Genomic DNA, 56879 nt, shown 5'->3' on the forward strand with positions numbered 1-56879 from the left:
AGAATATTTTAACAGGTGAGCATACAGATTCACCAGGTGAGAAACATAAATGGGAATTAGAAAGTATTGAGTAAAGCAAGAAATTTAAGACTGCAAAGCGTTTCTTTCAGAAAGCTTTGCAGTCTTTTTCTATCTATATAGATGCAAATTGAAAAACTAACATAAAAACCCTTTTCTTTTTCGGTGGGCGAGAGCAACTGGCCATGCATAGAGGCGGTCAGTTCCTTTTCCTGCCACGTGCAAAGTTTAAAACAAAGGTAGAAAGCAAGTCGCTGCTATGTTTTGTTCTGCATAGCGGCGACTTAGGTGTTAAAAAGTCAATTTGTATTTATATAATAGTAGTGCTAATTCTAGGTGATGTCTCGAATGATCTCAAACCAACAATCTCTTAACCTTAGTCCCTTTATGGCAATTTATGATATCGTCGTGTCAAAAGATAATATGCTTCGTCAAATTGGAGATACTGCTTATTCAGAGAAAGATAATATTCAATATGTGAATCAAAAACAACTAAATATTTGTTAATATAGATAAGGTAATTATCTATATTATTGTTCTAGGAGGATTATTGAATGTTGAAAAAATTAGCAACACTACTTCTTTGTAGCATGTTTGCTCTTAGTTTAGCGGCATGTGGCAATAATGCGAAGGCGACAGAAAAGAAAGATGCAAAAGCAGAAGAACAAAAGAAACAAGAAGAGGAACAGAAAAAGCAAGAAGAGATAAAGAAACAACAAGAAAGCAGTACGTATGAAGATGTTGCAGTGGCGGATCGTGAAAATAACACGCCAAATAGTGCTGAAAATAAAGTGCAGAACGAAAACTTAGTGAATGATTCGATTCATCATATTGATGATGAAAAAAATAAAATGAATACGAATCGCGTTGTAAACGCAACTGTAATGAAAAATATTGACGGCGATACGTTGAAAGTAAAACTGGAGAATGGAAAAGAAGAAACAGTGCGCTTTTTGCTTATTGATACACCGGAAACAAAACATCCGCGTCTAGGTGTACAGCCATTTGGACCAGAAGCAAGTGCGTTCACGAAGAAATACGCAAGCGAAGGAAAGAAAATTCAGCTTGAATTAGATGTAAGTGAGCGTGAAAAATACGGACGTCTATTAGCGTATGTATGGGTAGATGGACAGATGTTAAATCGATTATTAGTTGAACAGGGGTTAGCACGCGTGGCATATGTATATGCTCCGAATACAAAGTATGTCGATTATTTACGTGAATTTCAAACGAAGGCACAGGCAAATAAGAAAGGCATTTGGAGTGTAGAAAACTATGCAACAGATAATGGCTTTGATAAGAATAAAGCGAAAAAGCCTGCGACACCTGCACCAGCCCCGAAGCAATCACAACCTGCGCCAACTGAAGCACAGCCAAAGCCAGAACAGAAACAACAACAACAACAAAATAACAACTTACCACAAGGGGAATATCATTTTAGCAGCTGTAAAGAAGCAAAAGCAGCCGGATTCTCTAATATCCCGAAAGGTCACCCAGCCTATTCTTCTAAGCTAGACCGAGATGGTGATGGGATTGCTTGTGATAAGTAGAAAAAAAGGATTCGCTTGGACGCGAATCCTTTTTTTGCATCCCCGAAAAGATAAATATCTGTAACATAAACATGCTACAACATTTTTAAATAGTGGTTTTGTAACTACTCAGTCACTCTATGAAGAACCGATAGAAAAGCATTTTTTTTAGTGACCCTGAGGGACTGGCTATGTATATATAGATGCAAATTGAAAAACTAACATAAAAACCCTTTTCTTTTTCGGTGGGCGAGAGCAACTGGCCATGCATAGAAGCGGTCAGTGTTTTTCCCTTTCTTGCTTCAATCCCTTCTATTTCTATTATATTCTCATATATCACCGATTTTTCTGTTATAATGGCTCTTGCAGTCAATTTTGGAATGGTTATCATAACAATTGTATTGTTACTACAAGATTTTTCTAAGATTAGTAGAATTTGATTATAGTATTGATAATTTGTAACAAAGTCCCCATTGATAGCGATGGAGACTTATATTATGTAAAAAAGCCATTCTACTTCTATGCTCAGAGTTTAAAAACTTCGTAACTACTTAGTCACTCTATGAAAAACCGATAGAAAAGCATTTTTTAAGTGGTCCTGAGGGACTGGCTATGTATAGAAGCGGTCAGTTCCTTTTCCTGCCACGCGCAAAGTTTAAAAACAAAGAAAGGCAGCGAGGTGTAGATCCATTTTTATCCCGCTATTCGTGGGCAGTAATACTCCCAACTCAAAATTTGGCGAAAGCATAATAGATTCTCAAGAGTGTTTTGCGAATATATGGCTACGACACTTGACTTGGGATGGATATATTGTTAATTATTATATTTACATAAAAGATTATTATGAGTGTTTAAAATATAAGGAATATTTTTACATTACTATAAAAGAGCAGCGGGGGTTCTAGTTATGAAAAAAAGAATTGTAATTGTAGAAGATGAAGAGAATATTAGAGAAATATGTAAACGGTATTTAGAGAGAGAAGGATATGAAGTATATACAGCTGAAAATGGAGCAGAAGGCTGGGAGCTATTTCAACAATATCAACCAGATTTAATTATTTTAGATTTAATGATGCCCAAAAAAGATGGTTGGGAACTATGTGAGGAAATTCGTCAACAATCTAATGTTCCCATTATTATGTTAACTGCTCGAGGAGAGGAAAGAGATCGAATTTTAGGCTTAACGATGGGAGCAGATGATTATGTGACAAAGCCGTTCTCGCCTCGTGAGTTAGTATTAAGGGTTCAAATTATATTAAGAAGAGGAAATCAACCAGCAGTGCAAATGAAAGAACCAGAGCCAGAACCAGAACAAGAATTAGAAGTGATAAAGTTTCCAGATTTGGAGATTTATCCAACAAAGAGATGTGTGTTTGTTTGTGGACATGAGGTTGAGTTAACAGTGAAAGAGTTTGAAGTACTTTATGCGATGGCAAAACATCCAAAACAAGTGTTTTCTCGATCACAACTTCTTGAACAGATTTGGGAGTTTGAATATGACGGGTGCACAAATACAGTAACGGTGTTAATGAGTCGTTTACGTGAAAAATTAGATAAGCATACGACAAAGAACCGTTGGATTCATACAGTTTGGGGCATAGGGTATCGTTTTGATCCAAATGGAGGAAATGAAACATGAAACTACGTTATCAATTGTTACTGATGAATTTATTAAGCACGAGTATTATGGTCATTGCGATATGGTATAGTGATAGGAAAATGTTATTGGCACCGGAACAAACACGGTTACTAACAGGAATTGCGCTTATAGCAATGCTTCTGTCAACGTTTATTTATTGGCTGTTAACACGTCCTATTATGAGATCGATTCAAAATTTAATCGCAGTAACGAAAGAATTTGGTAATCGGCACTTTGAAACGATCTATATAATTGGACAGGAACCACGAGAGTTTAAAGAATTAGCAACAGCTTTTCAAAAGATGGCTGAAAAGTTAGAAGAAGGGTTTACGAAGCTAGAAGAAGGTGAAAAAGCGCGTACAGAGTTGATCGCAAATATTTCACACGACTTACGAACACCTATTGCCAGCATACAATTAATGATAGAAGCATTACAGGATGATGTAATTGAAGATCCTAACATGAAGAAGCAGTACTTAGCAACTATCTTACAGGAAATACAAAGATTAAATGGTTTAATTAATAACCTATTTGACCTTTCTAAGTTAGAGCTTGGGCAAGAAGAGTTTCATCCAACTTTAACACATGTGGACAGAGTGTTAATAGACGTACTAGATTCACATGCTATTTTACTAGAGGAAAAACAAATGCATTTAGAAGTACATGTTTCTGATACATTGCCTCGGCTTTGGATGATGCCATGTAAAATAGTACGTGTGATTAGTAACTTGTTACATAATGCAATCAGGTACTCTCCTACTTCATCCACAATTGAGTTGATTGTGAATGAAAATAAGCAGAAGCAATATGTTCAATTTATTGTGCGTGATGAAGGAGAAGGCATTTCATACAATGATCAATTACGCATATTTGATCGTTTCTATAGAACGGATCAGTCAAGAAGTTCGCAATCTGGAGGATCCGGGCTTGGGCTAGCTATCGCAAAATCATTAGTTGAAATGCATAAAGGAGACATAGGGGTACGCGATCGCATAGATGGGAAACAAGGAAGTGAATTTTGGTTTACTCTTCCTATCACATCAGAAAAAAATAAGATTGCTGAAAGACTTTTGTAATAGTTATGTTATGAAAATGAGAGATTTCCTTGCTAATATATAAATACAAATTGAAAAAATCACATAAAAACCACTTTTTTTAGGGAAGGAGACCAGAGCAAATGGCCATGCATAGAAGCGGTCAGGGACTTTTCCTGCTACGTGCAAAGTTTAAAACAAAGGTAGAAAGCAAGTAGCGGCGATGTTTTGTTCTGCATAGCAGCGACTTAGATGTTAAAAAGTTAACTTGTATTTATATATAAGTGTTAGAGGAGGGACTTACTTTATGAAAAGAAAATATATATTCTTTATCGGAGCATTTGTAATTGTCGGGGGGATCTTGTGGTCTTTATTCCGCCCAGAGAAATTATTTATTGATAAGAAAGTAAATGAAACATTGCCGCAAACAGAAATGAAGTCAAAAGAAGAAAAGCAACAACACCTAATAAGTGAAGGAAAGTTTCAAAGCGGTGTTCATGAAACAACGGGAACAGCAACAATCTATCAATTAGCAGATGGAAAACGTATTTTACGCCTTAGCAATTTTTCAACTTCTAACGGTCCAGATGTTCGAGTTGTATTGGTTCCTACAAATCAATTGAAAAATAATGAAGACGTTAAAAATTATAAGTACATTGAATTAGGAAAGTTAAAAGGAAACAAAGGCGATCAAAACTATGAAATTCCTGATGAGATAGATGTAAGTGCATACGGTACGGTTTCTGTATGGTGTAAGAGATTTAACGAAAACTTTGGTGCAGCGTATTTTGTAAAATAAGAAATAATAAAAACAGGTGATAGAGTTGAAATCTATTACCTGTTTTTGTGTTTTGTAGAACGTATAGAAGAAGGGGAAGTTGCGTGAAGATTTAGAGAAGACCATTGTATAGCAAGAACGAGACAAATACTTTCTTATATTGTATCCATTTTAATTTTCCAGTATATAAGTTGTTGCTATGCAAAATACAATATGACATATACTTACTTGTTCTTTTGGTTTTAAATCTGGCATGTGGTAGGAAAAGGGGTTATATGTCGCTTTTTCAATGTGTACTGCTTATACATAATTTATTAATGAAGAAGAATCCTCTTTGTTTAAAAGATAAAATAATCAAAGGCAATGAATTCATTCAGTTTATTAAAACAAATGAAAGGAAGCCACTTGTTACTTTAAAAGCTCTTGGGGGAAGCTTTTTTTATTTCGTCATTTCTGTACATAGTTATAAAAAATAATATGTACAGTTTATAGAGTGATTGCGCATGTATTTGCGATAAGTTTATCTTACTTTAAATATCTTTCAAATTACTTTCATAAATGTTATAAAAGTCTTTCGTAAATGTTACAAAAGTCTTTCTTTGACTGTAAAAAAGTTCAAGGAATGAAAAAAACAAGTGAATAGCAGCAATGTATATGTTGAAAAAATAAAATGGATTTATATAGATATCTTGTTTGTTTTACTAACCTTACAGAAATGTCATCTTTATGTAAGGTTAATAGATAGTTAATTTTAATATTAAAATGTAATAATTAAATTATAAGAAGTGATAATAAATTTTTAGAAATGATAAGAAAGTGTTGTTCATAGTTGTAACAACAATTAAAAATGATTGAGAAAAAATTTATTATATACATAATAAATGGAGGTAAATATAATGGCGTTAAAATTATTTGGTATCTTTTTTGGATTGGTATTAATCTTATGGGGCCTATACAGAATGAAAAAGGATGATGCATTCGTAGGAAAAACCAAAACAAGAAAAAATCTTTTCAATTTGTTGATTTTTGGAGAGGCTTCTGGATTAGGGCAATTATTAGGTGGAATTCTGCTTGTCATTTTAGTAATCGTATCCTTTATTATTAAATAATTTGCAAATAAGAGGAGCTAAGATCTATAGTTTAGCTCCTTTTGTTGTGATAAAGTTTTTAAGTAAGAACGCAAACTTTGCGATTCATAGCAGCTACCCTGTCACCGAGCCATATAAGAGAATAGTAACGTGCTTTTAACTTTAAAAATAGAGCCTAAATGCTTAAGTTGATGGATGTAGGGTAGCAACAGCGACCTACACACTCTGTGTTCGCTATCTAACATCTTACGATAAACTCTTGTGTATATTTAAACTACATTGTATAATCTATATATGGACATTTATTAAAGTGGTAAATTATTATCAATCCATTTTCTTACCTTTTTTCAACAAATCTTTTTCGATGAACCTAGCTTCCTTAGGTTCTTTTTTTATGCAACAACTAAAGTAGCTGTTAATAAGCGAATTTATATGAATCCACTTTAATTTTTCGACATATAGATTGCGACTATGAAGAGGGAGCTGCACTTATTATCTACTTTTGTTTTCAAATCTTGCATGTGGCAGGAAAAGGTTCTGACCGCTCCTATGCATCGCCATTCCCTCAGGGCCACTTAAAAAAATGCTTTTCTATCGGTTTTTCATAAATTAACTGAGTAGTTATCTTTTTTCTAATAATTCTTCATTTCAATTCTTTTGAGTTTCACGTTTGTTGAACTAGTTGATTATATAAAAAAAATACCCGCCGCAATCAGAAATCTTTTCAGATGCGGCGGGTTATTCTTTGAATCATTTCCGTCCCTTTAGGGATCTTACTCATACAAATGATCTGCATATCAATAATTCATCTTTAATATACAGATCATTTGTATGATAATTCTTATAAATAATGACTGAATGATAAACTTACATAAATGCTTTTAAAAGTTCTTGAACTAATGGAAGTACTCCACCTATAAATTTTAAAACTGCCATTGCGATTTCCATGTTATTTCCTCCTCTTTTTGTGTGTTAAGATGTGGTACATCTTTATACTTCCATTATAGTAAGCGTTTACAATAATATCAATACATTTTAATATGCAATATTGCATATTAAAATGCGTTTTAAACTTTCTTCCATCACGATCTCCGATTGTAATAACAACTAAAAAATGGGTGAGAAAAAATTCAATATATACATAATAAGTGGAGGTAAATATAATGGGTTTAAAAGTATTACTAATCGTTATTGGAGTTGCATTAATCTTATCGGGTGTATATAAAATGAAGAAATAGGATGCATTCGTAGGGAAAACAAAAACAAGAAAAAATCTTTTCAACTTGTTGATTAATAGACAGAGTTCTGGAATAGGACAATTATTAAGCGGGATTGTGTGTATCATTTTAGGAATCGTATCTTTTATAATTAAATAATTTGCAAACAAAAACCACCCGTGGTAACGGGTGGTTTTTGTTTACGGATGGTAAACTCCAAATGCGAAATGATAAACAGTATTCTCATTAGCTGTCGGAATTGGGTTAGTTTTGTTAGGTCCATTGTAATATCCAAGAGTTACAATGTCATAATAATGTGTTGATCTTGTAGACCAAAAAGTGTAATCGCCCTTACCAGTAGGGATTTCTGTTGAACCTTCAAATGCACCATTTTCCCCTACAGTACATAAAATATCCTTTTTAGCAAAAGGCATAACGCCATCGAAATAAATGTAAAAAGTTGTACCAGCAGGTACTGCTTTTCCTTCTGCATCAAATGCAAAACCTTTAAATGTGGAATTTTTATGTGCATAAACACGATATTTCTTACCTTGGCCATAGTCAATGTACTCATTATTACCTATGTTAGTAATTTGTACTTTGTTTACAAGTGGAGTGTTTTCAGCTGCACTTGCATTAGTGTTTGGTAACATAAAACTAAATACCATTAATCCAATAAACATAAGTGACGATATAATTTTCTTCATCATTAAATCCTCCTGTATATTTTTTACAATCCAAATTTTACATGTTTTGAAAATATATTTCAATATCTTTATATAAAGTTTAATATGCAATATTGCATATTAAAATATTTTGTTGTAATAATATGATATTTTTTGAAAGGAACATATAAATGGAGGAAATGTCATGAACAAGAAATTAAAATTTACGCAAATGATGCTAGGCATTAGTACAGTGGCCTTATCATTTGGAAGTATTCAAACACAAGCATTAGCGGAAGAAAAGGCACCTTATAATGTGTTACCAGTAAAACCAATTGGGATCGAAGCTTCACCAGATGAAATAACTCATTCTACAAAAGCAGACGAAACATTGTCTTATGAAGAGCGTTTAAAAGTGAACGATTTTTCACAACGTCCAGCTCCAATCGTGAAACGAGCAGCGGCAAAACAATCTCAGCAAAAGTATTCTTTAGCAGAGCTAAATAGAATGAGCAATGATGAATTCATCGATACATTGGGAAATATTAGTTGGAATCAGATTGCAGATTTAGATCAATTTAATCAAGAAACAAAAGCGTTTTATCAAAATAAAGAGCGAATACAGCTTATTATTGATGAATTAGGCCATCGTGGAAGCACATTTACAAAAGATGATACAAAAGGGATTGAGACGTTTGCTGAAATATTACGTTCCGTATCTTATGTAGGCTTTAATAATAAAGAGGTAAACTATTTATATGAGCGAAGCTTCCGTGATAAATGTTTACCGGCATTAAAAGCAATTGCAAAAAATCCGAATTTTAAACTTGGTACAGATAAACAGGATGCAGTGGTATCTGCATACGGTAAATTAATTAGAAACGCTACTTGTGATGCTGAAACAGTTCAATATGCAGGGAATATTTTAAAACAATATAACGATAATATTTCTACATATGTAAGTGACAAGAATAAAGGGGATGCCCTGTATAATCTTATACAAGCGATTGATAATGATATACAGTCGACAGGTAAAAAAGCGGATGAAACAATATGGTATGGGAAAATTGATGGTTACATAAATGAATTTAGTCGAATGGCTCTTTTAAATCATGTAACTTCAGAGAATAAATGGTTAATTGATAATGGTATTTATTATACTGGTCGTTTAGGGAAATTCCATAGTAATCCAAATAAACCTTTAGAAATACTGACACAAACAATGCATATGTACCCTCGTTTAAGTGAAACTTATTTTACTGCGGTAGAACAAATTTCAACAAACTATGGTGGAAAAGATTATAACGGAAACACAGTAGATTTAAAGAAAATCCGTGAAGAAGGTCAAAAGCAGTATTTACCAAAAACGTATACATTCGATGATGGTGCTATTGTATTTAAAACAGGAGATAAAGTAACAGAAGAAAAGGTTAAGAGACTATATTGGGCTGCTAAAGAAGTAAAAGCACAGTATCATCGTGTAATTGGAAAAGATGGAGCGTTAGAATCAGGAAAAGCTGATGATGTACTGACAATCGTAATTTATAATGATCCATCTGAATATAAACGAAATAGCCAACTATATGGATATGATACGAATAATGGTGGCATTTACATTGAAGGAAAAGGAACGTTCTTTACATTTGAGCGTACACCACAGCAAAGTCGTTATAGTTTGGAAGAATTGTTCCGTCATGAATTTACACACTATTTACAGGGAAGATATGAAGTTCCAGGATCATGGGGACAAGGAGAGATGTATCAAAATCAACGTTTGACTTGGTTTGAAGAAGGAAATGCAGAATTTTTTGCGGGATCTACTCGTACGAATAATGTTGTTCCGCGCCAAAGTGTAATTAGCGGGTTATCATCTAATCCTGAAGAGCGTTATACAGCAGAACGAACATTATTTTCGAAATATGGAGAAGGACCAGGGCAATGGGATTTTTATAATTATTCTTTTGCACTGCAGTCTTACTTATATACTCATCAATTTGAAACATTCGATAAGATTCAAGATTTCATTCGTGCAAATGATGTGAAGGGTTACGATGCATATCGCGAAGCTTTAAGTAAGGATCCAAATTTAAATAAAGAATACCAAGACTATATGAAGCAGTTAATTGATAATCAAGGTACATATAATACTCCGCAAGTATCAGATGATTATTTAGCCGACCATGCACCAAAGCCATTAGCTGATGTAAAGAAAGAAATTAAAGATGTAGCACATATAAAAGATGCAACAATGACAAAGCATAAGTCTCAATTTTTTGATACGTTTACATTAGAAGGAACATATACAGGCGGCGTAACAAAAGGCGAAGCTGAGGATTGGAAAGCGATGAGCAAGAAAATCAACCAATCTTTAGAACAGTTAGCGCAAAAAGAATGGAGCGGCTACAAAACAGTTACAGCGTATTTTGTGAATTATCGTGTGAATGCGAAAAATCAATTCGAATATGATGTTGTATTCCATGGCGTTGCAACGGGAGAAGAAGAAAAACAGGCGATTAAAGTGAATATGAATGGACCATACAATGAAATAGTAAATGAAAAAGTTGAGTTTCACAGCGATGGTACAGCAAGTACAGGTGGAAAAATAGTTTCGTATCTCTGGGATTTTGGTGATGGTACAACAAGTACAGAAGCAAATCCTACTCATGTATATGGAAAAGAGGGGACATATACTGCCAAGCTAACAGTGAAAGATAATAAAGGAAAAGTAGGCCGAGCACAAACAACGGTTATTATAAAACAGGATGAGCCAGTAGGTCATGGATTTGACAGTGCAAAGGTAATGCGTTTTAATAAGCTTTTCAAAGGAAATATGGATATGCCTAATATGGCGTATATGTACACATTCAATGTTACCTCTCCAAAAGAAGTAGATATTTCTGTTATAGATGAACAGGGGATTGGGATAAAATGGGATGTTTATCACGAATCAGATTTAGCAAACCCTATCATTACAGGCCAAGCGGATGGAAATAATATAAAAGGGAAATTTGAAGCGAAACCTGGGAAGTATTACTTAGTTGCATTTTTTGAAGAGGAAAATAGAAATGGAACATATTCATTATTAATAAAATAAATGTATTTCTATGTGAACGTTTTTGTTTCAAATAGAGAGGGACAACTTGTTTCTTCGTTTCGATGTCCGTTAGATGCGTTTGAAGTTGCACAGCCTCAATTACTGGGTGGAAAGAATGTAGTGTATCCCGTGTTTAAGCCAGAGGTCACTCAGTTTTTCAATGATGATATTTCGAACTTATGCAATACGTTTGTAGCAGTGGCGGCAAATGTACTTAAAGATGTGATGAAGGGTACAGTATGCAGTGTGCTATTCTTATTTTCTACAAGTTGCAATGAAATAAGTGTAGCTAGTAAAGCAAAAGTGGATGTTGAGATGAAAAATAAAAGTATTTTACCACGTCTTTTTTATAAATGAATATCTGAAAGCAACCAAATGCATGATGAATTTGGTTGCTTTCTATAATTAATACCACCATTTCTCCTGTGGAAGCAAGACAACATTTATATTAAAATTTTGTGAAAACCAGTCATACATGAGCGTCTTTTTCACTAAATACTCCGATGCCGAGTGGGAAACACCAATGAGTGACATATTTGTATGCGATATGTGCTCTTTCATAATAGCATATTTCTTTTTGCCGTAGTCGTTATCAATATGACAATGCACTTCCCCGGTAATATAAGCTTGCGCTCCTTTTTCTTCAGCTTCTTGCATCATGTTTACTTTATCACCGCAGCCAGCGATGATTGCGATTTTCGTAATATGAGAATGCGTTTTTCCTTCGAAATCTACATATGGAATGTCAAAAATCTGCTTTGCTTTTTCTATTAATTCATTTGTATTGGTTGGGGCAATTTCGCAAATCAATCCATCGCCTTCAGCAAACGTTTCATTTACTGATGCATGTAACGCTTTAGCGATGGCGATACTTGTCCCATATGTTTGATGATGGTCCATTGGTGCATGACATGTGTACACGGATAATCCTTTTTCTTTTATTGCTCGTAAATAATGCCCTGGAATAGGAATGAATCCGCGCCCTGGTAAGCCTTGCGGATCGCCGCATTCCATAACAAGCGGGTGATGCATAAATAGTAAGTCTCCAGCTGTTCCTTCAGTAAGAAACCGATCAAGCACTTCGTTAGTTGGAAAAACAGCTAAAAAAACGTTGCGAACAACATCTGCTCCTTTTATCATAAGCCCATTAAAGTATGTCACAAAGTCTTCTTCAAAGAACTCTTGCCAAGGAAATGAAATTGGATCATAAGCAGCTGGGAGGAAACGGCTAAACCCAGGGTCTATTCCGTATTGGCGCACGGAAAATAATGTATTTAGCTGATGCTCTATATCTTGAAGTTTTGGCATGATGAAACCTCCTTTGGAAAAATATATAAATTTAATTATATATTTGAATGAATTTTCTGTATATGGAAATCGAACCAATTCATAAAAAAGAATGCTACAATAGGATAATCGTGATATAGGTAGGAGGAAAAACAATGAATGTGACCGTAACGGACGCAGCATATGCGAAAATAAAAGAGATGATTCCAAGTGAAGCGAACTATATAAAATTATTTTACGATACAGAAGGATGCGGCTGTGTAATGAGTGGCATTATTGACTTAGTGGCTGTGTCTGAAAAAGATGAGCGTGACGTAGACATTGCATCAAACAAGTTTCAGTTTATTGCCGATCGAACGAAGCTTGTTTTTATGGATGATAATTTGACTGTTGATTTTTCTGAAGCCGGAGGAACTTTTCAATTAAAAAGCCCAAGTCAATACTATAATCCGAATATGAAATTGCATGTTCGGGTGTAATTCATGGGAAAGAAGAAAGCAGATAGTCTTTGCTTTCTTCTTTTTTATTTTTGTTCTGGTTTAGTATACATTATGGAATTTCTTTTTCATGAATGATCGTTGTAGTTGAAGAATCGCCACTTTCAAAGAGAGAGTAAGAAATGACTCCAAGAACAATGAGAGAGAAAATGAGGAGAACTATAATAAGTATGATTGCGAGGATGATTTTTCGTTTTGTATGTTTTCGCTGAGAAAGTTGATTTTCTATCTTTGTAAGTTGTTGTTCCACCTGTTCCAGCCTTTGTTCTATATTTATATTTATTCCTCCTTTCGTATGAGAAATCTTATGTCATACCCTGGAGTGGTTGCTTTCTAGTCTTTTTTCTACATCTATCAGTATTCTTCCTGTATGACGGACTCGTTATTTTTATAGGCGTATGGTTTGTAAGGTCAGAGAAACGGTTACTTGTAAAAAAAAATATATCAAAATAAGAAAGCAGAGTAGATCTGCTTTCTTATTTTTTGATTTTGGGCAATAAAATAAGATACAAAATTGCTATAACAAATGGAATCCAGTTAAGAAAAGGAAATCGGAAATAAGTGACGAGAATCATACCAGTGAGAAGAACGCTGAGGACAGCATAGAAAACACTATGTTTTGGTGTATACCAATATAATGTTAAGCCGACGAGAGCCGGGATAAGGAAATGAATAAGAGCGATGAGAAAGAAGAGCAATGGAAATCCCTCCTTTATTGTGTACTTACTATATCATATCCATATTTTATTAGAGTGATATCTAATTTTATAAAAAAGGTTTGAAAAAACGACACAATTCGACTCGTTATATACAAAAGAAGTTTTGTATAATGTTATTTCTTAAATGTATTTTAACAATATAAACACTATCAAAATAGTTGAAACTATGTAAATCCATTTTGCTTTTTCAGCATATAAGTCGAGATGACCTGCTTTTGTATTGCATGTAGTAGGGAATCGATTACATACTTTTACTCACCTAAAAAGTGGTTTTTACGTTGTTTTTTAATTTGGATGATATTTGATATAGGGATTTTGCAGTAGAGGAGCCAAAAGATGATCAACATGTCGTTACAAACATTTAAAGTACAAACGTATTATATTTTAGCATTGATGCTGCTCGGCTGGGCATTTACTCCGTTTTCTCCGCACTTTTTAGGAATCGGTCTTGGTTTTCTTGTGAGCACGTATTGTGTTTGGATTTTAGGACGCCGTATTGAAAAAATCGGAGAGAGTATAGTGAAAAAAAGTAAGTCACCTACTCTTGGCATGATAAACAGATTTGCAGCAGCGATATTTGGTGCCATTATTATGTACGAAATTGAGCATCATATGGTGATGTGGGCATTTGCTGTTGGAATTATGGGCGGGTATATATTAATTGTTATTAATTTAGCATATTACAGTATGAAAGATACGAAGAAATAGGAAAGAGGCTTGCGAGATTACTCGTAAGCCTCTTTTATATGTAAGTATGTGTATTACAAGAAAACGTGGGCTTTGTCGGTGAGTACTTGTTTTCTTGCAATAACAACATACTTATTCACATGATTTAGGATATTTCACAGTAAAGTCAGGTTAAGCGATTGGACCGCCAAGTTTTACAATTGTTTCAGAAACAGTATCAAATTTCTTGAAGTTTTCTTTGAACTTATTTGCAAGTTCAGTTGCTTTTACTTTATAAGCTTCTTTATCAGCCCATGTTTGTTCTGGCATTAATACTTCATCAGGTACACCAGGAACATGAAGTGGTACTTCCAGACCAAAGATATCATGTTTTGCTGTTTCAGTGTTGTCAAGCTCGCTGTTTAATGCAGCTTGCACCATTGCGCGTGTATGACCTAAGTTCATACGTTTTCCAACGCCATATTCGCCGCCAGTCCAGCCAGTGTTTACTAAGAATACTTTTGCATCATGTTTCTCGATCTTGTCACCAAGCATTTCTGCGTAGCGAGATGCATCAAGCGGTAAGAATGGAGAACCGAAGCATGTTGAGAATGTTGCTTGCGGTGAAGTAATACCGCGCTCAGTTCCTGCTAGTTTACTAGTGTAACCGCTTAAGAAATGATACATAGCTTGCTCTTTCGTTAATTTACTGATTGGAGGCAATACGCCGAATGCATCAGCAGTTAAGAAAATAATTGTATTTGGATGACCTGCAACGCTAGGTAATACAATGTTATCAATTGCATCAATTGGATAAGCTGCACGTGTATTTTCTGTTAGTGTTGTGTCATCGTAATTTGCATTGCGTGTATGCTCATCAATCACAACGTTTTCTAAAACAGAGCCGAATTTAATTGCATCAAAGATTTGTGGTTCTTTCTCGTGAGATAAGTTTACACATTTTGCATAGCAACCGCCTTCAATATTAAACACACCGTTATCAGACCAACCGTGCTCATCATCACCAATTAATTTACGGTTCGGATCAGCAGATAATGTTGTCTTACCTGTTCCAGATAAACCGAAGAATAAAGCAACATCGCCTTCTTCGCCTACGTTTGCAGAGCAGTGCATAGAGAAAATGTCTTGCTCTGGAAGTAAGTAGTTCATAATAGAGAAGATTGATTTTTTCATTTCACCAGCGTATTCAGTACCCCCGATTAACACGATACGCTTTTCAAAAGAAACGATAATAAATGTTTCTGAATTTGTGCCGTCAACTGCTGGATCTGCTTTAAAGTTTGGTGCAGATACAATTGTGAATTGTGCATCATGATTTTCTAATTCTTCCTCAGTTGGACGAATGAATAATTGATGCGCAAATAAGTTATGCCAAGCGTATTCATTAATAACTTGAAGAGGAAGACGGTAGTTGCGGTCTGCTCCTGCAAATCCTTTGAATACGAATAGTTCTTCTTTTTCTTTTAAGTATTCTAGCACTTTTGTATATAATTTATTGAAATGTTCTTCAGAAATTGGTTGGTTAACAGATCCCCAAGCAATTTTGTCCGTAACAGATGCTTCGTCTACAATAAATTTATCTTTCGGAGAACGTCCTGTATATTTTCCTGTTGAAACAGAAACTGCGCCAGTAGAAGATAATTGACCTTCTTTTCTCATTAATACCTTTTCCGTTAATTGCGGAACGCTCAATTGAACCTGTGCATTGCTTCCGTTCAATAGTTCATGTAATCCAATTTGGACATTCGCAGTACTCATATTTATATACCATCCTTTATTTGATTTATGAATATTCATCGTAATCCCCACCAAAAGTATAACACAATCATATAAATAATGTATACTATTTATTTGTTTTTGTTTGTGTTATTATATTATTTTCCATAAATTTCTGGTATGAAAAACTTATAGGAATATGTGTATTTGGATTGACAAATGAAAGTCATTTCTTTAGTATAGTTGAGGACGGATACTCTCTTATCCCGAGCTGGCGGAGGGACAGGCCCGATGAAGCCCGGCAACCTCACTTGTATGCAAGGCAAACAAGTGAATAGGTGCTTAAACCTGTGCGAGGCGAATTGTCTCGAACGATAAGAGCGAAGGGCAAAAAGCAGTATGCAAGTAGCAAATACAACCTTTCCTCTATTAAGGAAGGGTTTTTCTTTTGCACTTGTATGGGAAAATACATGAATGTCGCAGTTTGTGGCAAATTAAGGATGAGTTCCGTACAATATATACAATTACTGTAGGGAGGTTTACCACATGACAAAAAAACGTCATCTGTTCACATCTGAATCTGTAACTGAAGGACATCCAGATAAAATTTGTGACCAAATTTCTGATTCAATTTTAGATGCAATCTTAGCAAAAGATGCAAACGCACGTGTAGCTTGTGAAACAACAGTAACAACTGGTTTAGTATTGGTAGCGGGAGAGATTACAACTTCTACTTATGTAGATATTCCAAAAATCGTTCGTGAAACAATTCAAGGAATCGGTTATACTCGTGCAAAATATGGATTCGATGCAGAAACTTGTGCAGTTTTAACATCTATCGATGAGCAATCTGCTGACATCGCAATGGGTGTTGACCAAGCGTTAGAAGCACGCGAAGGTCAAATGACTGACGAAGAGATTGAAGCAATCGGTGCTGGCGACCAAGGTTTGATGTTTGGCTTCGCATGTAATGAAACAAAAGAATTAATGCCACTTCCAATCTCACTTGCTCACAAATTAGCTCGCCGTTTAACGGAAGTTCGTAAGGATGATACATTACCATACTTACGTCCAGACGGTAAAACACAAGTAACAGTTGAGTATGATGAAAATGGTAAACCAGTTCGCGTCGATACAATCGTAATTTCTACGCAACATCATCCAGAAATTGCTTGGGAACAAATCGATCGCAATTTAAAAGAGTTCGTAATTAAACCAGTTGTACCAGCTGAATTAATCGATGAAGAAACAAAATTCTTCATTAACCCAACTGGCCGCTTCGTTATCGGTGGACCACAAGGGGATGCTGGTTTAACAGGTCGTAAAATTATCGTAGATACTTACGGCGGATATGCTCGTCATGGCGGCGGTGCATTCTCTGGTAAGGATGCGACAAAAGTTGACCGCTCTGCAGCATACGCAGCTCGTTACGTTGCGAAAAACATCGTAGCAGCAGGACTTGCTGACAAAGCAGAAGTACAACTTGCATACGCAATCGGCGTAGCACAACCAGTATCTATCTCTGTTGATACATTCGGCACTGGTAAAGTATCTGAAGAAGTACTAGTAGAACTAGTTCGCAGCAACTTTGATCTTCGCCCAGCTGGTATCATCAAAATGTTAGACTTACGTCGCCCAATTTACAAACAAACAGCAGCTTACGGCCACTTCGGACGTACTGATGTAGATCTATCATGGGAACGTACAGACAAAGCTGAAGCTTTAAAAGAACAAGCTGGTCTATAATAATAGGAAGAAACAAGCTTTGCGCGTGTGTGCAAAGCTTGTTTTATTTAAGGAAACATATTAAGTTTTCTCTTGCGTATTTTAAAAATACGCAAGAATGTTTGACTATGTTATATGGTCGTTTCACAAAAAAATACGATTGGTTTCATTTATTGAATGTTACCTTCCCTTTAACATCATCCACTTTTATCTTATCGTTTTTAGCACCTAAGATCGTTACGTTTTTTTCAATACTATTTATATCGGCTGATCCATCCCCGATCTTAGCCCGTACGGAGCCATTAATATTCTTAATAACAACCGCCCCATTATTATTATCAACATTGATGTCAGATGACACATTGGAAATATTGATTTTTCCATCCCTATTTGTCACACTTACAGTCCCTTTAACATTGGAAATGTCTATATTTCCATTCACATTAAGAATGTTTATATCTGAATCCAATTTAGAGACTGTAATATCCCCATCTCTATGATTTTCTTTAAATTCTATTTTTACGTTTTTAGGTACCGAGAGTTTCACATCAACCCAAGTTTCGCTATTACTAAAGAATTGTCCATCAAAAGAAGTATTTAAGTTGGCAACTCCATTTTTTTCTGAAAGATCTAATTTTAATTTGTCTATGCTGATTCCTTTTGCTTTTGCATAGATAGAAGCTTCTATTTTATCCGATGTAGAATTTGTTGAAATATCAATATTACCATTACGATTATCTACTGTTAATTTTTTAACAGTAGAGGCTGGTAGTTCCAGTTTTTGTTCCTTTGTTTCACTTTCAGAACTAGAACAGCCAGTAAGGATTAAAGTGATTAACGTACAAAAAATAATTAACTGTTGCTTCATTTTGCTTTCCTCCAGTCTTTAAACAACATCTCTTTTCACAAAAATGGGATACGAAACCAAGTGCATGATGAATAGATGAATGAAGATTAATACAAGGGCAAAGCTTAAGGACATTCCTTCTACAGGTGGACTCTCGTATATAAAATTCGATAAGTCTGTATTAGAGAAGATAAAATATTGTGTCCAACTGAAACCTTTTAATGAAATGCTCATAACAAAACCTGTAATTGTTATTAAAAGAGAAGATACGATAGAGAACGTTGAACTTTTAAATGCAGCTGAAATCATAAATGCTAAAGTCGCAACAATAATTAAGAAAGGAATTTTAAAGAGTAAGCTACCAATTAGTGCTTGAAGGACACTTGTTTTTTGGACGACTTGATCTTTGACGAATAAGTAGTCGCTGTTTATGCCATCAAATCCTAAAAGAATACCACTAAATAGAATTGAAAAAATAAATGTGATTCCGACTAGAAATAGTCCAAATAATAAAGTCGAAATATATTTAGAAAAATATATTTGTGTACGAGTAGCAGTTCGAGTTAATAAAAATTTAATCGTCCCGGATTGAAATTCACTTGCGACACTTTCACCAGCTATTATTAAGGTAAGAATAGAAATCGCTACTAAAAAATTTGTACTTTGTCCGATTGTAAAGAACCATGCATTGTTCTCTGGTTTTATATTGTTGTCAATGTAATACTTATTTAGTAAAAATTTCTTTTCGTTTTCGAGTATTTCAAGAGGTAATGTTTTAGATTCTTTTTCAACTTTAAGTAATGCATTTTCTTCTATAAGGGAGGTTTTCCAATCGTCTCCATAGTTAACTTGATGAGAAAATTTCACATTTAGAAATTGCACTAGAATAAATAGAATCATAACTCCTATCATTACCCAAGTTCTTTTCCGTTTAAAAGTTTTCATGTTTTCATTCTTGATTAGATTAAGCATTACGTAGTTCATCCCCTGTCATTTCGATGAATTTGTCTTCTAAAGTGGTTTTAATCGTTTGGACACCATATACATTTACTCCACTTTTTGCTAACGTATCACTAATTTCTGGTATACGTTCTTTACTAATTGTAATATTGATCATATTTTGGTTTGTTACAATTTCTGCTCCTACTAATAACTTTTGAAGTACTGGAATAGCTAAATCTGTTCGGTCTACTTCAAATTGAACACAACTTATCTTTTCTTTTGTAATATCTTTCATGTCATGTAAACCTACCATATAGCCCTTATCAATAATGGCTATACGGTCACACATCATTTCCATTTCAGCCATTTGGTGACTTGATACAACAATTGCTACATTTTCACTTTTGGCTAGTTTCTTTAAGTGAAGTCTTAAATCACGAATACCTTTAGGATCAAGTCCATTTGTAGGTTCATCTAATAGTAGAAGTAAGGGCTTGTGTACTAAAACAATTGCAAGAGCGAGCCGTTGTTTCATTCCTAAAGAATAAGTCGAAACTTTGTTATGAATACTTTTCTCCAACCCAACTAACGATACAACCTCGTTTAATCGTTCGTTAGGGACACTGGGTGTCATTCGAGAGAAATGAAGAAGATTATCATAGCCAGATAAAAATTTATACAAATCAGGGTTCTCAACAATTACTCCTACATGCCTCATTGCTTCTTTAAAATTGTTGTCTACATTTTTTCCATTAATTTCAACTGTTCCGCTAGACTTTGAAATTAATCCAACTATCATTCTAATTGTGGTAGTTTTTCCAGCTCCATTTGGACCGAGGAGTCCAAGAATTTCTCCTTCATTCACATCAAACGATAATTGATTGACAAGTGTTTTTCTTTTAATTTTTTTAGTTAAATTGTTTACTTTCAAGATACTCATTTTTTTCATCTCCTTATTCATTTTAATTTTTAAATCAATATGATGAGTCGTGTTCTTAGTTATCAACGTATCAAAATGAATGTAATAAAGCACAGTGACAAAATGTAATAACCTTGCTATGATAAAAATATAATGATGGGAAATATATACATAAGGTGAAGGTTTTTTAGTAGGAGGTGCTTATACAGTTGATTTCAGTACAAAATAAATTACTTTGGCAGCATTGGCTAATCGTATTCATTCGTATCTTTTGGATCGCTGCAGTTGCAGTTTTAACGTATCAAGATAATCCTACATTCCCCTTTGAAAGTGTTTTTTGTATGACATTAATACTGTATGTCATACCTGTCATATTATATAAAATTCGCTATGAACTATATTTATTGGCTGAGATCATATTAGTGGGAGGGCTTTCACTTTATCTTGCATATACGTATCATTTAGCACAGTTTTTTTCTCCTGCAATTTTAACATTGGCATTTTTTTGTCGTGGAAAAGCTAATTTCTATACATTACCTTTAACAATTATCGTTTATATATTCGGAGTTTTCTTGAAAATTGATTATAAATTAAATCACTTGCTTCTAAATCTATTTGACGTTCTTTTCATTTATAGTGTTGGACATGTGTTACAGAGAATTGTTTTTTCTATGGATTCAATTAAACAAAAACTCGAATTAATTAAAGAGAAGAATGCAATTTTAGAACAATATTCTTCACAAGTTGAAAGGATGACCCTGCTTGAGGAAAGATGTAGAATGGCGAGGGAATTACATGATACTGTTGGTTATAAATTTACGTCAGTTATATTAAGTATGGAAACTTTAAAGCCTCACTTAACTACGCAAGAAGGGCAAAAAAAATTACAAGATATATTAGATATGTCACGATCTGGATTAGAGAGTATTCGAAGACAAATTCATGAAATGGATCCATTAGAAGAGGAATTAAATTTAGATGTATCTTTACTTAATATTATAGAAGAATTTAAAAGCAACACACACGTTGATGTTGTTTTTCGAACAATTGGAGAGCAGTATACGATAGCGAAAAAAGTTAAAATGGCTTTTTGTCGTTGTTTACAAGAAGCGATGACAAATGCAACTAGACATGGCGAAGCGGAGTCGATACAAGTTCTTCTGCAATATCATAAAAGTCATGTCATGCTTCAAGTGCAAGATAATGGTAAAGGAATAGAAAATATTCAAGAGGGATTTGGCTTAGCTGGAATGAGAAATCGTTTAAATGAATATCAAGGAAGCTTGTACATAGACTCTCAAAAGAATACTGGAACTATTGTAACTTGTGTAATTCCAAGCTTAAATATAGAGAAAACTTCTACTCAAGATGAAATAAATATACTAATAGTAGATGATCAATCTATGGTTTTAGATAGTTTAAAACTTTTATTGACCAAATATACTGACTTTAATGTTGCGGTTGCAAATAGCGGAAAACAAGCTTTAGAAAAATGCGAAGTAAATCAACCAGATATTGTTCTTATGGACGTACAAATGCCTGAAATGAATGGAATTATAACGACAGAAGAAATTAAGAGGAAATGGCCAAGTACGAAAGTTATTATGGTGACGACTTTTGAAGAAGCCTCTAGTGTTTCTGAAGCGCTTAAAGCAGGGGCTGAAGGATATGTACTTAAATCTGCCACGCCAAAAGAATTAGTAGCGGCAATTAGATTAGTAAATTCAGGAGGGACTATGTTGTCTCACAGTGTTGCGAATCGTTTGTTTAACGCATATAGCTCAGTACCAAAAAAGTATCCTTATGAATTGACGCGGCGTGAAATGGAGGTCTTAGGTGCTCTTAAAGAAGGACTTCGATATAAAGAAATTGCAAAAAAATTGTTTTTATCTGAAGGGACTATAAGGAACTATGTTTCTTCTATATATATGAAGCTTGAAGTTTCTGGGAGAAGTGAAGCTGTAAAAAAAGCAGAGGAGGAAGCTTTGTTATAAATGATACGGATAATTTACTAGACTAATTACATACACTACTATATAGATGTAAATTGAAACACCAACATAAAAACCCTTTTCTTTTTCGGTGGGCGAGAGCAACTGGCCATGCATAGAAGCGGTCAGGGCCTATTTCTGCCACATGCGCAGCGAAAACCCAAAAGGGCAAACAAGTGCAGGTTCCTTTTTTCATAGTAGCAATCTATATGTAAAAAGATAAATTGGATATATATATAAATCCAATTTAAAAAATCGAAATAAAAAAAGCTCTGCGCACACGCAAAGCTTTTTTATTTCTGTTCCTCTAGTTTCCCAACACAAGAAGTGCAATACACTTCGCCGCCAAGTTCAATATATTTTTGAATATTTGTCACCCCACTTGGCGGATATTGCATGTACACCCAAGAACGTTCATGTACTGCATTTCCTTCCCACATGTTGTACACGTAGTTGATTTTTTATCAAACATAGTTATTCCCCTTTACGATAACGAATTCTTCCAGCACAAAAGGCTGAACAGAGTAAAAAGAGTGTGCCAAATCCCCAGCCGCCTATTGCTGCGTACGGTACGGCGTCTTTTAGTGCCATGCCAGCGCTAATGGAAGCGACGAAAAGTAAAATAAATACCGTCGTTAATTTTTTCATTGTATCCATATGAAATTCTCCCCCTTTGAAAATCTATATTTCCATTATAAGGTGAATTTTAGAAAAGGAATGTTTTTTCGCTAAAGAGATGTGACAGGTCTCACATTTTTTTGCTGCTATATGATATATGATAAAATTTAGAGAAGCTTATTAACGGGGAGGAAGAAAGAATGAGCGTCACAGAACATAAAAAACAAGCACCTGTACAAGTCCGTTGTAAAATCATCACAATTTCAGATACGCGAACAGAAGAAACGGATAAAAGTGGACAGTTACTAAAAGAATTATTAATAGAAGCAAATCATCAAGTAACAGCGTATGAAATTGTGAAAGATGATAAAGAAAGCATTCAGCAAGCGGTCTTATCTGGATATCATCAAGAGGATGTTGATGTTGTATTAACCAATGGAGGGACAGGTATTACAAAGCGTGACGTGACAATTGAAGCTGTTTCTCCATTATTAGATAAGGAAATCGTAGGCTTTGGTGAGTTATTTCGAACGATTAGTTATTTAGAAGATATCGGCAGCGCGGCGATGTTAAGCAGAGCGATTGGCGGGACCATTGGTAGAAAAGTTGTCTTTTCAATGCCGGGGTCAACAGGGGCGGTTCGTCTAGCGATGAATAAATTGATTTTACCAGAGCTTGGCCATATTACATTTGAGCTGCATCGCCAATGAAAATAGCAGGAATTGTATTAGCCGGTGGAAGATCAAGTCGTTTTGGAGAGCCGAAAGCATTAGCGATTTGGCAAGGAAAAACATTCATTGAACATAGTATAGAAGCATTAAAAGAAGTTGCAGTAAACATTGTCGTCATTAGCCATCCAAATATTACAAACGAGCTTTCGCACATGCTGAATGTCCCTGTTATAGAAGATATCGAATTATATAAAGGAAACGGTCCGCTTGCTGGTTTCGTAACAGGTATGGAATTTGTAAGTGCAGATTGGTACATAGTTGCACCGTGTGACACACCAAATATTTCGAAAGAGTGGGCACTCGAATTAATAGAACGAGTGGATGAAACATATGAAGCAATTGTTCCGATTGTGGAAGGACGAAAACAGCCGCTTTTAGCGCTATATCATTATAAGGTAAAAGAGAAAATAGCACGATTATTAAAAGAAGAAAAAAGAAGTATACAGGGGTTATTATCGCAGTGTAACGTTCAGTATGTGACAGTGAAAGAAACAGATGTATTTGTAAATGTGAATACAAAGGAAGAGTATAACGAATTGTAGAAGAAAAAGAGCTGAGACTCTTTTTCTTTTTTTGTAAAAAAATACTGAGAATTATTATTTTTCTGGTAAAATAAGTAAAGGTTGATTTTGATATTAGGGTATAAAGTTTTTATATAGAAGAATGATGAAAATAAGGAGCATACATAATGGAAAGCGAATTACTAAAAATATTTGATCAACAGAGAAATCCAGTTGGAGTTGCAACGCGTGAAGAAGTACATAAAATAGGGCATTGGCATGAAACGTTTCATTGCTGGTTTATAAGTAGGGAAGATGGAGTAGATTATATTCATCTGCAAATTCGTAGTCATACAAAAAAGGATTATCCGAATTTGTTAGACATTACAGCAGCGGGACATATATTAGCTCATGAAACCGTGTACGATGGAATACGCGAAGTACAAGAAGAAGTGGGGATTGAAGTCTCATTTGATGAACTTATATCATTAGACACTATCAATTATTGCGTTACAATGGAAGATTTTATTGATAAAGAATTAGCTCACGTTTTTTTATATGAAATGAAAGGCACAATGGACGATTATACACTGCAAGCAGAAGAAGTGTCAGGGATTGTCAAAATTGCCTTCAATAGTTTTGCTGAACTTTGGTTAGGAGAAAGAAATGAAATTACAGTAGAAGGATTCGAAATGAATGAAGTCGGAGAAAAAGTTTCTATTCATAAAACGATAGATAAAAGTCATTTTGTGCCGCATGAGCTTTCGTATTATGAGAGCATTATCACGTTGATGAGAGAGAATATGAAGTTATTGGTCTAAAAAATGATTGCTCTGTATTTACAAATTAAAATTATCTAAAAAACAACCACATAAGATTTAATTAGCAAAAGCACTCATATTCGAGTGCTTTTGCTTTCGTAAAAAAAATACATTTATATATCCAAAATATATAAATGCATTTTAATTTTTCGACACATAAGTCGTTGCTATGGAGAAAAAAAGTGGTCTGCACTCGCTTTCTCACTTTGTTTTAAGCCTTGCCCGTGGCAGGAAAAGGCCCTGACTCCTATGCATGGCCAGATGCTTTCGTTCCCCCTAAAGAAAAGAGGTTTTATATTGTTTTTTTAATTTATATATAGAATATTTAAATCGACAATCCCATAATAAGAGTATTATAATACACACCATTTATATACGTATCTTGTTCTAATAAACCTTCTTCTTTAAAGCCAACCTTCTTATAAAGTTCTATTGCTTTATTATTGTCTTCGCGAGTTACAAGATGTATTTTCTTCGTTGTGTTGTTTCCACTTGCCCATTCAATAAGTTCTTCCATTAATTTTTTACCTATGCCAAATCCGCAGTACTTTTCAGTAATTACGATTCCGAGCGTTCCGACATGTTTCGTTCGCGCCTTTTGACTGGAGGTAATAGAGGCAATACTGATGATCTTATCATCCATTGTTGCTAGTAATATAATTGAATTATGCTCGGCTTTAGTCGATTTTATGAAGTTTTCATAATCAGGTAAAGACATACTGAACTCATTTTTTCCGAACGAAAGAAAATCAGTTTCTCCGCCAACTATATTATAAAAATTAATCATAGACTGAGCGTCTTCTTGTGTAGCTTCTCTGATCGTTACTTCTTTTCCATTTTTTAAACACATTTTTTTCATATATTTCAACTTCTTTCAACATTAATTTTTTGAGGTGTAATTCGTTATTTTGTAGAAAGAAAAGGCCCTGACCGCTAACTATGCATGGCCAGATGCTCTCGACCACATAAAAAAGGAAGGTTTTTATGTTAATTTTTTAATTTATTTGTTTTACATATAGATTGCTACTATGAAAAAAAAGGAACCTGCACTTGTTTGCTCTTTTGGTTTTCGCTGCGCATGTAGCAGAAAAAGGCCCTGACCGATTCTATGTATAGCCAGTTGCTCTCGCCCACCGAAAAAGAAAAGGGTTTTATGTTAGTTTTTCAATTTTTATCTATATAGTTATGTTCATCATAATATTAATGGTTGAAATTTTATAGTTTTAATTTTTGTAAATGATCGGCGAACGAAAAAAAGCGAAGAATCTTTATGATTCTTCGCTTTTTTGAAATAGAATACTAGGGTATATTGCTATATATGAGGTAATTTCACTCATTACATATTATAACACTGTAAACCACCTGAATTTTATGCAATAATGCATATCCTAATTTTAGGATTTTGTTAATTTGTCCCGCTATTCGTGGGCAGTAATACTCCCACCTCGAAATTCAGCAAAGGCAAAGAAGTTGCCCATAAAAGCCCGATTGGTTTAACTAATAATCAGTGGGAGGATAAAGCCTCCCGCTGATTAAAGTTTCACTTTATTATTTACGTTAGGAAACACATATAAAGTTTCTGATTTGTGAATAGCGATAGCTTACTTTGCGGCGACGACCTGCTTTCCATGTATATCCCACTACTCCGTGTGTTCTTACTTCAGTCGGATAAAACCAAAAGTCCCTCCCGAAAGGTCCTTGTCCTCTTAACCCAATAAATCCCCATCTTCCTAAACAATTACACAGCGCTGATCGTATTGAACCCATTTGTGCAGGAGCAGAAAATGTAGAAGGTGCTGATGGTGGTTGTGCTGGTGGTGCTGATGTTGGTGCATCTTCAGCGTCGTCGGGACGATATACATCATCATCGATTTCTCTCATGTCCCCTAAGGACTGATAATTAGGATTTTGCGGATAATACTGTGGTTGATGATAATTTTGATGCGGAAAATACATCGGTTGATTATTCATGAAAACATCACCTCATCTTTTGAAATACACACTTAAAATAGTAGTATGTTGTGTAGTTTGTATATGAAGCTTATTCATAGCCCAAAAATGTTTTTATCTTTTGTTAAAAAAATCACAAATTGTTTAAAAATTAATATGAAATTTTACATATCCTATTATTTATATTTAATAATATGTTATTTTATGTTAATGATATACAGATATGGGGGAGAATTATGAAAAAGAAAATGAATCAAATTATGCTTGGAATTAGTACAATGGCACTGTCGTTAGGGGCGTTGCAAGCTGAAGTATCAGCGGAAGAAAAAGTACCTTACAATGTACTGCAAATCAAACCAGCAGGGATAGAAAAGCCAAAAGATACAGTTGCTCGTTCCTCAAAGGCTGATGAAACATTATCATTTGAAGAACGTTTAAAAGTTGGAGATTTTTCACAGAAGCCAGCTTCCACTAAGAAAAGTGTGAAAGCGAAGCAGTCGCAAGAAAGCTATACTTTGGATGAGCTGAATAAAATGAGCGATGAGGAGTTAATTGATACACTAGCGAATATTCGCAGCGGACAAATTAAAGGTTTATTTCAGTTTAACGAAGAAACAAAAGCTTTCTATGGAAATAAAGAGCGTATGCAAGTAATTATGAATGGATTAGAGAAACGAGGAAGTACGTTTACAAAAAATGATACAAAAGGAATTGATACATTTACTGAAGTGCTCCGCTCCGCTTTTTATGTCGGAGCTTATAATGAGGAATTAAGTTATTTAAAAGAGAGAAGCTTCAAAGATAAGTGTTTACCGGCATTAAAAGCAATTGCGAAGAATCCAAACTTTAAACTTGGTACAGCTGAGCAAGATTTGGTTGTAAATGCATACGGGGATTTAATGAGGAATGCTTCTAGTGACGTTGAAACAGTGCAATATGCAGCAAAAATTTTAAAACAGTATAATAATAACCTTTCTACATATGAAAATGACCGTAAGAAAGGAGATGCTGTATACGTTTTGATGCAAGCTGTTGATGCCAGTATAGATACTGATAGGGTCCTTTCGGGTAAAGAGCCAAATGCGACAATGTGGTATGGGAAGATTGATAGTTTTATAAATGAAGTCAATAAAATGGCGCTTATAGGTAATGTGACGGATAAAAATGGTTGGCTCATTAATAACGGTATTTACTATGCAGGACGTTTAGGGAAATTTCATAGTAATCCGAAGAAAGGGTTAGACGTTGTTACCAAGGCGATGCAGATGTATCCATATTTAGGAGAGCAATATTTTGGTGCAGCGCAGCAGGTTGCTACAAATTACCGCGGAGTAGATGCCAACGGAAAAGCAGTAAATTTAGATCAAATTAAAGAAGAGGGAAAGAAGAAATTTTTACCTAAAACGTATACATTTGATGACGGTGCAATTGTCTTTAAAACGGGAGATAAAGTGACAGAGGAAAAAATCCAAAGATTGTATTGGGCTGCGAAAGAAGTAAAAGCACAATATCATCGTGTAATCGGAAATGATAAAGCATTAGAACAAGGGAATGCGGATGATGTATTAACAATCGTGATTTATAATACGCCAGATGAATATAAATTTAACCAGCAATTGTACGGATATGAAACGAGTAATGGTGGTATTTATATTGAAAACGTAGGAACGTTCTTTACATATGAACGTACGCCGCGGCAAAGTATTTATAGTTTAGAAGAATTGTTTCGCCATGAATTTACACACTATTTGCAAGGAAGATATGAAGTGCCTGGATTATGGGGGCAAGGAGAATTACAGCAAAATGAACGTTTGACATGGTATGAAGAAGGAAATGCGGAATTTTTTGCGGGATCGACGCGTACGAATAACGTTGTTCCGCGCAAAAGTGTAATTAGAGGATTATCATTTGATCCTGCAGGGCGTTATACAGCAGAACAAACATTATCTGCAAAATACGGAACGTGGGATTTTTATAACTATTCATTTGCATTGCAGTCTTATATGTATAATCATAAATTTGATACATTCGACAAAATACAAGATTTAATTCGTGCAAATGATGTGCAAGGTTATGATGCATACCGTGATCAGTTAAGTAAAGATGAACAATTAAATAAAGAATATCAAACATATATGCAGCAATTAATTGATAATCGAGAAAAATTTACTGTGCCGCAAGTATCAGATGATTATGTAGTAAGTCATGCACAAAAAGCACTAGCTGAAGTGAGGCAGGAAATTGCGGATGTTGCGAATGTAAAAGATGCCAAGATTACAAAGCATAAGTCTCAATTCTTTAATACATTTACAGTTGAAGGTACGTATACAGGCAATACAGCGAAAGGTGAATCTGAAGACTGGAAAACGATGAGTAAACAAGTGAACGAAGCATTAGATACGCTGTCACAAAAAGGATGGAGCGGTTATAAAACAGTAACAGCGTACTTTGTAAATTATCGTGTAAATAACGAAAATCAGTTCCAATATGATATTGTTTTCCACGGCATTGCAACAGATGAAGGCGAAAGTCAAGGAACGATTATAAGGAGAAAAGATGCCTATTCCGGGGAAGAAAATAAAGCAATTGAGTTTAAGAGTGATAGTTCAAAAGCTGAAGACCGAAAAATCATTTCGTACCTTTGGGACTTTGGAGATGGGGAAACAAGCACAGAAGAAAATCCTACTCATGCATATGAAAAAGAAGGAACGTATACGGCAACCTTAACAATGACAGATGATAAAGGAAAAGAAAGTAAAGAACAAATGACAGTTCATATAGAGCGAGAAAAAGAAATATATTACGGAGAAGAAAATAGCGCAATTCAGTTTAAGAGCGATAGTTCAAAAGCTGAAGGTCGAAAAGTTATTTCGTACCTTTGGGACTTTGGAGATGGGAAAACAAGCACAGAAGAAAATCCTACTCATGCATATGAAAAAGAAGGAACGTATACAGCAACCTTAACAATGACAGATGATAAAGGAAAAGAAAGCAAAGAACAAATGACAGTTAGTGTAGATCGAATAGGAGCAACTGAAATAGAACCAAATAATCGTCCTGAACAAGCAAATGTAATTCCGTTTAATACGCTTCTCAAAGGTTCATTTAAGGAAGAAAACTATACGGATATTTATACGTTTAATGTGTCATCACCAAAAGAAATGGAGATTTTTGTTATTAATGAATGTAAACTCAACATGACGTGGGCGCTTTATCATGAATCGGATTTGAGAACATCCGTTACAAATGGACAGCCTGGTGGAGATGTAATTAAAGGAAAGTTTACTGCAAAACCAGGGAAGTATTATTTATATGTGGGTACATATGATCAGAGAAATGGCACATATTCCGTTAAAGTAAAATAAAGATAGAAATAGAGATACTTCTTCATAGAAAGAAGTGTCTCTATTTTATTTAGCGAATCATAACTTACGGAAATTAGGATATTGTAGAAGGAAATTTATGCGAGGAGCGCCAATTTTGTTATATATAGATGCAAATTGAAAAACTAACATAAAAACCCTTTTCTTTTTCGGTGGGCGAGAGCAACTGGCCATGCATAGAGACGGTCAGTTCCTTTTCCTGCCACGTACAAAGTTTAAAACAAAGATAGACAGCAAGTAGCGGCCATGTTTTGTTCTGCATAGCAGCGACTTAGATGTTAAAAAGTCAACTTGTATTTATATAAATAAACCCGCTAAAACTATTCATTAGCGGGTTTGTTTATGATTCTGATAGTAGGACATTTTTCTTTTAATAAACTAATAAATTTTTCTTCTTCTTGTGGTACACAAACTGTTAGTATATCAAATAAACCATATGCAATTTCTAATCGCCGTCTTGTCCATTTTTTGGAGTTTAATGATTTGCCGTAGTATTTCATGTGTTGAATATCTTTAAAAGGAATTTCGGTGTTTGTAAAATAGTATTTAATAATAATGGATTTATCGGTGATGGTATAAGTGGATCTAGCAACTAATAACAAATTAATTATGTTTAACAATATCATACAACTTAAATAAACATTATTGTCTTCTTGTATGAAAAACATTGCAATAAAAAAGAAAATAGGTATTAAAAGCATGAGCATATGAAAAGGATTTTGTTTTACTTTGAATTTCATGTATATCCACCTCGGTATCTTCGGTACATAAAATAATTATAATACAATAATTCTTAGGTGAAATATGCATAATTGCATATTTTATCTTTTTTTAATGAGGTAAAATTTGTAATAGATTTTTATTTTTGTTATAAAAATCTATTAATCATGGAAAGGTCTTGATCAAATGCTAGGAATTAAAGTTACAAAAACAGACGAAGAATTAATGATTGAATGGCAACTAGCAAAAATTTGTATTCCTCTAAAGGAAATTATTGAGGTCATTGAAGATGACACTTATGGTGGAGAGGAAGCGAATGTAATTCGAATTGGAACGCCGTATGGGACAACGGATCGAATCCTGATTAAGACTAAAAAATACAATTATTTGTTATTTACTACAAATAAAACTTCAATTTTGAATGCGATACATTCAGCTTGAAAATATTTCATTTTAAAAGCCCTTGGGAAGCGTCCCAAGGGCTATAGTTTTTCATGAAGGTCTTCTATATAAAAAGTGGAATGAATTGATAATAAGAAACAATGCCGGCTATTGATTCGAGACACATGCCAACGAGCACATCAGATGGATAGTGCAGGCCGAGATAAATACGCGAAATGCCTACGCTAATTGCAACAGGAAGTAGCAAGAATGTCTATGTGGTTCATATAATAGAAAAGGAATGATAACAGAAAAGATAGCAGTTGTGTGTCCAGATGGAAAAGAATGATCCATTAATGGATTTGTAGGGTACTTTGCATTATGAATTGTTAAATAAGGGCGTTTTCGCGGAAGGGATTTTTTGGAAATTCGTACGGAAATATGACTAATGGCAAGGGAAATAGCGCTTGTAATTGCTATGCCTCGTAAAGATCCGCTTGTGAGAACAAGTAAGAATATAATAAGAGAGATTGTAAACGTTGCACCGCCCATGTGAGTAATGGTGCCAAAAAAGATGTTTAATGTCTTACGTTCGAAATAATGATTAATTCCTTTGAAGATGTAGCACTCTATTTTATATAAGGAGCTGCTGGATCTAGTTTTCATTAAACTTCTCCTCCTTACTACATATATATAGATGTAAATTGAAAAACCAACATAAAACCCTTTTCTTTTTCGGTGGGCGAGAGAAACTGGCGATGCATAGAGGCGGTCAGTTCCTTTTCCTGCCACGTGCAAAGTTTAAAACAAAGATAGACAACAAGTAGCGGCCACGTTTTGTCCTGCATAGCAGCGACTTAGGTGTGAAAAAGTCAACTTGCATTTATATGTTAATAAGATTTTATTGAGGGAATACTAAGATTCTGTAAAGAAAATGTAGAGTTTTACGAAAAAAGGCTGCCATGTAAGGTGGCAGCTAAAAAGATTACTTCGTTTGTAAACTTTTATAATATTGTCCTTTTTCGACGTATTGACGACGAATGCGAGACATATCTTCACGGTCTTCTTCCGTTAGTTCACGAATTACTTTGGCTGGGCGACCGAATGCAAGTGTATTTGGCGGGATTTTCTTTCCTTGTGGTACTAAACTGCCGGCACCAATAAATGCACCTTTACCAATTTCAGCTCCGTCTAAAATAATGGAACCCATACCGATTAAAGCATCTTTTTTCACTGTACAACTATGTAAAATGACTTGATGTCCAATTGTGACATCATCTTCTAAAATAAGTGGATACTTTGGACTTTGATGAAGTGTACATTGATCTTGTATATTAGTTCGGTCTCCGATAATCGTAGGAGAAACATCCCCACGGATGACAGTGTTAAACCAAACGCTGGATTCTTCACCAATTGTAACATCACCTGTAATTGTGACATAGTCAGCAATAAATGCACTATCAGCAATTTTCGGGTTTTTGTCTTTGTAAGGATAAATCATATAAGTAACCTTCCTCTCCTAGAAACTAATACTAGTGTAGCAAATTATGAAATAGAGTGAAATGGAGGAATTTTATGTGGAATTATGAAGCAGAAGAGGCGAAAGGTGTTATAGTTATGGTACATGGTGCAATGGAGCATCATGGACGTTACGAAGCACTTGCAGACATGTGGCGTCATTTTGGCTTTCATGTTGTGATGGGAGATTTACCTGCGCACGGAACAACTTCAAGAAATAGAGGACATATTACGTCATTTGATGAATACATAGAAGAAGTAAAGACATGGATTAAAGAAGCAAGAAAATATTACTTGCCCCTTTTTCTATTCGGACATAGTATGGGAGGATTAACCGTCATTCGCGTACTGCAAGAAACGAAAATGGATGTGCAGGGAGTAGTCTTGACTTCGCCATGTTTAGGGGTGTTATCAATGCCGAAACTACCGATTCGTACCATTGCGAAGGTACTGAATGTTGTGACACCGAAAATGCAATTTCATTCAAATATTACAGTTGAAATGGCAACGCGCAATCATGAAATTCGCGATGCGATGGAAAATGATTCATTGTTCTTGCGCAAAGTATCAGTTCGTTGGTATAGTGAGTTAATTAAAGCTATAGAAGTTGCACATGAAAAACGAGATGAATTTCCGGACGTACCCCTCTTGCTAATGCAGGCATGTGAGGATAAACTTGTAGATAAAACACGCGTCCGCAACTGGTTTGATAGTCTGAAAATTAGTGACAAAGCATACAAGGAATGGCCGAATTGTTACCATGAGCTGTTTAATGAGTATGAAAAAGATGAAATTTTTGCATATGCTAAATCGTTTGTAGAAACACATTTAATTCAAGAAAAAGAAATAAATATTTAACAGTATAAATTTTATATTCATTTAGAGGAGATGAAGAAAGAAGTGAAAGTACCGAGTAACCCCATAACGCTCATGGCGAAAGTATACCGAGATGTGTTTCCGGTCGTACACCATGAGCTCGCAATGTGGAAAGAACGCGCCTACCATATTCCGAATGATGAACTCCATAATCAAGCATTAGCGAGTATTGAGCATAAAACATTTCACTGTGAAGGCGGCGGCATTCTAGCGCTGCTTGCCGATGAACATCGCGAGGAATGCATTCGATTCATTGTAGCATATCAAACAATTAGTGATTATTTGGATAATTTATGCGACCGTAGTACATCACTTGATCCTAATGATTTTGCAGCGCTCCATGAGTCAATGCTTGCAGCGCTAACACCAGGAAGTGAAGGAAGCAACTATTATCGTTACCGTGATGATCAAGATGATGGTGGTTATTTAGATGAACTTGTAATAACTTGTCAAGAAGTGCTTGCGAAGACGAAGCATTATAACAAGATTGCACCAATTCTTCACGAACTTGCTTGTTATTACTGTGATTTACAGATTCATAAACATGTAAAGCAAGAAGAGAGAGAAGAGCGCTTAAAAACGTGGTTTGCAGCACATCGTGAAAAAGTCCCGCCAATGAGCTGGTTTGAGTTTTCTGCTTGTGCAGGTTCAACGCTCGGTATTTTCTGCCTTGTAGCGTATGCATTCCATGATGAATTAACAGACGATGATATTATGAAAATTAAACAAGGATATTTTCCTTATGTACAAGGACTACATATTTTACTTGATTACTTCATTGACCAAGAAGAAGATCGAATTGGCGGAGATTTAAATTTTTGTAGTTATTATGAAAATAAAGAAACAACTCTTGAGAGATTGCAACATTTTGTAATAGAAGCAGAAAGAAGTTTAGAACAACTGCCGCACATGAAATTCCATCGCCTCATCAGCCGAGGACTGCTTGGCATTTATTTATCAGACGAGAAAGTGTCGCAGCAAAAAGAAATGCAGCACATGGCACGGCGCATCGTGAAATACGGAGGTTTTACTTCACGCTTTTTCTACTGGAATGGAAAGATGTATCGGAAGAAAATCGCGCAGTAATGAAAACGAGCTGTATTCTACAGAGGGTAGGATGCAGCTCGTTTTTATGTTAATACGGGATAAAAGGATCATTCCGATGCTGATCATCTCTTCCTAGTTCCTCATGAATGGTTTGGTTATCTGATTTATTTGGAGCTTTGGATTTATATTTGCGCTGTAAGAAAAACCCTACACTAATAAGCAAAATGCAAATGGACCAAAATATGATACCAAAGATTGTCATGTATTCACCTCTTTTTTTCTATTATATGGTAAAATGTAAATGCGGAGGTGCTAAAATGAAGAAATTCTTTAAAAAGTTATATGATAATATCGAAGTTTCGTTATTAGTGTGCCTTTCTATTTCATTTGTACTTGGTATTTATAATATGCTGATAAAAGCAGGTGGACCAACAACTGTAGATTACATTATGCAGGCGGTATTAGCAGTAGTTATTATTGTGGATATTTGGTTCTTAAAGCATCCAGAAGAAACGAATTAAGGAGCGCTCAAGGGGGCTCCTTTTGTTGTTATATCCATGTTGGATTTTGTCGAGGGGTCTTTAAATCGTGTCGAAGCGCCGATATATGATGAAAAGTAGTCGATATATTTCAAAAGTCGCCGATATATCGATGAGACATTGGTTAGTTGCTAGAATCTATCAAAACAGAACGGCAATATTGCACACACCGTTCTGTGGAGTCAATTAGTTCTGGATCTCCTTTTGATAAGCTACATACTTATTTACAATAGCTTTGGCAAGACATGTAGCGGAATCTACAATGTAAAGATGATTTTGTTTTGTCTCTAATACGACATTCAAATCTGTACAAGCTATGACAACAGCATCAACAGTTTCAGTTAATTCTAAGCATAGTGTATGCCACAAGTTACTTGCTTCGTTTATTTGCCCTATTTTTATTTTATGTATCATTTGATTAACAACAGTTTGCCAACTATCTTTTTGGATATAATCGACACCACGTTTTACAAATCCTTCTTGATATATACCAGATTGAACGGTTGAATCAGTTGCTAAAAGAGCTAACTTTTGAACGTGAGTAGGTATTTCTTTTAGTGTTTCATTCACCATATTTAATACTGGAATTGAGAGGGATGCTTGTAGTTGATCAAAATAAAGATGTGCAGTATTACATGGCATAGCAATAAAATCAACATCCGTACTTTCAAGTTTTTGTGCTCCGTTTATAATAGCTCTTTCCATCTCTTCATGATTAATCGTTTTATCGATATAGAATGGCGTCGGACATGAGTAAATCATCATATGAGGAAAGTCCATGTCATCTTGCGCCCCGTAAATTTCTTGGCATTGTTTTACTACATTATCAACGAATGGTCCAGTAGATTTTGGGCCCATCCCTGCTAGTATTCCAATCATAGTTGTTCATCCCCTTTGTTTTCATTAGGATATAGAAATTCTTGTTTCGCGTGAAAGAATCCTTCTTAGAGAATAAAAAATACGCGCGTATGCACGTATTTTTTAGGTGTAATTATGCCAGAATTTGTCGAAGAGTCTTTAAACCCTGTCGAAGCGTCGATATATTGGCGCGGCACTTATTCTATCTTTTTTCAATCGCAATAATAAACGGCGGGTTATTTTGTTGGTTCATAAACTCGTACTTCAGTACGTGTGCTTCTTTTTGAGCGAGCTGCTTTGCAAATTTGATAACGGCATCGCGTTCTATTTGTCCTTCAGGATGTCCGTGATAGATGACAAGGACGATGATACCTTCTGGTGCCATCACTTCTAATAACTGCTGCAAGGCAGAAAGAGTTGAGTTTGGTTTTGTGACGATGCTTTTGTCACCGCCAGGAAGGTAGCCTAAGTTAAAGATCGCTCCCGTTACTTTTCCTTTTGCGTCTTCTGGTAAAACGGCTGTTAATGTATCGTGGCTATCATGAATAAGAACAGCACGCCCCGTCAGTCCTTTTTCTTGTAGCCGTGTGCTTGAGTTGGTGATGGCTTCTTCTTGAATATCAAAGCCAAATACTTTTCCACTTTCGCCAACAAGCTCTGCTAAAAAGCACGTATCATGACCGTTGCCTAGCGTTGCATCAACGGCGTAATCTCCTTCTTTCACCGCACGCTCTAGCAGCGTGCGAGCAAAAGGCAATATGCGTTCTAATTTCATACTGTCTTCACCTCATTTGCATACTTGCCTTGCCAGCTACCGCGGCGTACAAATTCAGCATCGATTGCATTTAATACTTCCCACTTGTTCAAGCTCCACATTGGACCAATCATTAAGTCGGGCGGACCGTCACCTGTGATGCGGTGTACGATGACATCTGATGGAATGATTTCAAGCTGATCAACAACGAGATTCACGTAATCTTCAAGAGACATAAATTGTAGTTGACCTTTTTCATATTGCTTCACCATAGGCGTTCCTTTTAATAAGTGGAGCAAATGAATTTTGATTCCTTGAATATCAAGTTTTGCGACTTCGCGCGCTGTTTCCATCATCATGTCATAGTCTTCAAGCGGGAGACCGTTAATGATATGTGAGCACACGTTAATGTTATGCTTACGAAGTTTATTTATCCCTTCTACATAGGAAGGATAATCGTGAGCACGGTTAATGAGAAGTGCTGTACGTTCATGTACAGTTTGTAAGCCAAGTTCGACCCAAAGGTACGTCCGTTTATTTAAATCAGCTAAATATTCGACAACATCATCAGGTAAGCAGTCTGGCCTTGTAGCAATCGAAAGACCGACAACGCCTTCTTCCTTTAAAAGAGGTTCAAATTTTTCTTTTAGCACTTCAACTGGAGCGTGTGTATTCGTATAAGCTTGGAAATAGGCGATACACTTACCATCTTTCCATTTCGTATGCATCTTTTCTTTCATTTCATGATATTGCGTAACAACATCATCACGGCGGTCACCGGCAAAGTCTCCGGAACCAGCCGCACTGCAAAATGTACAGCCGCCATACGCAACTGTGCCATCACGGTTTGGACAGTCAAATCCAGCATCTAAGGAAACTTTAAAGATTTTCTCGCCGAAATGTCCGCGCAGATGGTAGTTCCACGTATGGTAACGTTTATTGTCATTTGAATATGGGAAAGGATTTTGAACTTTCATGTTATTCCTCCTCAAAGATATGAGCAAAAATCATTATAACATACTCATAAGGTTCACATAGAACGGACAAGCTAAAGGAGAAATATAGGCAAGGAGGAACAATCATGGCAGAGCGTGATGCACTAGAAGCATGTATTCAAAATGCAGAAAAAGCAATGGAGTATGCAAAAGAACAATTAGAAATTGGAATGAGACAAGAACATTACAATACGATGGAATATTCTGATGCACAGCTTCAGTTGGAACAATCTTACAATGAGATGCAAACGATGCAGAACTACGCAAATGATGAACAACGTGAACAGCTGAACCGTGCGCGTATGGCAATACGTCAATTACAACACCAAATGATTATTACACCGCATTAATAAGGAGTGATATAAATGACAACGCGTTCCGATCAAAATAACCCAGAGCAAAAAACACAAAATGGACATAACGCTGAGTTTTCCAATGAACTTGATCCAGTTGTGCAAGCAAAACAAAACAATCGTAAGAAAAGTCAACCGCAAAAATCGAAGCAATCTGAATAGAAGAGAAAAAACGCCAACATGAAACCACTACCACATGATTGTGTTAGTGGTTTTTATTATACAAATAACATTTTATCCTTATATAATAATGAAGAGGGAAAAGTAGATAAAAAAGCAGTTTTTTATAAAACTAAAAACAAAGGGAGCGGTATAGATGCTTAAGAAAATGTTAGCAAGGTTTGGAAAAGGAGCAGCTAAAGTTGATTTACGCTTTGAGAATCGTCCGTATGCAGCGGGAGAGACTGTATATGGAGAAGTACATATTCAAGGCGGTGAAGTAGAACAAAAAATAAATAGTCTGGCTGTAAGTTTCATGATGCGCTTTATGACAAAACAAGATATGGTCCGCCGTGAAATAGCACTGATTCCACTAAGTGGAGCACAAATGATTTATCCGAGCGAACAAAAAGTCATTCCATTTTCTTATGTGATTCCAACTCATTTTCCGATTTCTCGAGAAGGTGTTTCTTATTATTTTGATACGCATTTAGATATTCAAGGCGGAATAGATCGAATGGATTTTGATGATGTTGTTATAGATGCTTCTAAGGAAGTACAAACCATTTTTTATGCACTGAGCAGTCTAGGGTTTCAGGAGAAATCAAAATCCGGTAAGGTAGATACATATGGACAAGAATTTTCTTTTGTTCCTACAGAGTTGTTTGTAATGCAGGTGAATGAAATAGAGATGCGCCTTGCTTATGAAGGAACAGGAATCCGAATTTGGTTAGAGATAGATTGTCGTAATCGTTATGAAGAGATCGAAGCGAAACGTGAATTCTTTATTTCACAAGATGTGTTACGGGATACAAGACAGGTAGCGTTTATGTTAAAACAATATATAACAGAAATAACGTCCAATCCTTATGGATATATCCAACCGTTTTCTTATGAAACATATCATCATTCATTTCATAAACAAGCGGGAAGCCCAATTGCGGGCATGGTAGGTGGATTAGCAGTTGGAATATTAGGTGGCGTATTATTAAATGAATTAATAGATGATGTGGATGTAGAGGAAATAATAGAAGAAGTAGTAGAGGAAGAATTAGAAATAGAAGAAGAACAAGAAGAATCATTTTTTGGGATGATGAGGAATAATTGAAAGGGTGTTCTGTACATGTAAACAAAGAAAATCTTCACTGATGGAAGTTTCACTTTATTTTAAATAAAGAAAAATTGCTTGAAAGAACTCGATTGGCACTTGATTTAGTCGACGTCCAAGCTGCGAGAAACTAATCGATTCCAGATTTGTTGTCTGGCTGAGTTATTCTGAAAATAAACAGTCTGAAAGTGCCTGTAAACTCTTCGTTTCATGGAGCTGTGCGTAAAGTAGTACCTTTAAAAAAGAAGGCATAAAAAGCTTCTTCGTATAGCGATGTAAGTGATAGGTTTTCACCTGTTCAGCGATTAAAATAATAAACGGCTCCATATGCTACATGTTTACATGTAACATATGGAGCCGTTTTTGTATATGACAAAATTGTAAGATAAATGTAAGTTTAATCAATGGTAGATAATGCTTTAAAGGAGCAAAATAGAAACAGGAAAACAAAGTACAGGGGGATTTATATGAAAACACCAGTTGTAGACGTAAAGAATGTTCAAAAAGTATACGGTAAAAAAGGTGAGAGTCAATCACACGCATTAAAGGGTGTATCATTCTCTATTCAAGAGGGGGAATTTGTTGGGATTATGGGACCTTCTGGTTCTGGAAAAACAACATTATTAAATGTTATTTCAACATTAGATAAGGCGACGGAAGGCGTTGTTGAAATTGCAGGTACAGATATTACGAAAATGAAGCAAGGGGAATTATCTGATTTCCGTTCACAAAAACTAGGCTTCATATTTCAAGATTTTAACTTACTAGAAAATCTATCAATTTATGAAAATATTGCATTGCCTCTTTCACTGCAAGGCGTTCCTTCAAAAAAGATTGGACCGAAAGTAGAGAAGGTGGCAGAAATGCTAGGGATTTCAGAGATGCTTCAAAAATATCCATCTGAAGTATCTGGTGGACAAAAGCAACGTTCAGCAGCAGCGCGTGCGCTTGTACATGAACCAGCCATTATTTTAGGAGATGAGCCAACAGGAGCGCTAGATTCTAAAAATGCGACAAGTCTTTTAGAAGCGATGACAAGCTTAAATGAAGAACAAGGTGTTTCTATTATGATGGTTACACATGACCCGTTTAGTGCAAGTTATTGCCGACGTATTTTATTTATCCAAGATGGTGAGTTATATAAAGAAATTCACCGCAAGGGTACACGTGAAGAATTTTATAAAGAAATTTTAGATGTGCTTGCTGATTTAGGCACACAAAAAGCGTAAGAAAGGAGAGGTAGGCATGTTATTTAAGCTTTCCATGTCAGGACTGAAAAGTAAACTGAAAGACTATATCGTTTTACTAACTGGTCTTGTTATGTCAATTTCTATTTTTTATATGTTTCAAACGCTTGCGCTGAATAAAGCGTTTCTTGAATCAAATTCCGTTATTGCAGCAATTGGATTTGTCTTTCATGCTGGTTCATTCTTATTAGCAATTATAACGTTCTTCTATATTTTATATGCGAATTCGTTCTTATTATCTCTTCGTCAAAAAGAGTTTGGTATGTATATGATGTTAGGAGCAAAAAAGCATAAGGTTACATTGCTTATGTTTATAGAAACAATTGTAATTGGATTCGCGTCTCTTATAATCGGGATTGCAGTTGGTGCAGGGCTAGCACAAGGAATCGGTCAGTTACTTATGAAGCAGCTGGAGTTTCCAGCAGTCGGTTATCATGCATTTTATGTTCCATCGATGACGGTTACATGTATCTTCTTCGTTTCATTATTTGTATTATCAGCAATTATGAATAGTATTAAGTTATCACGTATTTCAGTATTGCAGCTTGTGCATGCAGATGCGCAAGCAGAGCGCGTTACTGTAAAAGGAAAAACGACTGCTGTTATTGGATTTCTTGCAATAATCTTATTAGCAATAGGTTATGCTTCTATGATTTATATGGAAAAACTACAACAAGTGGGTATCATCATTGCATTGATTACAACAACAGCTGGAACGTATATGTTGTTTGCTTCTGTCCTTCCACTTGTGATCAAAAAGCTGAAAAGTAATAAAAAGCGAAGCGAAAAAGGGCTTAATGCCTTTACATTTGCACAGCTAAACTTCCGTATTAACAGCTTAACGAAAGTACTAGCAACAGTAGCGATGTTAGTTGCACTTGGTGCGGGGTCTATTTCTGGTGGTATGGCATTTAAAAATAACATTATGATGATGGTTGATGGTGTCCAAATATATGATTCGGTTATTCATAACCCAGCAGCAGAAGAGAAGAAAATATTAAACGGTATTCCATTCAATGAGAAAAATGAATATCGTTATAAAGTCGATGATAAGTTTGTTTATTATGTAAAAGAAGATTTAGAGAAACATCCTCCATTAGTACATGATGGTGTAGGAAAAGAAAGCTTTGGTAAATTTAAACGTGTTTCAGGAGATCTTCCTGTAGGTGCCGTTTTAAAAGGTAGTCAAGAAAAATCAGTGGTAATCCCAGAAGACTGGGATAAGGCGTTAAGAAATATTCAGCCATTTTATTTATACCGCAATCAATCAATTAAAATTGTCGATCAGAAGATGTACAATGAAGTAAAAGGAAAAGAAGGCATTGTCTTTATTGGAAAAACAGATGATTTTATTGCACACAAAAATGAGTGGAAAAAACTTGATGAGTTGCAACTACAGAAACATAAAGATGTAAAAGCAGATGACTTAGCAACGAAATATGCGATGTATACTGGATTTTATGGCATTGCGAGCGGAACCGTATTCATGGGATTCTTCCTAGGAATCGCGTTCTTAGCAATGATGGCAAGCTGCTTAATGTTTAAAATCCTATCCGGAGCATCAAAAGATATTACACGTTACAACATGCTTCGTAAAATTGGTGTACGTCGTGAGTTGTTAACGAAGTCAATTTATAAAGAATTGTTCTTCGTATTCTTATTCCCTGCAATTATCGGGATTGTGCACGTATTAATCGGAATGAATATTTTTAGCTTTATCTTAATTAATCCATATTTCCGTATTTGGCTTCCAATTGTCATTTTCGTAGTCATTTATACGATCTACTATTTTATTACAGTACAATTGTATAAAGGAATTGTTCTTCCGAAAGAGGAATAGGATTTGGGAAATACCGAGCACCATCGCTCGGTATTTTTTACATTCACAAGGATGATTTAAATTATTGAATCTGTTAGAAAGTTTTTGTTACGATTATACGAGGGGGGCTAGAAAATGAACAAGAAAAAAATAGGTATAATAATTTTAGGAGTATTATTTATACTCGTTCCTTTATATATATATATCTTTTTAATCGAACACGAAGATAAGATAGCACTAACACCGGATATGATTTTAAAGGTAACATATTTAGAAACAGATTCGGTTGCTGAGGGTATGATTACAGATGGTGGGAAAGATGCGAGAGATGTATTTCAAAAGTTAATCAGTTCAAAAAAAGTGGTAACACAAAAAGAATTTTTTAAAAAGAGATTTTTTGAACAATCTTCGCACCGTAAAATTGACTTTGTGCTAGATGACGGGAAGAAAATTACATTTAATGTAGTATCGTTTAGAGCTGAACAATACTATGACGAAGCATATGTTCAATGTGTTGGAAACAAAACGATTTATCACTTAAATAAAGAAGATGCAACAGATATAGGAATGCAATTTATGAATCGATAATTTGTTAACTTTAAAAAGCACTTATGAAATTTTCAAAAGTGCTTTTTTAAATGAACAAGGATTATCCCCCCTTATCAAGAAGGGTGGCTTGATAAGGGGGGCGCTAAAAAGAAAGAGTAGGAGAAACACAAGCATGGAAGTGAACAGTAAAATGGTTAAATACTTAATTTTCTAAAAATTTTAAAACTGAAGGGTTTTTTCGTTTTTACTCTTTCTTTATGATATGAGTGTATCATTAAAAATATAATAAATCAACAAAAAAAAGACAATATTCTTATTAATTCGACATTTTTCGATAATTTTACAAATTTTATTCCAATAGAATAATTCTCTCCGAGATGCTGTGGATTATTATAATTATTCGTTTGCATTGCAATCTTATATGTCGAAAAATTAAAATTTATTTATATAGTTGAATGTAGCAGTTAAAAATTCCGCCACGGAGAAAAGATAGTTTTTCTGTGGCGGGATTTTACATTGTATCATCATCCTCATCATATTCTGGTAAATTATCATGTGATAACCAATTCTCGTAGAAATTATTTTTTACTTTTTTTGAAAAGACAACAGCAGGAGTTTTATCTATTTCTTTGAGCAATTCTCTTGCAGTAGTTTCTCCAAAATCTCTTATATAAACTTTTTGATCTAATGGGAATTCCCAGACCTTCCAATCTGATGTGTGTTCTTTTCCAACTGAATCTCGTAACCAGTAGAAGGCAATTTCTTTGTTGTAACTGATTACAACTTCATAATCATCTGTACCGATAGCATAAGCTTTCAGTTCTTTCTCGTCTTTTCTTCTTTTCATGCGTACCTCCTCTAGTTAATAAAAAGTTAATTTAAAATTTGGAGATAAAAATGTTCCTTATCACTTTATCAAAAAAACGACAAAATTTGGTAATGAATGCTATAATAAAAAAGAAACAAATAGGGTGGGGAATAGTAATGAAACAAGCTTTAGTTGTCATTGATGTGCAGGAGATTTTCTTTCTTGAACCGCAAAACTTTTTATATGATAAAGAACGTGTAGTTGAAAATATAAACAAGTTAATTACGAAAGCTCACGAAAAAAATATCCCAGTTATTTTTATTCAACATACGGGTACAGAGGAAACGGATGAAATGTTTGAAGGAAAAGATGGATGGCAATTACATAAGGGGCTAGCGAAAATTTCCTCAGATAAAGTGATTCAAAAAACGAAATGGGATGCATTTTATCAAACAGAGCTATTAGGCTACTTACAAAAGAAAGAAATTGAACAAATTATTTTTGCAGGAGCTCAAACAGAGTTTTGTTTAGATACTACAATTCGAGCTGCTTATAGCTTAGGATATCAAAATAATCTTCTTGCTAAAAATACACATAGTACAATAACGAGTGCAGTATTAGAAGCAGAACAAATTGTGAAGCATCATGAAAATATTTGGAATAACCGATTTTTAAAAATTGTCGAATTAGATACAGTACTATAAAGTGAAACTTCCATCAGTGGAGAGGTATCTCCCACTGATGGTTAGCCCTCACCAATCGGGCTTTTACGGGCAGTTTATCCCTTCACCTATCTTCCTTGTTTCTCTCTGAATCTTGAGGTGGGGGATTACTGCCCGTTAATGCGGGATAAATAAAAGCTACAAACAATTCGTTTGCAGCTTTTTTGTTAACGAGTGATATACATAATTGCAACAACAAAAATTAGTATAGCAACAAATCCTAGATTATCACCGATATCAAAGCTTTTCTTTTTCTGTTCTTTTTCTTCTTTTAAACTACGGACCTCATCTTTTAATTCATTGATAGATTCTTTCAACTCGTTAAGTTCTTGTGTTAACTTAGACGTATTATCCATTCTATTCTCTCTTTTCTTTTTTATTTTTATTTATCCTAAACTTCCACCTGGTAAAGAAACATGAAAATCATCCCCTATATGTAACTGCCAGCCTTCAAAAAAGTTACTATCATGAAAAATATCTAAAAAGATATTTTTCATCAAATTCAATTGTTAAATCGGAAATGGGTGAAAAATGATGGACTTTTTGTACTTTCCGATTTCGTAGTAGTTTTCTTGTGACTTTACAAAATCTAGATCCATCCGAATTTGTAAGTTCATAGTCTGGTTTTCCTACTTGCACTTCACGATGGTTTCTTATACGCCACGCACATTCCACGGGTTCTTCTATCATTTTTTCTGTTCCTTTTTTTTGCAGAGAAGATGCGATATGGTCAGTACATAACTTTTTAATCGTTTCGTTATCTCCTTTAAATTTTAAGGCTCTAGCTATCTGATTAGCGTTGTTCCCCATAGATTTTTCAAATAGTGAACATGCCTCAATCATTTCAGGTGTTTTCTGCTCTTCTAAGTACCAATATCGCCCGGCCATTGCGGGGTATTGTAATTTATAATAGATATCCCCTAGTTTCTTACGAAGGTCTAATGCATTGGGATAAGCCGCAATTAAGCCGTGTAGTCGCTCTCTCGCTTTTCCTAAATCATTATTTTGAATATCGTTTTCGATCTTTTTTAACGTTTTTTTAGGTATGTTGTTGATATGATAACTCTCCTTTTCATTTTACAAATTGCTTAGGGTATTCTCTTTTATGATTTTCATCATCACGCCAATCATATGTTTCTTGTTTCGAAATATGTAAAGTTTGATTTCCCATTTTCACTGTAGTTTCATCAATCCATTCAACAAGTGGATCGGCATCAGGATAATTCCAGTATATCGTTTTAGAAGAATTCGTTTTCAGATGGACCAATTCACCTCTAACGGCGTCTAGACTTAATGATCCCCCATCTTGAAAATAAGTTTTCAATTTATAATCTCCATTTGGGGATTCGATTGTTCGAATTAATTTTCCTGTTGGAACACCTTGCAAACTAAAAAACTGCCAGTATATAAAACAAGCTCCAATAATCAACATAGAAAGTAATACAATTCCTACTTTTCTCTTTGTTTTCTTGATTTCTTTTTGTGCTTTTTTAGTATTCATTTTCTTCTCCCTTAGAAATGGTTATATGTACTTTATACCATTTTATGGATAATTTCTATATATGTCCAGGTGTTCTTGTCTAACTAAAAAAGAGGATGTTTATGTTGTTTTTTAGGTTTATACATATTGGTTTTTCGGCATATAAGTTGCTGCTATGCAGAATATAGCATGATCGCTATTTGCTTCCTCCTTTTGTTTTAAACATTGCACGTGGCAGGAAAAGGCCCTAACCGCTTCTATGCATCACCAGTCCCTCTCGCCCATTTAAAAAAATGCTTTTCTGCCCTTTTTTCATAAAGTAACTGAGTAGTTACGAAAATATTTTTTATTTTTTTGTCACAAACAGTGAATTTGTGGTTTCTTTATAGTGACAGTAGCTAATAAGGAGGAAGAAACGAGTGGAGGTGAAAGCTTCATTGTTAAATATATATGAACAAAATTCAGTTTCAAATATACAGTTTCAAGATGTGTTTAAAGAATATTATGCTCACGTTGTGAGACAAATTATGAGGATTGTGCGAGATCAAGCAATTGCTGAAGATTTAGCACAAGAAGTATTTTTGCAATTATATCATACAGAATGGAAACAGATTGAAAGTGTATCAGCATGGCTTGCAAAAGCATCTATTTATGCAGCATATAACTATTTGCGATCTGAAAAAAGGCATCAAGCAAGAATCGAAAAAGAAGCAAATTATAAACAGTCAATTAGCAGTCCATCATCGGAAGAACAATGTATTCAAAAAGAAGAAATTACTCATGTACAAAGTACATTAAAAGAAATGGATGAGCGTGAACGTACCCTCTTATTAATGAAGTTTTCGGGATTTCAATATAAAGAAATCGCGGAGGCTACTCATATGGAAGTTTCCTCGGTTGGAACAATGCTAGCACGAGCGAAAGCAAAATTTCGGAAAATGTATAGAGGGATGAAGGAGGGGTAACAAATGAAATGCCAAGATATTGGATTTATTCAGGCGTATTTAGATGGAGAATTAAACCGCGATGAAAGAAAGCAATATATTCAACATCTTGACCAATGTAAATCATGTCAACAGAAGTTAGAAGAAATGAGCAAGCTTAATCAATGGGAACAAGTGATATTGGATGATGAATTTGCAAACGTTAGTCAAGATATTAATATTGATAAAGCTTGGAAAACCTTTGAGAAAAATATCCAAAATCATAAAACGGAAGAAATAAATAGGGAAGAAAGTAAAAAGAAGGGAAGATGGGAGAATATGAAGAAATCATCTAAACGTTGGATTACCGCAGCAGCAGCGGCGGCAGTTGTGTGTGTGTCTTTAACAGTTCCAGAAGTACGAGCAGGAGCAAGTAGCTTGTTATCAATTTTTCGAGTAAAGGATGTACAGTTTGTGCAACTTACTGAGTCGGACTTACATGAAATTGAAGGATGGATCTCTAAAACGGAAGAAGGAGAGAAATCCATTAAAGGAATTGGTAAAATAGGGATCAAAGATAGTGGAAGTAAAAAAGATGCTCACTTTCAGTCGGATCAGCAAGCAAGAGAAGCTGGATATGCTGTTCCAAAAGTGCCAAATGGATATCGTGTAACGAATGTGGATGTGAATCCGTCATTTATTATGCAATTTGAGCTCGATACAGAAAAAGCTAATAAATTGTTGAAACAACTACAAAGCAATACGCAGTTTGAGAGTGCTTTGAATGGCAAACAGTTTTCGGTAACGGTTCCGGAATCAGTACGCACACAAATAGACATTGAGGGCAATCGAGCATCAAACGGTTTTTCTTATAATGTAATTGATGCACCAAAAATTTCTGTTCCAGAAGGTGTAGATGTTGCGAAATTACAAAAAACAGTTTTAGAGCTTCCAATTATTCCTGGGAATGTGAAAACACAACTTGCAGGTATTCAAGATTGGACACATACATTGCCAATTCCTTATGTAGCAAAAGATGCAAAAGTATCGGAGACAAGTGTTCAAGGAGTAAAGGCTGTTTTATATAATACAGAATATGAAAATGTACTGATTTGGGAGAAAGACGGGAAAATGCACATGATTGAGCAATATAAAGAGAAAGGAAAAGATATGAATGCAAGTAGTCTTATGAAACTTGCAAATGAATTAAAATAATGATTGAACAAGAGCGGCTCCGCGAAAAAGGGGCGGCTCTGTTCCTGTATAGGGCGGAGGTAAAACATGAACGAAGACTGGATTATACAAACAAAGAACTTAACGAAACAATATAACGGAAAAGGAGGGATCCGTAATATTTCATTAGAGGTGCCACGTGGTACTGTATTCGGATTTATCGGTCCTAACGGTGCCGGGAAAAGTACGTTTGTACGAACGATGCTTGGGTTAATTCACCCTGATTCTGGAACAGCACAAATGCTAGGACAGCCGATTGGGACGATTGAATCCAAACGGCGCATTGGTTATTTACCTGAGCTGTTTCGCTATCCAGATTGGCTGACTGGTTGGCAGTTACTTGAAACGCATGCGAAATTATGCGATCTTCCTTTTCGGGAGCGGAAAGCAAAAATGAATGAGGTTATTGAAAAGGTAGGTCTAAAGGGAAGGGAGAAAGAAAAAATACGCGGTTATTCAAAAGGGATGCAGCAGCGTATCGGACTGGCTTGTGCCCTGCTTTCTGATCCAGAATTGATTTTCTTAGATGAACCAACATCCGCGCTTGATCCAATCGGACGAAAAGAAGTGCGGCATCTAATGGAAGAGCTTCGGGACCAAGGGAAGACCGTATTTTTAAATAGTCATCTATTAAATGAAATTGAACATGTATGTGATCACGTCGCGATTATTAATAAGGGAGAGTTAATTGTCCAAGGAGATTGGCGCTCATTGATGATGATTCAAACGGAAGTTGAAGTAACGCTTGGTGAAAAGAGCGAATTATTCTTTACACAACTGCCTCCATTTATTAAAAATGTAAGGAAAATAGAAGAACAGGGAAATCGTAAACGGTGGATTATCACGCTGCAGCAAGAAGATGACATTCCGAGATTGTTAGAAGCATTTGTATCACTACACATTCCTGTGTATCAGTTAAATCCTGTTCACCCGCATTTGGAAGATGTGTTTATGTATTGGGTAAATAAGAAAGAGGGGATGCAGCATGTGGACAATCGCCAAGTTATCATTTAAAGAAATTCTGTTAAAACGTATTTTTACCATTACATTATGTATGACATTTGCCTTTTTAATATTTTATGGAGTGGCCATTCATTATGCCGTTAGTGAAATCCTTCCAGGAGAATCTAGCGGTCTTTCGGCAGCACAAGATTTTATGGGCAAAGCTTTTATTTCTACACAGTTACTTGGAGTGGGGTTATACTTTTCTTCATTTATTACTGCGTTGCTAGCTATTTTAAGCAGTGTTGGCAGCATTGCAAATGAAATTGAAAGTCATCAAATTGATACGTGGCTAACGAGACCGATTTCACGCTTTTCCTTTTTAATGGGGAAATGGATAGGCTTATGCTTGTTACTGATTGCGTACGCAGCTTTCCTGTTTATAAGTATCGTACTTATCCATCAAACAATGGGTGGAAGTACGTTTCATTTAGATTTCACGGCGACGCAGATTATAAAAGCATTGGCTCTTTTCTTGCTACAGCCTGTTATTTTAATTAGCATCGCGATCTTACTAAGTACGCGTATGGCAACACTAAATGCTGGCATTGTGTTAATTATTTTATACGGAACGGGATTTATTGGCGGATTTGTTGAACAAATCGGGACATTGGCACAAAAAACAGCACTTGTAAATATGGGCATAATCGCAAGCCTTTTATTCCCAATTGATACAATGTATCGTAAAATGACAATCTATTTATTTGATTCATCAGACAATCCTTTATCAATTGCTTCACAAGGAGTGTTCGGAAGTGTGTCAACACCGAGTAACATGATGATTGTTTATGCTGTTTTCTATGTGTTAGCAGCTATTTTTATAGCGATTCGTACATTTAAATCACGTGATTTATAAGGAATGAAACTTTAGTGTATTCTCCTAATCCTGTAAAGTATGGACTAAAACCTACCTCTTTATGTAGAGGTAGGTTTTATATATATTCGTTTTAATTATGACCTGCACTTGCTTGCTCCTTTTGTTTTAAAACATCGCATGTGGCAGAAAAAGGCCCTGACCGCTTCTACGCATGGACAGACGCTCTCGCCCACTGAAAAAGAAAAGGGTTTTTATGTTAGTTTCTCAATTTGCATCTGTATATTTATATGGTTTACATCTCATTATCTGAATTTCACCAAGTATTAATCAGTTGCCTTCTTATTTAAAAACGACTACAATTTTATTGTTATATAGGAACGAAAAAATAGAATAGGAGGGGAAATATGCCAAGGAAAGTATGGCTATTAGTAGCCGGGATGATTATTAATGTCACGGGTGCTTCTTTTTTATGGCCTTTTAATACAATTTATTTACATGATCATTTAGGAAAGTCATTATCTGTGGCCGGAATGGTATTAATGATTAACTCGTTAACAGGAGTAGTTGGTAATTTACTCGGCGGTACGTTATTTGATAAATGGGGCGGATATAAGTCCATTTTAGTTGGAATTGTGATTACTTTATTATCAATTTTAGGTCTTGTATTTTTCCATGGCTGGCCACTTTATATTGTTTGGCTTGCGTTAATTGGATTTGGTTCTGGAATGGTCTTCCCGGCGATGTATGCGATGGTCGGAACGGTTTGGCCAGAAGGCGGCCGGAGAGCATTTAATGCGATGTATGTTGGACAAAACGTTGGGATCGCTGTTGGGACGGCGTGCGGTGGTTTAGTTGCTTCTTATCGCTTCGATTATATTTTCTTAGCGAACTTTATTTTATACTTTATCTTCTTCTTAATTGCTTTTATTGGATTCCGTGGTATGGAAGATAAGAAAGAGAAACGTGAAGCAGTCAAAGAAAAAACGAAAAACGGCTTTTCACTTACACCAGGATTCAAGGCGCTTCTTATTGTATGTGTAGCATATGCTTTATGCTGGGTGGCGTATGTACAATGGCAAGGAGCGATTGCAACGCACATGCAGGAACTGAATATTAGTCTTCGCCACTATAGCTTATTATGGACGATAAACGGAGCGATGATTGTTTGTGCCCAGCCGCTAATAAGCATGATTATTAGCGCGATGAAACGTTCTTTAAAACAACAAATTATGATTGGAATTGGTATTTTCGCAGTGTCGTTTATCGTGTTAAGTCAAGCGCAGCAATTTACAATGTTCCTTGTCGCGATGGTGACATTAACAATTGGCGAATTATTTGTTTGGCCAGCTGTGCCAACGATTGCGAATATCCTTGCACCAAACGATAAGCTCGGTTTCTATCAAGGCGTTGTAAATAGTGCAGCGACTGTTGGAAAGATGTTTGGGCCGGTTGTTGGCGGAGCAATTGTTGATTTGTATAATATGGAAGTATTGTTTATAGCAATCATGGTCATGCTTGTAGTAGCTATTATCGCAACGAGTATGTATGATAAGAAAGTACGTGTTGAAGAAGCAGAAGAAAAAATTGCAGTTTAGTTTGACGGAACATGTAACTTGTTTTAGAATATACTTTAAATAACTCATATGTAATAACAGTGAGAAGGAGTAGTAGTAATAGAAACTGGTTTAGAGAGTTGACGGTCGGTGCAAGTCAATCCACGTTTCGTTATGAACTCGCCTTTGAGTTGCAGTTGTGAAACAAAAGTAGCAATTGCCGTCCATCCACGTTACGGATCTAAGCGAATGTATATTAATGCTTGTTCAAAAAGGAGGATAAAGAGAGCAGAGCAGTTCGAGGCGCGGAAGCCAGGAGGACACGGAGTGTAGAGCGACTACATGAGTACCGGACTGGCAACGTAACGAAGAAATGCGATAGCTATCTTTACCGGACATTTTGAACATCCTTTATGACATTAATTTAGGGTGGTACCGCGGGAATCTATAACCTCTCGTCCCTTTCTGGGATGAGAGGTTTTTTGTATTTTTGGCGGTGAAAATATATAGAATTTGAATGGAGGGTATTTCATGAGCTTCAATCATCAAGAAATTGAAAAGAAGTGGCAAGCGTATTGGGAAGAAAACAAAACATTCCGTACGCCAGATGAAACAGACAAACCAAAATTTTACGCACTAGATATGTTCCCATATCCATCAGGTGCAGGGCTGCACGTAGGGCATCCAGAAGGGTATACAGCAACGGATATTTTATCTCGTATGAAACGTATGCAAGGCTACAACGTTCTTCATCCAATGGGATGGGATGCATTCGGTCTTCCTGCTGAGCAATATGCACTTGATACTGGGAATAGCCCAGCAGAATTTACAGAACAAAACATTAACACGTTCCGAAACCAAATTAAAGCATTAGGCTTCTCTTATGACTGGGACCGTGAAGTAAATACAACAGATCCAAGCTACTACAAATGGACACAATGGATCTTCTTACAGCTATTTGAAAAAGGATTAGCTTACGTAGATGAAATCCCTGTAAACTGGTGCCCAGCACTTGGTACTGTACTTGCGAACGAAGAAGTAATCGATGGCGTGAGTGAGCGCGGCGGACATCCTGTTGAGCGTCGTCCAATGAGACAATGGATGCTGAAAATTACAGCTTATGCAGATCGTCTGTTAGAAGATTTAGATGAGCTTGATTGGCCAGAGAGCTTAAAAGATATGCAGCGTAACTGGATTGGTCGCTCTGAAGGTGCTGAAGTTCACTTCAAAATTGACGGTACAGATGAGAAATTTACTGTATTTACAACGCGCCCAGATACACTATTCGGTGCAACGTACTGTGTACTGGCTCCAGAACATGCACTTGTTGCCGAAATTACAACAGAGAAGCAAAAAGAAGCAGTAGAAGCTTATATTGATTCTGTAAAAGCGAAGAGTGATTTAGAGCGTACAGAGCTTGCGAAAGAAAAAACAGGCGTATTCACAGGTGCTTATGCGATTAACCCAGTAAACGGTGAAAAATTACCAATCTGGATCGCTGACTATGTACTTGCAAGCTACGGAACAGGTGCAGTAATGGCAGTTCCAGCTCACGATGAGCGTGATTATGAGTTTGCGAAAACATTTGATCTTCCTATGAAAGAAGTGGTAGAAGGCGGAGACATTACGAAAGAAGCACATACAGGTGATGGTGCACACATTAACTCTGCATTCCTAGATGGATTAAATAAAGAAGCAGCAATTGTGAAAATGATTGAATGGCTTGAAGTAACAAGTGCGGGAAATCAAAAAGTAACATATCGTCTTCGTGACTGGTTATTCAGCCGTCAACGTTACTGGGGTGAGCCAATTCCAGTTATCCATTGGGAAGATGGCACAATGACAGCTGTGAAAGATGAAGAATTACCATTAGTTCTTCCGAAAACAGAGAACATTCGTCCATCTGGTACAGGTGAATCTCCACTTGCGAACATTGATGAGTGGGTAAATGTTGTCGATCCTGAGACTGGTAAAAAAGGTCGTCGTGAAACAAACACAATGCCGCAATGGGCAGGTAGCTGCTGGTACTACTTACGCTACATCGATCCAAACAACAGCGAAGCACTTGTCGACCCTGAAAAAGTAAAACAATGGCTTCCAGTTGATATTTATATCGGTGGTGCAGAGCACGCGGTACTTCATTTACTATATGCACGCTTCTGGCATAAAGTATTATATGATATCGGTGTTGTTCCAACGAAAGAGCCGTTCCAACAACTATTTAACCAAGGGATGATTTTAGGAGAAAACAACGAGAAAATGAGTAAATCAAAAGGTAACGTTGTAAATCCTGATGATATCGTAGCGAGCCATGGTGCAGATACACTTCGTCTATACGAAATGTTTATGGGACCATTAGATGCTTCGATTGCTTGGTCTGAAAATGGCCTTGACGGAGCTCGTCGTTTCTTAGATCGTGTATGGCGTCTATTTGTTCAAGACAATGGTGAACTAAGCGAAAAAATTACAGATGCACCAAACAAAAATCTTGAAAAAGTATATCACCAAACAGTGAAAAAAGTAACAGAAGACTATGAAGAGCTTCGCTTTAACACTGCAATTTCTCAAATGATGGTATTCATTAACGATGCATATAAAGCAGAAACTCTTCCGAAAGAATATGTAGAAGGTTTCGTAAAAATGTTAGCTCCAGTTGCACCGCACGTTGCGGAAGAACTGTGGAGCAAGTTTGGATATAACGAAACAGTTTCATATGTAAGCTGGCCAACATTTGATGAGTCTAAACTTGTAGAAGATGAAGTGGAAATCGTTGTTCAAATCATGGGTAAAGTACGTGCAAAGTTAACAATGAAAAAAGACGCATCAAAAGAAGAAATGGAACAACTTGCAGTTGAAGCAATTAAAGAACAAATTGAAGGGAAAACAGTTCGTAAAGTAATTGTTGTTCCTGGAAAACTTGTAAATATCGTAGCAAACTAATGAAAAAGGGCACCTATTTTAGGTGCTCTTTTCATGTTTTAAGCGGGATGAAAGAGTTGAATTTTAGCATAGACAAACACCTATTTTTCTTTTTGCAATATGATAACATCGACACGTTAAATTAGGAGGAAGAGGTGAACGGAATGAATTATTATGAACAACGACAAATGCCTAGTCCATACGGTATGGGGGGATTTCCACAGGCGCAAGTAGGACATTATCCGCATGGAGGCTATCCTTATGGTTATCATCATGTGGGATATCATCCATATCATCATCATCATTATCCTTATCATCACCATGGCTATCAACACGTTATTTATCATCCGCATCATCATCACCATGGCCATCATTATGGCATGCCGTATCAAGGACAATAAAATGCAAAATTTATCAACTATGTAAAGTCTCCTTCTATGTAAGGAGATTTTTTATTTGGGAATGATAAAGAAGAAGGAGGTGTTACATATGGGAAAATGTAGAAGTAACAATACTGGTCAAAGACAGCCTAATTTCGAGACAAATGCTTCGAAAGGAAAGCAACCCCAAATGGGAGATTCGAAAAAGAAATAGAGAAAAGGAGCCATTTAACAGGTGGCTCCTTTTCAAATGGAAATCATATATTATTTTTTGCTTCTTGACGCTGACGTTCAATTTCGGCGCGAAGTTGTGGCTCTGGCGCTTCCCATCCTTCTGGTTTTAAAATTTTGCCGTCACCTTCGCGGAAGCGTGGTTTGCCGTCTGGGAATAATTTGGCCATGTTTGCATTGTTTACAATCTCAAACCCTTTATCAGGACGGACACCCATTTCTGCAAATGTTCCAAATGCAAAGTAAATTAAGTCAATTAATGCATCATACTGATCTTCTACTGTGTTTGCTTCTAGGAACTCTTCTAGTTCTTCTTGCATGAAGCTTGCGCGAATTTTTGCGCGCTCTTCTGTTAATTTTGTTGGTGTATCTGCAACAGGGTGACCGAACACTTCATGCATTTTTGCAACAAGTTCGTACCCTTTATCTAAACCTTTTTCGTTTGTCATGTTGTTTCATCCTCTCTCGTTCTTTTCCGATTGTTATTGTAACATGATTTCGGTTAGGGCAGTGCACATTCTACTTTTACAAATGCTATTCTTTTTTTTCTGTTAAGGATAGCGCGATATCTATTCCAAACATTCCAATGATAAGTATCGGTACTGTTACAAGTAGATAACGTGTAAGGGAAGCATTTTTTAAATATGTATGAGCAAATAAAAAGACAGTACAAAAGAGAATGACATGTAACATAGGTTTTATTAATTTTTTAGGCATGAGATCCCCTCCCCCATTTCAGATGCTTACCTTTTAGTATATGGAATGAAATGTAATATGAAAAGCCGTTTGGTGTTTGATCCTCTTTCCAATTAAGAGGATCAAATCATTTACTCAATAACTCCTGAATTTGTAATATCAACCTCATACTGTACTTTTACAGGAACGTCTTTGTACATTTTTCTCCATTCCTTTAATTTAAACGGTCGGTAATGCTGTTTAAATCTAGCACCTAAAGCGAGTGGATCTGCACCTAGAGATTGAAGCTTTTTAACTAATTTTTCTCCATCTGCATTCAAGCTCTTTACAATGTCTTTTCGTATTTTTTCAACATTTTTTTTGTTTTCTAAGTTTGTATGTTTCGAAATCTCCTGAATACGAGCTGCCATTTTTACGCGAATAACAAAGGAAGGCTTTCCATCCTTTACATATACATGGTAAGAAGGGGAAGAACGAATATTGTTAATTATCGTATAGCCTAACTTTGTTTTAAATTCATGTGAGTCCAGTTGACTTTTCTCGAGCAGCGTTTTAAAAAGAAACATATCTTTTTCTTCTACTTTTCCGACATATTTATCTTGTTTGAAAAGAGCCATACTTGTAACTTTAATGCTTTTCTTTTTTTTCTTTAATATAGGCATATACGTATCTTGTCCGTCACGATAATACCGGAAAGTTTGCATGTATAAATTATCGTTTGGTACGACACCTGTTTTCATATTCTGTTCTAACATTTTTTTAATATAGATTGCTACGTTAGAAGCAGTGTTGTATTT

Annotated in this window: 60 protein-coding genes, 6 pseudogenes, 1 riboswitch and 1 other annotated feature (1 of these 68 running past the window's edge); of the genes and pseudogenes, 38 read left to right on the plus strand and 28 right to left on the minus strand. The window is 35.6% G+C overall.

Translation table 11 applies throughout. From position 1 onward, the window contains the following. The first annotated feature begins 366 nt into the window (after positions 1-366). The 6 genes from H280_RS25620 to H280_RS0105985 all read left to right on the plus strand — a co-directional run bounded on the left by H280_RS25620 (position 367) and on the right by H280_RS0105985 (position 6107). Positions 367-525: a hypothetical protein gene (locus H280_RS25620; RefSeq protein WP_020060205.1), complete on the plus strand. Its 159-nt coding sequence runs from the start codon at positions 367-369 to the stop codon at positions 523-525. A 47-nt stretch (positions 526-572) separates the two neighbouring features. Beyond that, positions 573-1568 (plus strand): thermonuclease family protein, encoded by a 996-nt coding sequence (locus H280_RS24755; RefSeq protein WP_020060206.1) that lies wholly within the window; start codon positions 573-575, stop codon positions 1566-1568. An 886-nt stretch (positions 1569-2454) separates the two neighbouring features. Beyond that, on the plus strand, positions 2455-3186 hold the full coding sequence (locus tag H280_RS0105965) for a response regulator transcription factor (RefSeq protein ID WP_020060207.1): 732 nt from the start codon (positions 2455-2457) through the stop codon (positions 3184-3186). After that, on the plus strand, positions 3183-4262 hold the full coding sequence (locus H280_RS0105970; protein ID WP_020060208.1) for a sensor histidine kinase: 1080 nt from the start codon (positions 3183-3185) through the stop codon (positions 4260-4262). Before H280_RS0105965 ends, H280_RS0105970 begins: the two co-directional genes overlap by 4 nt. A gap of 265 nt (positions 4263-4527) precedes the next feature. Beyond that, positions 4528-5019: a DM13 domain-containing protein gene (locus H280_RS0105975; protein ID WP_020060209.1), complete on the plus strand. Its 492-nt coding sequence runs from the start codon at positions 4528-4530 to the stop codon at positions 5017-5019. 875 nt (positions 5020-5894) lie between these two features. Further along, positions 5895-6107 carry a hypothetical protein gene (locus H280_RS0105985; protein WP_020060211.1) on the plus strand — a complete coding sequence of 71 codons (213 nt, stop codon included), beginning with the start codon at positions 5895-5897 and terminating at the stop codon, positions 6105-6107. An 846-nt stretch (positions 6108-6953) separates the two neighbouring features. Here the strand turns inward: H280_RS0105985 and H280_RS26815 are convergent. Continuing rightward, positions 6954-7140 (minus strand): annotated as a pseudogene (locus H280_RS26815) (hypothetical protein). Between the two features lie 109 nt (positions 7141-7249). Here H280_RS26815 and H280_RS24760 point away from each other — a divergent pair. Beyond that, positions 7250-7462 (plus strand): annotated as a pseudogene (locus tag H280_RS24760) (hypothetical protein). A 41-nt stretch (positions 7463-7503) separates the two neighbouring features. On the opposite strand, the gene H280_RS0105995 reads toward H280_RS24760, so the two are convergent. After that, on the minus strand, positions 7504-8013 hold the full coding sequence (locus H280_RS0105995) for a hypothetical protein (protein WP_231401767.1): 510 nt from the start codon (positions 8011-8013) through the stop codon (positions 7504-7506). Positions 8014-8173: 160 nt separating this feature from the next. On the opposite strand from H280_RS0105995, the gene colA reads away from it, so the two are divergent. Then, positions 8174-11062, plus strand: a complete 2889-nt coding sequence (gene colA / locus H280_RS0106000) for a collagenase ColA (protein ID WP_020060214.1) — start codon at positions 8174-8176, stop codon at positions 11060-11062. Positions 11063-11074: 12 nt separating this feature from the next. Next, on the plus strand, positions 11075-11419 hold the full coding sequence (locus H280_RS23120; protein WP_155894971.1) for a hypothetical protein: 345 nt from the start codon (positions 11075-11077) through the stop codon (positions 11417-11419). Between the two features lie 48 nt (positions 11420-11467). On the opposite strand, the gene H280_RS0106010 is transcribed toward H280_RS23120, so the two are convergent. After that, a complete protein-coding gene (locus H280_RS0106010; protein ID WP_020060216.1) occupies positions 11468-12370 on the minus strand; it encodes a Nif3-like dinuclear metal center hexameric protein in 903 nt (300 codons plus the stop codon). Positions 12371-12504: 134 nt separating this feature from the next. Here H280_RS0106010 and H280_RS0106015 point away from each other — a divergent pair, with 134 nt between their 5' ends. Further along, on the plus strand, positions 12505-12828 hold the full coding sequence (locus H280_RS0106015; protein WP_020060217.1) for an iron-sulfur cluster biosynthesis family protein: 324 nt from the start codon (positions 12505-12507) through the stop codon (positions 12826-12828). A gap of 70 nt (positions 12829-12898) precedes the next feature. Here H280_RS0106015 and H280_RS0106020 read toward each other — a convergent pair whose 3' ends face one another. Beyond that, positions 12899-13096 carry a hypothetical protein gene (locus H280_RS0106020; RefSeq protein WP_020060218.1) on the minus strand — a complete coding sequence of 66 codons (198 nt, stop codon included), beginning with the start codon at positions 13094-13096 and terminating at the stop codon, positions 12899-12901. Positions 13097-13322: 226 nt separating this feature from the next. Further along, positions 13323-13544, minus strand: coding sequence for a hypothetical protein (locus tag H280_RS0106025; protein WP_020060219.1), 222 nt, complete (start codon positions 13542-13544; stop codon positions 13323-13325). A 357-nt stretch (positions 13545-13901) separates the two neighbouring features. Between H280_RS0106025 and H280_RS0106030 the strand changes: the two genes are divergently transcribed. Next, a complete protein-coding gene (locus tag H280_RS0106030) occupies positions 13902-14273 on the plus strand; it encodes an ATP synthase subunit I (protein WP_020060220.1) in 372 nt (123 codons plus the stop codon). A 150-nt stretch (positions 14274-14423) separates the two neighbouring features. Here H280_RS0106030 and pckA read toward each other — a convergent pair whose 3' ends face one another. Then, positions 14424-16010 carry a phosphoenolpyruvate carboxykinase (ATP) gene (pckA, locus tag H280_RS0106035; protein ID WP_028411117.1) on the minus strand — a complete coding sequence of 529 codons (1587 nt, stop codon included), beginning with the start codon at positions 16008-16010 and terminating at the stop codon, positions 14424-14426. A gap of 216 nt (positions 16011-16226) precedes the next feature. After that, a riboswitch (SAM riboswitch) is annotated at positions 16227-16349 on the plus strand. Between the two features lie 165 nt (positions 16350-16514). On the opposite strand from pckA, the gene metK reads away from it, so the two are divergent. Next, positions 16515-17714, plus strand: a complete 1200-nt coding sequence (gene metK, locus H280_RS0106040; RefSeq protein ID WP_020060222.1) for a methionine adenosyltransferase — start codon at positions 16515-16517, stop codon at positions 17712-17714. Between the two features lie 145 nt (positions 17715-17859). Here metK and H280_RS0106045 read toward each other — a convergent pair whose 3' ends face one another. From H280_RS0106045 to H280_RS0106055, 3 genes are read right to left on the minus strand one after another with little or no spacing between them, the layout of a single operon-like run. Continuing rightward, the gene (locus H280_RS0106045; RefSeq protein ID WP_020060223.1) at positions 17860-18561 is read right to left on the minus strand and encodes a hypothetical protein; all 702 of its coding nucleotides are present in this window, start codon (positions 18559-18561) and stop codon (positions 17860-17862) included. Between the two features lie 18 nt (positions 18562-18579). Continuing rightward, positions 18580-19512, minus strand: a complete 933-nt coding sequence (locus tag H280_RS0106050) for an ABC transporter permease (RefSeq protein ID WP_020060224.1) — start codon at positions 19510-19512, stop codon at positions 18580-18582. Then, complete coding sequence (locus H280_RS0106055; protein WP_020060225.1) at positions 19505-20422, minus strand: ABC transporter ATP-binding protein; 918 nt, start codon at positions 20420-20422, stop codon at positions 19505-19507. The genes H280_RS0106050 and H280_RS0106055 overlap by 8 nt, the downstream gene beginning before the upstream one ends. A 188-nt stretch (positions 20423-20610) precedes the next feature. Between H280_RS0106055 and H280_RS0106060 the strand changes: the two genes are divergently transcribed. Further along, entirely contained in the window at positions 20611-22395 is a 1785-nt protein-coding gene (locus H280_RS0106060) for a helix-turn-helix transcriptional regulator (protein WP_020060226.1), read from the plus strand. 290 nt (positions 22396-22685) lie between these two features. Here H280_RS0106060 and H280_RS26040 read toward each other — a convergent pair whose 3' ends face one another. Further along, positions 22686-22832, minus strand: a complete 147-nt coding sequence (locus tag H280_RS26040) for a hypothetical protein (protein ID WP_196810704.1) — start codon at positions 22830-22832, stop codon at positions 22686-22688. 34 nt (positions 22833-22866) lie between these two features. Continuing rightward, positions 22867-23049, minus strand: a complete 183-nt coding sequence (locus H280_RS0106070) for a hypothetical protein (protein WP_020060227.1) — start codon at positions 23047-23049, stop codon at positions 22867-22869. Between the two features lie 161 nt (positions 23050-23210). Between H280_RS0106070 and H280_RS0106075 the strand changes: the two genes are divergently transcribed. The 3 genes from H280_RS0106075 (at position 23211) to H280_RS0106085 (ending at position 25062) form a co-directional block, all read left to right on the plus strand. After that, positions 23211-23720 (plus strand): MogA/MoaB family molybdenum cofactor biosynthesis protein, encoded by a 510-nt coding sequence (locus H280_RS0106075; RefSeq protein ID WP_020060228.1) that lies wholly within the window; start codon positions 23211-23213, stop codon positions 23718-23720. Beyond that, positions 23717-24283, plus strand: coding sequence for a molybdenum cofactor guanylyltransferase (locus H280_RS0106080; protein WP_020060229.1), 567 nt, complete (start codon positions 23717-23719; stop codon positions 24281-24283). Before H280_RS0106075 ends, H280_RS0106080 begins: the two co-directional genes overlap by 4 nt. Positions 24284-24429: 146 nt before the next feature. Further along, entirely contained in the window at positions 24430-25062 is a 633-nt protein-coding gene (locus H280_RS0106085) for an NUDIX hydrolase (RefSeq protein WP_020060230.1), read from the plus strand. A gap of 325 nt (positions 25063-25387) precedes the next feature. Here the strand turns inward: H280_RS0106085 and H280_RS0106090 are convergent, their stop codons facing one another. Both H280_RS0106090 and H280_RS0106095 read right to left on the minus strand, forming a co-directional pair. After that, the gene (locus H280_RS0106090; RefSeq protein WP_020060231.1) at positions 25388-25921 is read right to left on the minus strand and encodes a GNAT family N-acetyltransferase; all 534 of its coding nucleotides are present in this window, start codon (positions 25919-25921) and stop codon (positions 25388-25390) included. A 698-nt stretch (positions 25922-26619) separates the two neighbouring features. Further along, on the minus strand, positions 26620-27033 hold the full coding sequence (locus H280_RS0106095) for a hypothetical protein (protein ID WP_020060232.1): 414 nt from the start codon (positions 27031-27033) through the stop codon (positions 26620-26622). Between the two features lie 215 nt (positions 27034-27248). Between H280_RS0106095 and H280_RS0106100 the strand changes: the two are divergent. From H280_RS0106100 to H280_RS26950, 3 genes and pseudogenes are all read left to right on the plus strand, one after another. After that, positions 27249-29807: pseudogene (locus H280_RS0106100) on the plus strand (collagenase); the annotation flags it as partial. A gap of 24 nt (positions 29808-29831) precedes the next feature. Next, positions 29832-30011 (plus strand): annotated as a pseudogene (locus H280_RS26945) (PKD domain-containing protein); the annotation flags it as partial. Positions 30012-30014: 3 nt separating this feature from the next. Further along, positions 30015-30377, plus strand: a complete 363-nt coding sequence (locus tag H280_RS26950; protein ID WP_442852816.1) for a pre-peptidase C-terminal domain-containing protein — start codon at positions 30015-30017, stop codon at positions 30375-30377. Between the two features lie 338 nt (positions 30378-30715). Here H280_RS26950 and H280_RS0106105 read toward each other — a convergent pair whose 3' ends face one another. Further along, positions 30716-31135, minus strand: a complete 420-nt coding sequence (locus H280_RS0106105) for a PH domain-containing protein (RefSeq protein WP_020060234.1) — start codon at positions 31133-31135, stop codon at positions 30716-30718. A 166-nt stretch (positions 31136-31301) separates the two neighbouring features. Between H280_RS0106105 and H280_RS0106110 the strand changes: the two genes are divergently transcribed. Then, positions 31302-31556, plus strand: coding sequence for a SunI/YnzG family protein (locus H280_RS0106110; protein WP_020060235.1), 255 nt, complete (start codon positions 31302-31304; stop codon positions 31554-31556). A 64-nt stretch (positions 31557-31620) separates the two neighbouring features. Here H280_RS0106110 and H280_RS23125 read toward each other — a convergent pair. Both H280_RS23125 and H280_RS0106120 read right to left on the minus strand, forming a co-directional pair. Beyond that, positions 31621-32162, minus strand: a pseudogene (locus H280_RS23125) (phosphatase PAP2 family protein). 319 nt (positions 32163-32481) lie between these two features. Beyond that, positions 32482-32997 (minus strand): gamma carbonic anhydrase, encoded by a 516-nt coding sequence (locus H280_RS0106120; protein ID WP_020060236.1) that lies wholly within the window; start codon positions 32995-32997, stop codon positions 32482-32484. Positions 32998-33071: 74 nt separating this feature from the next. Here H280_RS0106120 and H280_RS0106125 point away from each other — a divergent pair, with 74 nt between their 5' ends. Together H280_RS0106125 and H280_RS0106130 are read left to right on the plus strand one after the other, a co-directional pair. Next, the gene (locus tag H280_RS0106125; RefSeq protein ID WP_020060237.1) at positions 33072-33872 is read left to right on the plus strand and encodes an alpha/beta hydrolase; all 801 of its coding nucleotides are present in this window, start codon (positions 33072-33074) and stop codon (positions 33870-33872) included. 42 nt (positions 33873-33914) lie between these two features. Beyond that, positions 33915-34976 (plus strand): tetraprenyl-beta-curcumene synthase family protein, encoded by a 1062-nt coding sequence (locus tag H280_RS0106130; protein WP_020060238.1) that lies wholly within the window; start codon positions 33915-33917, stop codon positions 34974-34976. Between the two features lie 49 nt (positions 34977-35025). Here H280_RS0106130 and H280_RS25625 read toward each other — a convergent pair whose 3' ends face one another. Beyond that, positions 35026-35199, minus strand: coding sequence for a hypothetical protein (locus H280_RS25625; RefSeq protein WP_020060239.1), 174 nt, complete (start codon positions 35197-35199; stop codon positions 35026-35028). Positions 35200-35254: 55 nt separating this feature from the next. Between H280_RS25625 and H280_RS0106140 the strand changes: the two genes are divergently transcribed. Further along, entirely contained in the window at positions 35255-35458 is a 204-nt protein-coding gene (locus tag H280_RS0106140; RefSeq protein ID WP_020060240.1) for a hypothetical protein, read from the plus strand. A gap of 204 nt (positions 35459-35662) precedes the next feature. On the opposite strand, the gene H280_RS0106145 is transcribed toward H280_RS0106140, so the two are convergent. From H280_RS0106145 to H280_RS0106155, 3 genes are all read right to left on the minus strand, one after another. Then, on the minus strand, positions 35663-36355 hold the full coding sequence (locus H280_RS0106145; RefSeq protein WP_020060241.1) for an aspartate/glutamate racemase family protein: 693 nt from the start codon (positions 36353-36355) through the stop codon (positions 35663-35665). Positions 36356-36536: 181 nt separating this feature from the next. Continuing rightward, on the minus strand, positions 36537-37109 hold the full coding sequence (locus tag H280_RS0106150; protein WP_020060242.1) for a class I SAM-dependent methyltransferase: 573 nt from the start codon (positions 37107-37109) through the stop codon (positions 36537-36539). Then, entirely contained in the window at positions 37106-38065 is a 960-nt protein-coding gene (locus H280_RS0106155; RefSeq protein WP_020060243.1) for a TIGR01212 family radical SAM protein, read from the minus strand. Before H280_RS0106155 ends, H280_RS0106150 begins: the two co-directional genes overlap by 4 nt. Before the next feature lie 104 nt (positions 38066-38169). Here H280_RS0106155 and H280_RS0106160 point away from each other — a divergent pair, with 104 nt between their 5' ends. Genes H280_RS0106160 through H280_RS0106175 form a run of 4 tightly spaced genes read left to right on the plus strand, consistent with a single transcriptional unit; the run spans position 38170 to position 39703 of the window. Further along, positions 38170-38433, plus strand: coding sequence for a YtzC family protein (locus H280_RS0106160; RefSeq protein WP_020060244.1), 264 nt, complete (start codon positions 38170-38172; stop codon positions 38431-38433). A gap of 15 nt (positions 38434-38448) precedes the next feature. Then, positions 38449-38598, plus strand: coding sequence for a hypothetical protein (locus H280_RS0106165; RefSeq protein ID WP_020060245.1), 150 nt, complete (start codon positions 38449-38451; stop codon positions 38596-38598). An 18-nt stretch (positions 38599-38616) separates the two neighbouring features. Beyond that, a complete protein-coding gene (locus H280_RS25630) occupies positions 38617-38760 on the plus strand; it encodes a hypothetical protein (protein WP_020060246.1) in 144 nt (47 codons plus the stop codon). Further along, positions 38753-39703, plus strand: coding sequence for a sporulation protein (locus tag H280_RS0106175; protein WP_020060247.1), 951 nt, complete (start codon positions 38753-38755; stop codon positions 39701-39703). The genes H280_RS25630 and H280_RS0106175 overlap by 8 nt, the downstream gene beginning before the upstream one ends. 162 nt (positions 39704-39865) lie before the next feature. Here H280_RS0106175 and H280_RS26955 read toward each other — a convergent pair whose 3' ends face one another. Beyond that, positions 39866-40030, minus strand: a complete 165-nt coding sequence (locus H280_RS26955; protein ID WP_442852815.1) for a DUF4372 domain-containing protein — start codon at positions 40028-40030, stop codon at positions 39866-39868. A gap of 140 nt (positions 40031-40170) precedes the next feature. On the opposite strand from H280_RS26955, the gene H280_RS0106180 reads away from it, so the two are divergent. The 3 genes from H280_RS0106180 (at position 40171) to H280_RS0106190 (ending at position 43357) form a co-directional block, all read left to right on the plus strand. After that, entirely contained in the window at positions 40171-40932 is a 762-nt protein-coding gene (locus H280_RS0106180) for an ABC transporter ATP-binding protein (RefSeq protein ID WP_020060248.1), read from the plus strand. A gap of 16 nt (positions 40933-40948) precedes the next feature. Further along, on the plus strand, positions 40949-42790 hold the full coding sequence (locus H280_RS0106185; RefSeq protein WP_020060249.1) for an FtsX-like permease family protein: 1842 nt from the start codon (positions 40949-40951) through the stop codon (positions 42788-42790). A 114-nt stretch (positions 42791-42904) separates the two neighbouring features. Further along, positions 42905-43357, plus strand: a complete 453-nt coding sequence (locus H280_RS0106190; RefSeq protein WP_020060250.1) for a hypothetical protein — start codon at positions 42905-42907, stop codon at positions 43355-43357. Positions 43358-43829: 472 nt separating this feature from the next. Here H280_RS0106190 and H280_RS0106195 read toward each other — a convergent pair whose 3' ends face one another. Continuing rightward, complete coding sequence (locus H280_RS0106195) at positions 43830-44165, minus strand: hypothetical protein (RefSeq protein WP_020060251.1); 336 nt, start codon at positions 44163-44165, stop codon at positions 43830-43832. 137 nt (positions 44166-44302) lie between these two features. On the opposite strand from H280_RS0106195, the gene H280_RS0106200 reads away from it, so the two are divergent. Beyond that, positions 44303-44830 carry a cysteine hydrolase family protein gene (locus H280_RS0106200; RefSeq protein WP_028411120.1) on the plus strand — a complete coding sequence of 176 codons (528 nt, stop codon included), beginning with the start codon at positions 44303-44305 and terminating at the stop codon, positions 44828-44830. Positions 44831-45015: 185 nt separating this feature from the next. On the opposite strand, the gene H280_RS0106205 is transcribed toward H280_RS0106200, so the two are convergent. The 3 genes and pseudogenes from H280_RS0106205 to H280_RS0106215 form a co-directional block, all read right to left on the minus strand. Beyond that, positions 45016-45204, minus strand: a complete 189-nt coding sequence (locus tag H280_RS0106205) for a hypothetical protein (protein WP_020060253.1) — start codon at positions 45202-45204, stop codon at positions 45016-45018. 322 nt (positions 45205-45526) lie between these two features. Continuing rightward, positions 45527-45904 (minus strand): annotated as a pseudogene (locus tag H280_RS25635) (DUF6584 family protein); the annotation flags it as partial. A gap of 16 nt (positions 45905-45920) precedes the next feature. Next, positions 45921-46349 (minus strand): DUF5412 domain-containing protein, encoded by a 429-nt coding sequence (locus tag H280_RS0106215; RefSeq protein WP_020060255.1) that lies wholly within the window; start codon positions 46347-46349, stop codon positions 45921-45923. 398 nt (positions 46350-46747) lie between these two features. Between H280_RS0106215 and H280_RS0106220 the strand changes: the two genes are divergently transcribed. The 7 genes from H280_RS0106220 (at position 46748) to H280_RS0106250 (ending at position 55176) form a co-directional block, all read left to right on the plus strand. Beyond that, entirely contained in the window at positions 46748-47293 is a 546-nt protein-coding gene (locus H280_RS0106220) for a sigma-70 family RNA polymerase sigma factor (RefSeq protein WP_020060256.1), read from the plus strand. 3 nt (positions 47294-47296) lie between these two features. Continuing rightward, positions 47297-48466: an anti-sigma factor family protein gene (locus tag H280_RS0106225; RefSeq protein WP_020060257.1), complete on the plus strand. Its 1170-nt coding sequence runs from the start codon at positions 47297-47299 to the stop codon at positions 48464-48466. Between the two features lie 66 nt (positions 48467-48532). After that, positions 48533-49498 (plus strand): ABC transporter ATP-binding protein, encoded by a 966-nt coding sequence (locus H280_RS0106230; protein WP_020060258.1) that lies wholly within the window; start codon positions 48533-48535, stop codon positions 49496-49498. After that, complete coding sequence (locus H280_RS0106235; RefSeq protein WP_020060259.1) at positions 49470-50342, plus strand: ABC transporter permease; 873 nt, start codon at positions 49470-49472, stop codon at positions 50340-50342. Before H280_RS0106230 ends, H280_RS0106235 begins: the two co-directional genes overlap by 29 nt. 365 nt (positions 50343-50707) lie before the next feature. Beyond that, complete coding sequence (locus tag H280_RS0106240; protein ID WP_020060260.1) at positions 50708-51898, plus strand: MDR family MFS transporter; 1191 nt, start codon at positions 50708-50710, stop codon at positions 51896-51898. A gap of 50 nt (positions 51899-51948) precedes the next feature. Next, positions 51949-52322 (plus strand) — a binding site (T-box leader). Between the two features lie 65 nt (positions 52323-52387). Continuing rightward, entirely contained in the window at positions 52388-54796 is a 2409-nt protein-coding gene (leuS, locus tag H280_RS0106245) for a leucine--tRNA ligase (protein WP_020060261.1), read from the plus strand. 134 nt (positions 54797-54930) lie between these two features. Further along, entirely contained in the window at positions 54931-55176 is a 246-nt protein-coding gene (locus H280_RS0106250) for a hypothetical protein (protein ID WP_020060262.1), read from the plus strand. 236 nt (positions 55177-55412) lie between these two features. Here the strand turns inward: H280_RS0106250 and H280_RS0106260 are convergent, their stop codons facing one another. From H280_RS0106260 to H280_RS0106270, 3 genes are all read right to left on the minus strand, one after another. After that, entirely contained in the window at positions 55413-55835 is a 423-nt protein-coding gene (locus H280_RS0106260; protein ID WP_020060264.1) for a haloacid dehalogenase, read from the minus strand. Positions 55836-55920: 85 nt separating this feature from the next. Continuing rightward, complete coding sequence (locus tag H280_RS0106265; RefSeq protein ID WP_020060265.1) at positions 55921-56103, minus strand: hypothetical protein; 183 nt, start codon at positions 56101-56103, stop codon at positions 55921-55923. A gap of 110 nt (positions 56104-56213) precedes the next feature. Further along, positions 56214-56879, minus strand: partial view of a Ger(x)C family spore germination protein gene (locus H280_RS0106270; RefSeq protein WP_020060266.1) — the 3' portion only. The gene runs 441 nt beyond the window's last position; 666 of the gene's 1107 nt are visible here — the last part of the coding sequence; the start codon falls outside the window, past its right edge; its stop codon occupies positions 56214-56216.

It is taken from the genome of Bacillus sp. 123MFChir2 (assembly GCF_000383235.1).
Taxonomy (GTDB): Bacteria; Bacillota; Bacilli; order Bacillales; family Bacillaceae_G; genus Bacillus_A.

Bases quoted from the DNA above. Each gene is read 5' to 3' on its own strand.
- H280_RS0105985 (WP_020060211.1), top strand. From the start codon at position 5,895: ATGGCGTTAAAATTATTTGGTATCTTTTTTGGATTGGTATTAATCTTA.
- H280_RS0105975 (WP_020060209.1), top strand. From the start codon at position 4,528: ATGAAAAGAAAATATATATTCTTTATCGGAGCATTTGTAATTGTCGGG.
- H280_RS0106200 (WP_028411120.1), top strand. From the start codon at position 44,303: ATGAAACAAGCTTTAGTTGTCATTGATGTGCAGGAGATTTTCTTTCTT.
- H280_RS0106095 (WP_020060232.1), bottom strand. From the start codon at position 27,033: ATGAATAATCAACCGATGTATTTTCCGCATCAAAATTATCATCAACCA.
- H280_RS0106180 (WP_020060248.1), top strand. From the start codon at position 40,171: ATGAAAACACCAGTTGTAGACGTAAAGAATGTTCAAAAAGTATACGGT.
- H280_RS26955 (WP_442852815.1), bottom strand. From the start codon at position 40,030: ATGGAGCCGTTTATTATTTTAATCGCTGAACAGGTGAAAACCTATCAC.
- H280_RS0106235 (WP_020060259.1), top strand. From the start codon at position 49,470: ATGTGGACAATCGCCAAGTTATCATTTAAAGAAATTCTGTTAAAACGT.
- H280_RS0106175 (WP_020060247.1), top strand. From the start codon at position 38,753: ATGCTTAAGAAAATGTTAGCAAGGTTTGGAAAAGGAGCAGCTAAAGTT.
- H280_RS0106110 (WP_020060235.1), top strand. From the start codon at position 31,302: ATGCTAGGAATTAAAGTTACAAAAACAGACGAAGAATTAATGATTGAA.
- H280_RS0106165 (WP_020060245.1), top strand. From the start codon at position 38,449: ATGACAACGCGTTCCGATCAAAATAACCCAGAGCAAAAAACACAAAAT.
- H280_RS0106090 (WP_020060231.1), bottom strand. From the start codon at position 25,921: ATGAAAAAAATGTGTTTAAAAAATGGAAAAGAAGTAACGATCAGAGAA.
- H280_RS0106075 (WP_020060228.1), top strand. From the start codon at position 23,211: ATGAGCGTCACAGAACATAAAAAACAAGCACCTGTACAAGTCCGTTGT.
- H280_RS0106195 (WP_020060251.1), bottom strand. From the start codon at position 44,165: ATGAAAAGAAGAAAAGACGAGAAAGAACTGAAAGCTTATGCTATCGGT.
- H280_RS0106205 (WP_020060253.1), bottom strand. From the start codon at position 45,204: ATGGATAATACGTCTAAGTTAACACAAGAACTTAACGAGTTGAAAGAA.
- H280_RS26950 (WP_442852816.1), top strand. From the start codon at position 30,015: ATGACAGTTAGTGTAGATCGAATAGGAGCAACTGAAATAGAACCAAAT.
- H280_RS0106240 (WP_020060260.1), top strand. From the start codon at position 50,708: ATGCCAAGGAAAGTATGGCTATTAGTAGCCGGGATGATTATTAATGTC.
- H280_RS0106055 (WP_020060225.1), bottom strand. From the start codon at position 20,422: ATGAGTATCTTGAAAGTAAACAATTTAACTAAAAAAATTAAAAGAAAA.
- H280_RS0106050 (WP_020060224.1), bottom strand. From the start codon at position 19,512: ATGCTTAATCTAATCAAGAATGAAAACATGAAAACTTTTAAACGGAAA.
- H280_RS0106010 (WP_020060216.1), bottom strand. From the start codon at position 12,370: ATGCCAAAACTTCAAGATATAGAGCATCAGCTAAATACATTATTTTCC.
- H280_RS0105995 (WP_231401767.1), bottom strand. From the start codon at position 8,013: ATGATGAAGAAAATTATATCGTCACTTATGTTTATTGGATTAATGGTA.
- H280_RS0106125 (WP_020060237.1), top strand. From the start codon at position 33,072: ATGTGGAATTATGAAGCAGAAGAGGCGAAAGGTGTTATAGTTATGGTA.
- H280_RS0106045 (WP_020060223.1), bottom strand. From the start codon at position 18,561: ATGAAGCAACAGTTAATTATTTTTTGTACGTTAATCACTTTAATCCTT.
- H280_RS0106070 (WP_020060227.1), bottom strand. From the start codon at position 23,049: ATGGATACAATGAAAAAATTAACGACGGTATTTATTTTACTTTTCGTC.
- pckA (WP_028411117.1), bottom strand. From the start codon at position 16,010: ATGAGTACTGCGAATGTCCAAATTGGATTACATGAACTATTGAACGGA.
- H280_RS0106085 (WP_020060230.1), top strand. From the start codon at position 24,430: ATGGAAAGCGAATTACTAAAAATATTTGATCAACAGAGAAATCCAGTT.
- H280_RS0106105 (WP_020060234.1), bottom strand. From the start codon at position 31,135: ATGAAATTCAAAGTAAAACAAAATCCTTTTCATATGCTCATGCTTTTA.
- H280_RS0106080 (WP_020060229.1), top strand. From the start codon at position 23,717: ATGAAAATAGCAGGAATTGTATTAGCCGGTGGAAGATCAAGTCGTTTT.
- H280_RS0106190 (WP_020060250.1), top strand. From the start codon at position 42,905: ATGAACAAGAAAAAAATAGGTATAATAATTTTAGGAGTATTATTTATA.
- H280_RS0106015 (WP_020060217.1), top strand. From the start codon at position 12,505: ATGAATGTGACCGTAACGGACGCAGCATATGCGAAAATAAAAGAGATG.
- H280_RS0106030 (WP_020060220.1), top strand. From the start codon at position 13,902: ATGATCAACATGTCGTTACAAACATTTAAAGTACAAACGTATTATATT.
- H280_RS0106225 (WP_020060257.1), top strand. From the start codon at position 47,297: ATGAAATGCCAAGATATTGGATTTATTCAGGCGTATTTAGATGGAGAA.
- H280_RS0106160 (WP_020060244.1), top strand. From the start codon at position 38,170: ATGGCAGAGCGTGATGCACTAGAAGCATGTATTCAAAATGCAGAAAAA.
- H280_RS0106150 (WP_020060242.1), bottom strand. From the start codon at position 37,109: ATGAAATTAGAACGCATATTGCCTTTTGCTCGCACGCTGCTAGAGCGT.
- H280_RS0106120 (WP_020060236.1), bottom strand. From the start codon at position 32,997: ATGATTTATCCTTACAAAGACAAAAACCCGAAAATTGCTGATAGTGCA.
- H280_RS26040 (WP_196810704.1), bottom strand. From the start codon at position 22,832: ATGTGGGAAGGAAATGCAGTACATGAACGTTCTTGGGTGTACATGCAA.
- H280_RS25630 (WP_020060246.1), top strand. From the start codon at position 38,617: ATGAAACCACTACCACATGATTGTGTTAGTGGTTTTTATTATACAAAT.
- H280_RS0106260 (WP_020060264.1), bottom strand. From the start codon at position 55,835: ATGACAAACGAAAAAGGTTTAGATAAAGGGTACGAACTTGTTGCAAAA.
- H280_RS0106265 (WP_020060265.1), bottom strand. From the start codon at position 56,103: ATGCCTAAAAAATTAATAAAACCTATGTTACATGTCATTCTCTTTTGT.
- H280_RS0106230 (WP_020060258.1), top strand. From the start codon at position 48,533: ATGAACGAAGACTGGATTATACAAACAAAGAACTTAACGAAACAATAT.
- H280_RS0106140 (WP_020060240.1), top strand. From the start codon at position 35,255: ATGAAGAAATTCTTTAAAAAGTTATATGATAATATCGAAGTTTCGTTA.
- H280_RS24755 (WP_020060206.1), top strand. From the start codon at position 573: ATGTTGAAAAAATTAGCAACACTACTTCTTTGTAGCATGTTTGCTCTT.
- H280_RS25620 (WP_020060205.1), top strand. From the start codon at position 367: ATGATCTCAAACCAACAATCTCTTAACCTTAGTCCCTTTATGGCAATT.
- H280_RS0106185 (WP_020060249.1), top strand. From the start codon at position 40,949: ATGTTATTTAAGCTTTCCATGTCAGGACTGAAAAGTAAACTGAAAGAC.
- metK (WP_020060222.1), top strand. From the start codon at position 16,515: ATGACAAAAAAACGTCATCTGTTCACATCTGAATCTGTAACTGAAGGA.
- leuS (WP_020060261.1), top strand. From the start codon at position 52,388: ATGAGCTTCAATCATCAAGAAATTGAAAAGAAGTGGCAAGCGTATTGG.
- H280_RS0106215 (WP_020060255.1), bottom strand. From the start codon at position 46,349: ATGAATACTAAAAAAGCACAAAAAGAAATCAAGAAAACAAAGAGAAAA.
- H280_RS0105965 (WP_020060207.1), top strand. From the start codon at position 2,455: ATGAAAAAAAGAATTGTAATTGTAGAAGATGAAGAGAATATTAGAGAA.
- H280_RS0106145 (WP_020060241.1), bottom strand. From the start codon at position 36,355: ATGATTGGAATACTAGCAGGGATGGGCCCAAAATCTACTGGACCATTC.
- H280_RS0106155 (WP_020060243.1), bottom strand. From the start codon at position 38,065: ATGAAAGTTCAAAATCCTTTCCCATATTCAAATGACAATAAACGTTAC.
- colA (WP_020060214.1), top strand. From the start codon at position 8,174: ATGAACAAGAAATTAAAATTTACGCAAATGATGCTAGGCATTAGTACA.
- H280_RS0105970 (WP_020060208.1), top strand. From the start codon at position 3,183: ATGAAACTACGTTATCAATTGTTACTGATGAATTTATTAAGCACGAGT.
- H280_RS25625 (WP_020060239.1), bottom strand. From the start codon at position 35,199: ATGACAATCTTTGGTATCATATTTTGGTCCATTTGCATTTTGCTTATT.